Source organism: Streptomyces sp. NPDC032472, from assembly GCF_040636955.1.
In the GTDB taxonomy this organism is placed as follows: Bacteria; Actinomycetota; Actinomycetes; order Streptomycetales; family Streptomycetaceae; genus Streptomyces.
Map to the genome: position 1 here is coordinate 111790 of NZ_JBEZVK010000007.1, position 56386 is coordinate 168175.

Consider the following 56386-nt stretch of genomic DNA (forward strand, 5'->3'; position numbering starts at 1 on the left):
GCTGCCCTTCCTGCCCGTCCGCGCCGGCCTCGGCTCCGACGTCATGCGGGTCAACCCGCAGCTGCGGACCGTGACCTCCCCGTACGAGGACGGCGAGGAGCTGGTGGCGGTCCCCGCCCTGCGGATGGACGCCGCCCTGGTCCACCTCAGCCGCGCCGACCGGCTCGGCAACGGCCAGTACCTCGGCCCCGACCCGTACTTCGACGACCTGTTCTGCGAGGCCGCCGACACCGCGTACGTCTCCTGCGAGCAGCTCGTCGGGACCGCCGACCTCGCCAAGGCCGGCCCCCCGCAGTCCCTGCTGGTCAGCCGGCACAGCGTCACCGGGGTCGTCGAGACCCCGAACGGCGCGCACTTCACCTCCTGCGTCCCCGACTACGGGCGCGACGAGGCCTTCCAGAAGCTGTACGCCACCACCCCCTGGCCCGAGTTCGCCGCCCGCTTCCTGTCCGGGCCCGGCGAGCACGCCTACCAGAGCGCCATACGCGCCTGGCACGAGGAGCAGCAGAAGGAGGTCCGGCAGTGAGCACGCCCGACACGGACACCGGCACCCGCACCGGCACCCGCGCCCCCGTCACCCGCGCCGAGTACTGCGTCATCGCCTGCGCCGAGGCCTGGCGCGGCGACGGCGAGGTGCTCGCGAGCCCGATGGGCCTGATCCCCTCCCTCGGGGCCCGGCTCGCGCGGCGGACCTTCTCCCCCGGGCTGCTGCTGACCGACGGCGAGGCGATGCTGGTCGGCCCGGACGGAGAGGTGGAGGGCTGGCTCCCGTACCGGCGCCACCTGACGATGGTCACCGGCGGCCGGCGGCACGTGATGATGGGCGCGAGCCAGCTCGACCGGTACGGCAACCAGAACATCTCCTGCATCGGCGACTGGGAGCGGCCCTCCCGCCAGCTCCTGGGGGTGCGGGGCGCGCCGGTCAACACGCTCAACAACCCGGTGAGCTACTGGGTGCCGCGGCATTCGCCCCGGGTGTTCGTGGAGCGGGTCGACATGGTCAGCGGGGTCGGCCACGACCGGGCCGCGGCGGCCGGGGTGACGCGGTTCCACCGGCTGCCGCGGGTGGTCAGCGACCTCGGGGTGTTCGACTTCGCGACGCCCGACCGGTCGATGCGGCTGGCCTCGCTCCACCCGGGCGTCACGGTCGAACAGGTGCGGGCGGCCACCGGGTTCGCCCTGGCCGAGCCCGATCCGGTCCCGTACACGCGCGAGCCGACGGACGAGGAGCTGCGCCTGATCCGCGAGGTGCTCGATCCGGCGGGCCTGCGCGAGCGGGAAGTGCGGGGCTGAGGCGGTGGAGACGGCACTGACCGCGCTGGTCGGAATCCGGCATCCGATCGTGCAGACGGGGATGGGCTGGGTGGCCGGGCCGCGGCTGGTCACGGCGGCGGCCGAGGCGGGCGCCCTGGGCATCCTGGCCTCGGCGACGATGACGCTGCCGCAGCTGCGGGCGGCGGTGCGGGAGGTCAAGTCCCGTACGGGCGCGCCGTTCGGGGTGAATCTGCGGGCGGACGCCGGGGACGCGGCCGAGCGGGCCCGGCTGATCGTCGAGGAGGGCGTGCGGGTCGCGTCGTTCGCGCTGGCGCCGTCGGCGGAGCTGATCGCCCGGCTGAAGGACGCGGGCGTGGTGGTGATCCCGTCGGTCGGGGCGCGCCGGCACGCCGAGAAGGTCGCGGCCTGGGGTGCGGACGCGGTGATCGTGCAGGGCGGCGAGGGCGGCGGGCACACGGGGGACGTGGCGACGACGGTGCTGCTGCCGCAGGTCGTGGACGCCGTCGGGATCCCGGTGGTCGCGGCGGGCGGCTTCCACGACGGGCGCGGGCTGGTCGCGGCGCTGTCGTACGGGGCGGCGGGCATCGCGATGGGCACCCGCTTCCTGCTGACGTCCGACTCGACCGTGCCGGACGCCGTCAAGGCCCGCTACCTGGCGGCCGGCGTCAAGGACGTCACCGTCACGACGGCCGTCGACGGGCTGCCGCACCGGATGCTGCGCACCGAGCTGGTGGCCTCGCTGGAGCGGGCGGGCCGGGCCCGGGCGCTGCTGCGGGCGGTGCGGCACGCGGCGGCGTTCCGGAAGGTGTCGGGTCTGTCGTGGCCGCGGATGGTGCGCGACGGGCTCGCGATGAAACACGGCAAGGACCTGTCATGGAGCCAGGTCCTGCTCGCCGCGAACACGCCCATGCTCCTGAAGGCGTCCATGGTCGAGGGCCGTACGGACCTCGGTGTCATGGCATCGGGCCAGGTCGCGGGGGTGATCGAGGATCTGCCGTCGTGCGCGGAGCTCGTCGGCCGCGTCATGGCCGAAGCACACGCCGTGCTGGCACGACTGGAACAGCTGCACGGGTCCGCCACCCTGCCACCACCAGGGTGATCCCTTCCGATCCCTAGGAGTCGCCACCGATGAGACGTGCCCGAAACCGCCTGGTGAGCGCGGTCCTCGCCTGCACCGCCCTCGCCGCCGCGGCCGTGCCGAGCGCCGCGTACGCCGCGGCGCCGGCCTCCCCCGCGCAGCACCGGCACCGGCAGCCGGCCGTTGCCGCCGCCACCGCCGCGGAAACGATTCGGCAGATCCCCCTCCAGGGCGCCGTCAACGTCCGCGACCTCGGCGGGTACCACACGTACACCGGCGGACAGGTCCGCCAGGGGCTGGTCTACCGCTCCGACGCACTGAGCAGGCTGACCGCGGCGGACATCACCACCGTCGCCGGTCTGGGCCTCACGAAGGCCGTGGACTTCCGCATCCCGATGGAGGTCCAGTACGACGGCGCCGACAGGCTGCCGCCGGGGCTCACCCCCACCTCCCGCCCGGTCAGCGACCTGGGCCTGTACGGCACGCTGGTCACCGTGATCACCAGCGGCGACCCCGTGAAGCAGGAGCAGATGCTCGGCGGCGGGCGGGCCGAGGCCTACATGCGCGACGTCTACCGCACCTTCGTGACGAACCCCCAGAACCGGGCGCAGTTCGCGGCGACCCTGCGGGAGATCGCGGACGGCAACCAGGGTCCGCTGCTCTACCACTGCACCTCGGGGAAGGACCGGACGGGGTGGATGAGTTACGTCCTGCTGCGGGCGCTGGCCGTGCCGCAGGAGACGGCCGAGAGCGACTACCTGGCCTCGAACACCTTCCGGGCGGCGTACGACGCCCAGGTGCGCGCGGGCCTGAAGCAGTCGGGCCGGATGCAGAACCCGGACCTGCTGATCCCGCTCCAGGAGGTCCGCCAGGACTACCTGGACGCCGCGACGGCGCAGCTGGAGGCCGATTACGGGAGCTTCTACGGCTATCTGACGGACGGTCTGGGTCTGGACCTGCGGACGCTGTCGAAGCTCCAGGGCAAGCTGGTCCGCTAGCCCCGAGGGTTCGCGGGACGGGAACGGCACGGGGCCGGGCGGCGCTGCACGCGCCGCCCGGCCCCGTCATCCGTACGCCCGCGAGGGGCGGGGGGTCAGACCGCCCGGCGGCGGCCCTGACCGGCCGCGCCGACCCGGCTGCGCGCCGAGGCCGCGGCCGCGCCGCCGCCGGAGGCGGAGCCGCCCGTACCGCGCCGGGACTGGCCGGCGGAGCCGGAGCCCTGGCCGCGCCGGGACTGGCCCGACCCGGAGGAGGCGGGCGCCTGCCCGGAGCCGGAGGAACCGGAGCCGGAGCGGCGGCCGCGGCCGCCGGAGGCGGGGGCCGAGGCGCCGGCCGCGCCGGTGCGGGAGCCGCCGCGGCCGGTCTGGCCGCCGCCCTGCCCGCTCTGGCCGCCCTGCCCGCCGCCGCCTCCGGAGCGGCGGCGTCCGCCACCGCCCGAGCCGGAGCGGCCGCTGCCGCCGCCGCTGCGCGGCTTCGGCGGGGTGGGCTGGGGCACCTCCAGGACCACAGGGACGCCCGAGGGCTGCCGGGCGCCGGTGAGCCGGGCCAGTTCCTCGTCGGAGGACTTGATCTGCGCGGTGTGCGGGGAGATCCCGGCGTCGGCCATCAGGCGCGACATGTCGCGCTTCTGGTCGGGCAGGACCAGGGTGACCACGCTGCCGGACTCGCCGGCGCGGGCGGTGCGGCCGCCGCGGTGCAGGTAGTCCTTGTGGTCGGTGGGCGGGTCCACGTTCACGACGAGGTCGAGGTCGTCGATGTGGATGCCGCGGGCGGCCACGTTGGTCGCGATCAGCGCGGTGACCTCGCCCGTCTTGAACCAGTCCAGGGTCCGGTTGCGCTGCGGCTGCGAGCGCCCGCCGTGCAGGCCGGAGGCGCGCACGCCGTCGGCCTGCAGCCGCTTGACCATGCGGTCGACGCCGCGCTTGGTGTCCACGAACATGATCACGCGGCCGTCGCGGGCCGCGATGCGCGTGGCGACGGCCTTCTTGTCGGTCTCGTCCATCACGTACAGGACGTGGTGCTCCATGGTGGTGACCGCGCCGGCGGACGGGTCGACGGAGTGGCCGACCGGGTCGCTGAGGAACATCCTGACGAGCTTGTCGACGTTCTTGTCCAGGGTCGCCGAGAACAGCAGCCGCTGGCCGCCCGGCTCGACCTGCTGGAGCAGGGCGGTGACCTGCGGCATGAAGCCCATGTCGGTCATCTGGTCGGCCTCGTCGAGGACCGTGATCGAGACCTGGTCGAGGACGGCGTCGCCGCGGTCGATGAGGTCCTTCAGCCGGCCCGGCGTGGCGACGAGCACCTCGGCGCCGCGGCGCAGCGCGCCCGCCTGCCGGTTGATCGACATGCCGCCGACGACGGTCGCGAGACGCAGGTGGACGGCGGTGGCGTACGGGGTGAGCGCGTCGGTGACCTGCTGGGCCAGTTCGCGGGTCGGTACGAGGACCAGCGCGAGCGGAGCCTTCGGCTGGGCGCGGCGGCCGGCGGTGCGGGCGAGCAGGGCCAGGCCGAAGGCGAGGGTCTTGCCGGAGCCGGTGCGGCCGCGGCCGAGCAGGTCGCGCCCGGCGAGGGAGTTCGGCAGGGTCGCGGCCTGGATCGGGAAGGGCTCGGTGACGCCCTGGGCGGCGAGGGTCTTCAGCAGCGCCTCGGGCAGGTCCATGTCCTCGAAGGCGGCGGCCGGCGGCAGCGGCGGGACCACGGGCTCGGGCATGGTGAATTCCTGCGGGCGGGCGGGGGCCGGCGCGGACTTCTGTCGTGCGGCGCCAGTCTTCGGACGTCCCTGTGCCGCACCTCGGCCCCGGGCGGGTCGGCGGCCGGAACGTGCGGAGCTGGAGCTGGTCATGCGGCAAGGCCTTCCTGAAACCGACAGGTGGAACTAGGTCGAGACAGCAGACATGCCGGGGTCCGCACCTCGCGGTGCGGACCCCGGCATGCTGGATGCGTCAGGCAGGCAGGATGTTCTCGGCCTGCGGGCCCTTCTGGCCCTGGGTGACGTCGAAGGAAACGCGCTGGCCCTCGGTGAGCTCACGGAAACCCTGGGTGGCGATGTTCGAGTAGTGGGCGAAGACGTCAGGGCCGCCGCCGTCCTGCTCGATGAAGCCGAAGCCCTTTTCCGAGTTGAACCACTTAACGGTGCCAAGTGCCATGGGAATCTCCTGAATAGGCGGCGAGGGCCCCAACCGGTGATTCCGGCAAAAAACAATAAAAGCGCCTGAGGAACATTCCCGTCAGGCGCACATAAGGTTCATGGGTACCACAACTGCAACGCCCCAAAGCTAGCACACATCGACGGGGCCGGGGGCGGAGGGCCCCCGGCAGATCCTGCCGTCCGCGCTCACAGGCGCTCGATGACGGTCACATTGGCCTGCCCGCCGCCCTCGCACATCGTCTGCAGGCCGTAGCGGCCGCCGGTGCGCTCCAGCTCGTGCAGCAGCGTGGTCATGAGCTTCACCCCGGTCGCCCCCAGCGGGTGGCCCAGGGCGATCGCGCCGCCGTTGGCGTTGACCCGGTCGGGGTCGGCCCCGGTCTCCTTCAGCCAGGCCAGGACGACGGGGGCGAAGGCCTCGTTGATCTCCACCAGGTCGATGTCGTCCAGCGACAGGCCCGTCTTCTTCAGGGCGTGGGCCGTGGCGGGGATCGGCGCCGACAGCATGCGGATGGGGTCCTCGCCGCGGACCGACAGGTGGTGGATGCGGGCCCGCGGCCGCAGGCCGTGCTCGGCGACGGCCCGCTCGGAGGCGATCAGCATCGCGGCCGCGCCGTCGGAGACCTGCGAGGAGACCGCCGCGGTGATGGTGCCGCCCTCCAGGACCGGCTTCAGGGCGGCCATCTTCTCCAGGGTGGTGTCCCGGCGGGGGCCCTCGTCGGCGGTGACGTCCCCGTACGGGACGGTCTCGCGGACGAAGCGGCCCTCGTCGAGGGCGCGGACGGCCCTCTGGTGGGAGCGCAGGGCGAACTCCTCCATGTCGCGGCGGGAGATGCCCCACTTCTGCGCGATCAGCTGGGCGCCGTGGAACTGGTTGACGGGCGCGTCCCCGTACCGGGCGCGCCAGCCGCTGCTGCCCGCGTACGGGCCCTCGGTCAGGCCCAAGGGCTCGGCCGCCTGCCGGGAAGCGAAGGCGATCGGGATCATCGACATGTTCTGGGTGCCGCCCGCGACGACGAGGTCCTGGGTGCCGGAGAGCACGCCCTGCGCCGCGAAGTGGACGGCCTGCTGGGAGGAGCCGCACTGGCGGTCCACCGTCACCCCCGGCACCTCCTGCGGCAGGCCGGCCGCCAGCCAGGCAGTGCGGGCGATGTCCCCGGCCTGCGGGCCCACCGCGTCCAGGCAGCCGAAGACCACGTCGTCGACGGCCACCGGGTCGATCCCGCTGCGCTCGACCAGGGCGGTCAGGACGTGCGCGCCGAGGTCGGCCGGGTGGACGGCGGACAGGCCTCCCCCGCGCCGCCCCACGGGGGTGCGTACCGCTTCGACTATGTAGGCCTCGGGCATCGGGGGCTCCTTCGACGGGTGGGGCGCGGGTCGCGCCCGGTCGGTCAGCTGCGTACGGCGATCCCGTCCAGGACCATCGACAGGTACTGGCGGGCGATCTCCTCGGGGCTGTGCTGCCCTCCGGGCCGGTACCAGGACGCCGCCACCCACACCGTGTCGCGCACGAAGCGGTAGGTGAGGCGGATGTCGAGGTCGGCGCGGAAGACCCGGTCGGCGACCCCGCGCTCCAGGGTGCCGAGCCAGGCCTTCTCGAACTTCGCCTGGGACTCGGACAGGTAGTGGAAGCGGGGCTGTGCGGCCAGGTGGCGGGACTCCTTCTGGTAGATCGCGACGGCGGCGCGGTGCCGGTCGATCTCGCGGAAGGACTCGGTGACGAGGGCCTCGATGGTCTCGCGCGGGCCGAGGCCGGCGGCGAGGACGGCGTCGTAGCCCTCCCACAGCTCGCCGAGGAAGGTGGAGAGGATCTCGTCGAGCATCGATTCCTTGGAATCGAAGTGGTAGTAGAGGCTGCCGGCGAGCATGCCGGCGGCGTCGGCGATCTTGCGGACGGTGGTGGCGTTGTAGCCCTGGGCGGCGAAGACCTCGGCCGCGGTGTCGAGGAGCTCGCGGCGCCGCTCGGCCGGGGGCGTCACGGCGCTCTTCTCGGACGCGGCTGCCCTGCTGGTCGGCTTGCCGGTCGGCTTGCTGGTCGGCTTGTTCGTTGGCACGCGCCCATTCTCGGCCTAGGCGCGCTGGCTGCTGACGGAGACGGTCTCGCCGGTCATGTACGAGGAGTAGCCGCTGGCCAGGAAGACGATGACGTTGGCGACCTCCCACGGCTCGGCGTACCGGCCGAAGGCCTCGCGGGCCGTCAGCTCCTGCAGCAGCTCCTCGCTGGTGACCTTGGCCAGGTGCGGGTGCATGGCGAGGCTGGGGGCCACCGCGTTGACCCGTACGCCGAACTCGGCCGCCTCCAGCGCCGCGCAGCGGGTCAGGGCCATCACCCCGGCCTTGGCGGCGGCGTAGTGGGCCTGGCCGGCCTGGGCGCGCCAGCCGATGACGGAGGCGTTGTTGACGATGACGCCGCCGCCGCTGCCCCGGGGGGCGGCGGCGCGGAAGGAGCGCAGGGCGGCGCGGGTGCAGCGGAAGGTGCCGTTCAGGGTGACGTCGAGGACCCTGCCCCACTGCTCGTCGGTCATGTCGGCGAGGGGGGCGGTGCCGCCGAGCCCGGCGTTGTTGACGACGGCGTCGAGGCGGCCGTGGGTGCGCTCGGCGTGCGCGAACAGGGCCTGGACCTGGGCCTCGTCGGTGACGTCGCAGGGCAGGGAGGCGACCCGGTCCGCGCCGAACTCGGCGGCGAGCGCCTCCTCGGTCTCCTTCAGGCGGCGGGCGTGGGCATCGCCGAGGACGACGCGGGCGCCCTCCTCGAGGAAGCGGCGGGCGGTGGCCCCGCCGATCCCGGCTCCGGCGGCGGCCGTGACGACGGCGGACCGGCCCTGCAGCAGCCCGTGTCCGGGGACGGGGGCGGGGGCGGGGACTGTGGCGTTCAACGGGCTGCCTCCTGATTCCTCTTGGCTCGTACGCCTGGCCGATGGCTCTTGGTGTTCGTCTCGACTCGCCGACAGTCGCAAGTTAACCTACCAAACACTTGTTAGGGAAGCGGAGGCGAGCACCGATGGACCTGACCCACACGGCGGAGGTCGAGGCCTTTCGGGCCGAGGCCCGGAAGTGGCTCGCCCGCCACGTCCCACGCGCCCCCCTGCCCTCGCTGGAGACGGCGGAGGGCTTCGCCGCACACCGCGCGTGGGAGGCGCACCTGCACGCGGACCGCTGGTCGGTGGTGTCCTGGCCCGAGGAGTACGGGGGCCGGGGCGCGGACCTGGAGCGGTGGCTGGTCTTCGAGGAGGAGTACTGGGCGGCGGGCGCGCCGGGCCGGGTCTCGCAGAACGGCATCAGCCTGCTGGCGCCGACCCTCTTCGAGTACGCGACCCCCGAGCAGCGGGCCCGCGTCCTGCCGCCGATGGCGAGCGGCGAGGTGGTGTGGGCGCAGGCCTGGTCCGAGCCGGAGGCCGGCTCCGACCTGGCCTCGCTGCGGTCGCGGGCCGAGCGCACCGAGGGCGGCTGGCTGCTGTCCGGGCAGAAGACGTGGTCCTCGCGGGCGGCGTTCGCGGACCGCGCCTTCGGCATCTTCCGTACGGACCCGGCGGCCGCCGAGCCCCACCGGGGCCTGACCTACCTGATGTTCGACCTGCGGGCGCCGGGCGTGACGGTGCGGCCCATCGGCCGCCTCGACGGCAAGCCGGCCTTCGCGGAGCTGTTCCTCGACGAGGTGTTCGTACCCGACGAGGACGTCATCGGGGAGCCGGGGCAGGGCTGGCGGATCGCCATGTCGACGACCGGCAACGAGCGCGGGCTGACCCTGCGCTCCCCCGGCCGGTACCTGGCCGCGGCCGGCCGGCTGCTGGAGCTGTGGCGGGCCGCCGGGGATCCCGCGGACACGGCGCTGCGGGACCGGGTCGCGGACGCGGTGGTCGGGGCGCGCGCGTACGAGCTGTTCACCTGGGCCGGCGCGGCCCGGATCGCGGCGGGGACCCGGATCGGCGCCGAGTCCAGCCTGAACAAGGTGTTCTGGTCGCAGTACGACATCGCCCTGCACGAGACCGCGCTGGACCTGCTGGGCCCGGACGCGGAGCTGGCGGACGGGGCCTGGGCGGAGCCGTGGCTCTTCTCCCTGGCCGGGCCGATCTATGCGGGCACGAACGAGATCCAGCGCGACATCATCGCCGAGCGGCTGCTCGGCCTGCCGAAGGGCCGCCGCTGATGCGATTCCTGCCGACCGAGGAGCAGTCGGACTTCGCCCGCACCCTGCGCGGGCTGTTGGGCGGCGCGCAGGTCCCGGCCGCGGCACGGGCCTGGGCGGCCGGGGACCATGCGCCGGGGCGGGCCGTGTGGGGGCGGCTGGCCGCAGCCGGGCTCTTCGCGGCTGCCGCGGAGGAGGCGTACGAGGGGGTCGGCCTGCTGCCGGTGGAGCTGGCCGTGGCGCTGGTGGAGGTGGGCCGGGCCGGGATGCCGGGTCCGGTGGTGGAGACGGCCGCGGCCGCGGTGCTGCTGGGGCGGCTGGGGGACGGGGCCTTGGCCAAGCGGTTCGTTCCGGCCCTGGTGGCGGGCGAGGCGGTGGCCACGCTGACCGTGCCCGGCAGTGGCGGTCGGTACGCCCTGGACGCGGACGCCGCCGCGCACTGCTTCACGGTGTCGCCGGCGGGCGAACTCCGCGTGACCCCGGGCGCGGCGTCGGGCCCCCCGATCCGCTCGACGGACCCGACCCGCAGGTTGTCACTCCCGAGCGTCGGGGCGGGGGAACTCCTGGCGGCGGGCCCGCACGTCCTCGCGGCCGCCCGGACCGCGGCCGACTGGGCCCGGCTGCTGACCGCCGCCCAGTGCCAGGGCGTCGGCGAGACGCTGCTGGAGCGGACGGTGGAGTACGCGAAGCAGCGCACGCAGTTCGGCATGCCGATCGGCGGCTTCCAGGCGGTCAAACACCGCCTGGCGGACACGTACCTGGCGCTGGAGTTCGCCCGCCCCCTGCTCTGGGCGGCAGCCCTCTCCCTCGCTCCGGCCGACACAGCCGCGGCGAAGCTGAGGTCCGGGGAGGCGGCCTACGCGGCGGCCCTGACCGCACTCCAGATCCACGGCGCGGTCGGCTACACGGAGGAACTGGACCTGTCCCTGTGGCTCCGCAAGGCCCGCCCCCTCCGCAACGCCTGGGGCACCCCAGCCGCCTGCCGCGCCACGATCCTCCCGCCCGACCCCGTCTGACCCTCGCCGGCTCCGCCGACCCCCGGCATCCCGCAACCCGGCTTCCGAAGCCGGGTCCGGTGAATTCAGCCTCGCCGGCGTTTGAGTGGGGGTCCCCCCGGACGGAGTCCGGGGGAGGGCCCGGGCAGAGCCCGGGGGAGGGCCCGGGCAGAGCCCGGGGGAGGGCCCGGGCAGAGCCCGGGGGAGGGCCCGGGCAGAGCCCGGTGCCCGGCGGAGCCGGGTTCCTCCCCCAGCTACCGCTGGGAGGTGCCCCCAGGGGCTCCGCCCCAGACCCCGCGCCTCAAACGCCGGCGAGGCTTGGATTGCCCACCCCCCGCTTCGAAAGGGGCGGTCGGAGGTGGCCCCCGCTTCGAAGGCGCCCGAAGGGCAATCCCGGCTCCGCCGAACCCTGGGACAGGCGTCCCGCAAACCCTGCCGTGCCGGGGGGCGGCACAGCCCCGCCGGCCCTTGAGGCGTTGCACCGGGAGGAGGGGGCACGGCCCGGAGCCCTGCTACGGGCAGGCGGCCGGCGGCGACTCCGGAGCCTCGTCGGCCAGGAGGCGGACGCGCCAGCCGGACTCCCCGCCCGGGCCGTCGAGGCGGACGTGCAGGACCTTGGTCTGGCCCGTCGTCCCGAACCGCAGCGTCACCACCTGCCGCTCGTCCCCCGGCCCGCAGAACGACGCCGTGACCGGCCCCCCGGCACCACGCCGGTACTCCGCCACCCACCGCTTCGCGGCCCGCTCCCGCTCCCCCGCCGAGCTGTCACTGCTCCCCAGCGAGGCCAGCGCCCCCGCCTCGCCGTCCCCGATCCGCCAGACGACCTCCTGGACCACCCGCAGCGACCCTGCCGAGGGGTAGCCCTCCACCCGCAGCGGTTCGTGCTTCTCGTAGTCCTCCGAGTACCGCACCCCGGCCCCGGCCGTGCACCCCGTCAGCCCGACGCCCCCGAGCACGACGAGCGCGGCGAGCGGGACGGGCAGGGCCGGCAGCCCCGCCGCCCGTCTCATACGACGGCCACGCTGACGGTGACGAGGTACCGCTCCTCGACCGTGCCGTCGGGGAAGAGCGGGCTCAGCCGGGCCCGTTCGGCGTCCATGAACTCCCGCGTGCCGGCCGCGCCCAGGACCAGGAACGCCGAGTGGCTGGCATGGTTCGCCAGGTGCGCGTCGAGCGGGATCCGCCGCGACCACCGCACCCGGCGGGTGGTGAACGCGAGCTCGGCGGGCAGACCGCGGACGGGGTGGGGGCCCAGGGTCGCGGCTTGGCCGAAGAAGGCGGCGAGGCGGGCGTCCTGCTCGGCGATCCAGGGGACGGTGGTGTCCAGGTCGTTCCACCACAGCGCGAGCGCCCCGCCGGGCCGCAGGACGCGCCGGGCCTCGGGGACGGACCGGTCGGGGTCGGTCCAGTGCCAGGCCTGGGCGTACGTCAGGAAGTCGCAGACGGCGTCGGCGAGCGGGAGGCGGTCGCCGTCGCCGCGCACGATCGGGATGTCCGGGTGGGCGCGCCGGAACTCGGCGGCCATGCCGTCGCCGGGCTCGACGGCGAGGACGTCGGCGCCGCGGGCGTGCAGGAGGGCGGTGGCGATGCCGGTGCCGGCGCCGACGTCGGCCACGCGGGATCCGCGGAGCGGGCGGCCGGCGAGTTCCTCGACGGCGTCGAGGAGTTCGCGGGGGTAACCGGGGCGGTGGGCCGCGTACAGCGGGGCCGCGGCGTCGAAGGACCGGGCTCGAACCGGGTTTCCGGGTGCGGGGGCGGGGCTCATGCGGCCATTCTTCGCGATCTCCCGCCCGCCTGACCAGCCCGTTCCCCCCGGGCCGCCGGCACCCGCCTGCCCTCCGGCTCCGCCCCGCTGCGCGGAGCCAGTCCCCGCCCCGCCCTTTCTCCGTATCCCGGAGCTCCGCCCCGGCCCCCGCCCGCCTCCAACGCCGGCGAGGCTCAAAGCCCGGGGCTCCGCCCCGAACCCCGCGCCTCAAACGCCGGCGAGGCTGGATTCCCCGGGCGGAAGCCCTGGCTGCGGTATCCACACCGCACGCGGACAAGGCCAGAACGCCCTTGGCAGGCCTCCCCCGGCACACCGGCGAGACCGGAGCGGGCTTCCCCGACGCCTGAAACGGGAGCCCGGCACCTCCAGCCCCGCCGGCGATTGAGGCGCGGGGTCCGGGGCGGAGCCCCAGGGAACCCCGGCCCGCCGGGCGGCAGGGCTGCCTACGGCCGCCCCGGTGTCCGGCTTCGGGGGCGGGGGCCGGGCCGGCTCACGTACCCTCGGGCCATGACGGGCGGCGACGGCAGCGGCAACGGCAGTGCGATCGACCTCCGCAAGGTCGAGCAGACGGCACCGGCGCTGGTGGACCTCTACAAGCACGCCGGCGCCTCCCTCCGCCGACACGGGCTGCACGGCGGCCGGGCCGCCGTCTACCTGGTCCTGGACTACTCCGGGTCGATGCGCCCGTACTACCGCGACGGCACGGTGCAGGCCTTCGCCGACCGCGTCCTCGGCCTGGCGGCGCACCTGGACGACGACGCCCGCGTCCCGGTGGTGTTCTTCTCCACCGACGTCGACGCCGTCGAGGAGATCCCCCTCGCCGGCCACGAGGGCCGCGTCGCGGAGATCGCCTCCCGCCTCGGCCACATGGGCAAGACCTCGTACCACGCCGCGATGGACGCGGTCATCGACCACTACCTGGACTCCGGCACCGCGAAACCCGCCCTTGTCCTCTTCCAGACGGACGGCGGCCCCGTCAGCCGCCCCGCCGCGGAGCGGTACCTGTGCAAGGCGGCCCGGTTGCCCCTCTTCTGGCAGTTCGTCGGCTTCGGCAACACCCGCAGCAGCCAGTTCGACTTCCTGCGCCGGCTCGACGAACTCCCCGTGCCGCGGTACCGGGTGGTGGACAACGCGGGCTACTTCCACGCCGGCCCGGACCCGCGGACCGTACCCGACGGGGTGCTGTACGACCGCCTGGTCGGGGAGTTCCCGGCCTGGCTGGCGGCGGCGCGGGCGGCGGGCATCGTGCGCGCCTGACCGGCCGCCGCCCGCCGCACGCGCTTTGATGGACGTATGACGACGAACAACTGGGCAGCGTTCGAGGAACGGGAACCGGAGTTCGCGGCGGCCGTCCGGGCCCGCTTCGCCGCGTTCCCCCACCACGTCCTCGCCACCCTCCGCAAGGACGGCTCCCCGCGGCTGACCGGCCTGAGCGTCGGGTTCCGCGGCGGGGAGCTGTGGCTCGGCATGATGGCGGGCTCGCTCAAGGCCCGGGACCTGCAGCGCGACCCGCGTTTCGCGCTGCACAGCAACCCCGGCCCGGACGACGCGATGGCCGAGGGCGACGTACGGATCTCCGGGCGGGCGATCGAGCTGGTGGACCCGCCCGAGCTGCACCGGTACGCGGAGGAGACGCAGGCCGAGCACCCGTTCCCGTCCCACGTGTTCCACGCGGACCTGACGGAGGTCGTCCACATCGGCATCGACGGCGAGGAGCTCGTGGTCCGCACGTGGACGCCGGAGCGCGGGCTGCACACGTTCCGCCGCGGCAACGACGACGAGCCGCCGCGGGAAGACGAGGACGAGAACGGGGACGGGGACGGCGGCAACGCCTAGCCGGGCAGGGTCAGCGGCCACTTCGGGGTGACGGGGACGCCCGGCACCGCAGGCACCGCAGGCATCGGGGGCATCCGGGGTACGGCCGGGCCGCCCGGGGACACCGGCGCGGCCGGGTCGGTCGGGTCGACGTCGATCCAGCTGCGGTCGATGGTGAGCGTGACGCCGCCGTACGTGGCCCCGTAGTCCCCCCGGTACTGGTGGGCGCGGCGCCGCCCGGCCCACTGGTGGGTCCCCTCGGGCAGGCCCATGTCGGCGTCGGCGACCGCGGCCCGGCCGTTCCAGGACGCCGCCCACAGCACGTCCGGCATGGCCTGCGGGGCCTGGTCGTAGTGGATGCTGAGCGCCTGGGCCCCGGAACTCGCCGAGACGTAGGCCCCGGCGCCGTAGCCCAGCTCGTGCAGCCGGACCGTCCAGGCGGTGAGGTAGGCCACGACCGGCGGGTCCCAGGTCTGGCGGTCGGTGTAGCTTTCCAGGTCGTTGTAGAGCACCGTCCCCTCGGGCAGGCCCAGCGCCCGGGCCGCCTGGGCGGCTCCTTCGGCGGCGGCCTTGCCCTGGTCGTTGGCGGCGGAGGGGTCGGGGGACAGGCCGGTGGTCGAGCTGTGCCAGGGCTGCAGGCCTGCCCACAGCGGCATCAGGTGCCAGCCCGCCTCGGTCTGCCGCTTCACCCAGCCGGCGGTGAGCTGCGGCTGGGCGCAGGCGCGGGCCCGGCCGCCGATGTAGATGCCGACGGCTCCGAAGGGGGATGCGCTCCGCCAGGCGTCCATGGCGCTCTGGGTCGGGGCGGTGCAGGTGTCGAAGCCGGTGCCGGTGAAGGGCTGCGGGGCGGCGGCGTGCTGCGGTCCGGGGCCGGCGGCCACCGCGGGCTCGGCCAGGGCGGGGGTGGTGTGCGCGGCGCCGTCTGCGGCTGCTGCGGCGGCGGGGACCGTACGGGCGCGCGCCAGCAGCTCCCGTACGGCGTCGGAGGTGTCCCCGTACGAGACCGTCGCCATCAGCCCGCGGCGCTGCAGGGCGTAGCGGACCTCGTGGCTGTCGTCGTGGCCGTCGCTGTCCGGCGGGCCCGGTACGCCGCCGCCCTCGACCGCGTCGACCCGTACGGTCGGGATGTCGGCGCGCGGCGGGGCTCCGGCGAGCGGCTCCAGGTGGAGGGTGTCGGCGCGGGTGCGGACGGCGCGGCCGGTGCACTCCCGCTGGGTGCCGGCGTGCCCGAGGTAGAGGGTGGGCAGGTCCAGGCGCAGGCAGGCGTCGGGATGCCGGTCGAGGTCGACGACCCTCCAGCCGCCGGGGACGGTCAGGCGCAGGCCGCGGTAGTCGACGGTCCGCCCGAAGCCGGAGCCGGAGCCGGAGCCGTCGTCGGCGGAGACGGACGTGGCGGGCGCCAGCAGGGCCGCGGCCACGAGGGCGCAGGACACGGGCCACGACAGCGGCAACGACAGCGACGGCAGGGTTCGGGAGGGCATGCGCCCCACTGTTACCAGAGCCGAACCGCCCTCAACTGCGCAGCTGCACCCGCCACATGGCCCCTACGGCCTGGATCGCAAGCGACGGGTCCGCACCTCCCGCCGGCAGCGGCCGTAGGCGCATCACCCGCACGAGCGAACCGGCCGGGCGGTCACGGCACCGGGCCGACCAGCTCGCCGAGCACGGTGTCCAGGGCGGTGGCCCGTACGCCGAGCAGGCGCTCGGTGTCGGAGGCGTCCAGGCGCAGCGGTCGGTCGAAGAGGTACGCCATCTCGGGGAGCTCGGCCATCAGCTCGTCGGCGGCGACCGCTGCGGCCAGTTCCTGCGGGGTCATGGTCCGCAGGCGGGGGGCGGGCGCCCCGGCGATCTCGGCCAGGCGGGCCATCAGGTCCCGGGCGGACAGCTCGGAGGTGGAGGGCACGTGCCAGGCCCGGCCCCACGTGTCCTCCCGGGCGCCGACCGCGATCAGGGTGCGGGCGACGTCGTCGACGTAGGACCAGGCGTGGGGGGCGTCCAGGCCGACCGGGGCCGCCACCTGCTCGCCGGCGAGGACGGCGGGCACGACCATGAGGGGGAGGAGGCCGACCGCGGTCGCGCCGAGGAAGTCGGACGCGCGGACCTCGGCGACCCGCACCCTGCCGGCCTCGTGCGCGGCGAACGCCTCCTGCCAGATGGCGGCGCGGACGCGGCCCTTGTCGGAGACGGGCCGCATGGGAAGGTCGGCCGTGAGCGCAGCGCCCTCCTGGGTGTCCCCGTACCCGTAGACGTTGCCGAGTATGACGAGGTCCGTTCCGGCCTTCTCGGCGGCGGCGAGGAGCGAGGCGGCGAGCGGCGGGAACTCCGTCCGCCAGTGCTGGTACGCCGGCGCGGCCGCGTTGTAGAGCGTGCGCGCGCCGTCGAGCAGAGCGGCGACGGCCCCGGTGTCGGTGACGTCGGCGGCGACCCGTTCGACGAGCGGGTGCTCGGGCCCGCCGCCGCTGCGGGTGACGATCCGGACCTGTTCCCCGGCGGCGGCGAGCAGACGGGCGGTGGCGGTGCCGATCGCACCGGCGCCTGCGATGACGTGCAGACCCATACCGATAACTCCCTTACCAGTAAGTCGATTCCATCCCTCAGCCCCCAACTCTCGTCCGCACGGGCCCCGTACAGTAGTGGCCGGAACGCCAGGACTCCGGAGGTTCGAGCCATGACGACGACATCCGTGCGGCGGCCTCACCGCATCGCGGTCATCGCCCTCCCGCCCGTGACCGCCTTCGACCTGTCGATCCCGGGCGCGGTCTTCGGCCTGGCCACGTACGCCGACGGCCGGCCCGCGTACGAGGTGACGGTGTGCATCCCGGACCCGGGGGTGGTGAAGGCGATGGACGGCATGGACGTGGTGGTGTCGCAGGGGCTGGAGGCGGTCGAGCGGGCCGACACGGTGATCGTCACGGGGACGGGCTCGCGCACCGACGCCGATCCCCGGGCGCTGGAGGCCCTGCGGGCCGCCGCCGCGCGGGGGCTGCGCATCGCCTCCATCTGCACGGGGGCGTTCGTCCTGGCGCAGGCCGGCCTGCTCGACGGGCGGGGTGCGACGACGTTCTGGATGATGTCGGAGGAGTTCCGGCGGCTGTTCCCGGCGGTCGACGTACGGCCCGGCGTGCTGTTCGTCGAGGCCGGCGGGGTGCTGACCTCGGCGGGGATGTCCGCGGGGATCGACCTGTGCCTGCACATCGTGCGCGGCGACCTCGGGGCGGCGGTCGCGAACGCCACGGCCCGGCTGGTGGTGGCGGCGCCGGTACGCCCGGGCGGGCAGGCCCAGTTCGTCCAGACCCCGCTGCCGCCCGAGCGCGGGACCTCGCTCGCCGCGACCCGCGCCTGGGCCCTGGCCCGGCTGGACGAGCCGACCACCCTGGCGGAGCTGGCCCGGCACGCCGGCACGAGCGTTCGCACGCTGACCCGACGCTTCCGCGCGGAGACGGGCCTGAGCCCGCTCCAGTGGCTCCTGCACCAGCGCCTGGACCGCGCCCGGGAGATCCTGGAGACCACGACCCTGCCCATGGACCAGGTGGCGGCCCGAAGCGGCCTGGGCACGGCGGACTCCCTCCGCACCCACGTCCAACGCCACACAGGCCTCACCCCCACCGCCTACCGCACCGCCGCCCGCATCGCCGGCGCCGGCCCCTGACGCGGACACGGGCGCTCGTCAGCCCGGGTAGCCCCACCACACGCCACGGCGCCCGTCATCCCTGGTCGGGGACATGACGGGCGCCGTGTCGGAGTTCCGCACGCCGTTGTGCGGACCGTATGAGGGGTCCTCCGCACAGGGAGGGGTGTTGCGTCAGCCCGGGCCCGCGACCGACGGCCGGAGGCCGGCGCAGCCGGGCGAAGCCCGGGAGGCCGCCTGCGGCCGAGCGGTGCGAGCGCGGCGTCCAGAAGGGAGCCATGACGGGCGCCGTGTCGGAGTTCCGCACGCCGTTGTGCGGACCGTATGAGGGTCCTCCGCACAGGGAGGGGTGTTGCGTTGGCCGGGCCCCGCCCGGGGGGCGGGGGCCGGGGGCGGGTCAGACCGTCAGGGCTCGGTCCGTCGGCTTGACCGGGTACGGGAGGGTGCTGGAGCCCGTGAGGTAGCGGTCCACGCCGCGGGCCGCGGAGCGGCCTTCGGCGATGGCCCACACGATCAGGGACTGGCCGCGGCCCGCGTCGCCGGCGACAAAGACGCCGTCGACGTTGGTCGCGTACGAGGCGTCGCGGGCGACGTTGCCCCGCTCGTCCAGGTCCAGGCCGAACTGCTCGACCAGGCCGTTGGACTGGTCGGTGCCGGTGAAGCCCATCGCCAGGGTGACCAGCTGGGCCGGGATGACCCGCTCGGAGCCGGGCTTCTGGACCAGCTTGCCGTCCTCGAAGGCGACCTCGACCAGGTGCAGGGCCTGGACGTTGCCGTCCTCGTCGCCCTCGAAGTGGGTGGTGGAGACGGAGTAGACCCGCTCGCCGCCCTCCTCGTGGGCCGAGGTGACCTTGTACAGCATCGGGAAGGTCGGCCACGGCTGGGTGGCCGTGTTCCGCTCCTCGTTCGGGCGCGGCATGATCTCCAGCTGCGTGACCGAGAGGGCGCCCTGGCGGTGGGCGGTGCCGACGCAGTCCGCGCCGGTGTCGCCGCCGCCGATGACGACGACGTGCTTGCCCTCGGCCGTGATCGGCGGGGCCACGAAGTCGCCCTCCTGGACCTTGTTCGCGAGCGGCAGGTACTCCATCGCGAAGTGGATGCCGTTCAGGTCGCGGCCCGGGACCGGCAGGTCGCGCGAGACCGTGGCGCCGGCCGCGATGACGACCGCGTCGAACCGCTTGCGCAGGTCGCCGGCGGTGATGTCGCGGCCGACCTCGATGCCGGTGCGGAACTTGGTGCCCTCCGCGCGCATCTGCTCGATGCGGCGGTTGATGTGCACCTTCTCCATCTTGAACTCGGGGATGCCGTACCGCAGCAGTCCGCCGATGCGGTCGGCGCGCTCGTACACGACCACGGTGTGGCCGGCCCGGGTCAGCTGCTGGGCCGCGGCGAGGCCCGCCGGGCCCGAGCCGATGACGGCGGCGGTCTTGCCGGAGAGGCGCTCGGGGGCCTGCGGGGCGACCCCGCCGTTGTCCCACGCCTTGTCGATGATCGAGACCTCGACGTTCTTGATCGTGACGGCCGGCTGGTTGATGCCGAGCACGCACGCCGACTCGCACGGGGCCGGGCACAGGCGGCCCGTGAACTCCGGGAAGTTGTTCGTGGCGTGGAGCCGCTCCGCGGCCGCGCCCCAGTCCTCGCGGTACGCGTAGTCGTTCCACTCCGGGATCAGGTTCCCGAGCGGGCAGCCGTTGTGGCAGAACGGGATGCCGCAGTCCATGCAGCGGCCGGCCTGCTTGCTGATGATCGGCAGGAGGGAGCCGGGGACGTAGACCTCGTTCCAGTCCTTGAGGCGCTCGGCCACGGGACGGGAGCAGGCGGTCTCGCGCGGGGTGGTGAGGAAGCCCTTCGGGTCAGCCATGGGTCGCCGCCTCCATCATCTTCTCGGTGGTCTCGGACTCGGAGAGTCCGGCCCGCTCAGCGGCGTCCTTGGCGGCGAGCACTGCCTTGTACGTGGTGGGGATGATCTTGCTGAAGCGGTCCACCGAGACGGACCAGTCAGCCAGGAGCTTCGCGGCCACGGTCGAGCCGGTCTCCTCCTCGTGGCGGCGCACCACATCGTGCAGCCACTGCTTGTCGTCGTCCGAGAGGGCCTCGACGGCCTCCAGGTTGCCGACGTTGACGTTGTCCCGGTCGAGGTCGACGACGTACGCGACGCCGCCGGACATGCCCGCCGCGAAGTTGCGGCCGGTCTCGCCGAGGACGACGGCCGTGCCGCCGGTCATGTACTCGCAGCCGTGGTCGCCCACGCCCTCCGAGACGACCAGGGCGCCGGAGTTGCGGACGCAGAAGCGTTCGCCGGTGCGGCCGCGCAGGAACATCTCGCCGCCGGTGGCGCCGTAGCCGATGGTGTTGCCGGCGATGGTGGAGTACTCGGCGAGGTGGTCGGCGCCGCGGTCCGGGCGGACCACGACCCGGCCGCCGGAGAGGCCCTTGCCGACGTAGTCGTTGGCGTCGCCCTCCAGGCGGAGGGTGATGCCCTTGGGCAGGAAGGCGCCGAAGGACTGGCCGGCGCTGCCGGTGAAGGTCAGGTCGATGGTGTCGTCGGGCAGGCCCGCACCGCCGAACTTCTTGGTGACCTCGTGGCCGAGCATGGTGCCGACCGTCCGGTTGATGTTGCGGATGGCGACCTGGGCGCGGACGGGGCGGGCCTCCTCGGCGGTGGCGGCGGCCAGCGCGTCGGCGGCGAGCTCGATCAGCTCGTTGTCCAGGGCCTTCTCCAGGCCGTGGTCCTGCTCGATCAGCTGGTGGCGCACGGCGCCCTCCGGCAGGTCCGGCACGTGGAAGAGGGGCTCGAGGTCGAGGCCCTGGGCCTTCCAGTGGGTGACGGCCTTGCTGGTGTCGAGGAGCTCGGCGTGGCCGACGGCCTCCTCGACGGAGCGGAAGCCGAGCTCGGCGAGGAGCTCGCGGACCTCCTGCGCGATGAACTCGAAGAAGTTCACCACGAACTCGGCCTTGCCGGAGAAGCGCTCGCGCAGGACCGGGTTCTGGGTGGCGATGCCGACCGGGCAGGTGTCCAGGTGGCAGACGCGCATCATGACGCAGCCGGAGACGACGAGCGGTGCGGTCGCGAAACCGAACTCCTCGGCGCCGAGCAGCGCGGCGATGACCACGTCGCGGCCGGTCTTGAGCTGGCCGTCGGTCTGGACCACGATGCGGTCGCGCAGCCCGTTGAGCAGCAGGGTCTGCTGGGTCTCGGCGAGGCCGAGCTCCCAGGGGCCGCCCGCGTGCTTGAGCGAGGTGAGCGGGGAGGCGCCCGTACCGCCGTCGTGGCCGGAGATCAGGACGACGTCCGCGTGGGCCTTGGACACGCCGGCCGCGACCGTTCCGACGCCGACCTCGGACACGAGCTTCACGTGGATGCGCGCGGCCGGGTTGGCGTTCTTGAGGTCGTGGATCAGCTGGGCCAGGTCCTCGATGGAGTAGATGTCGTGGTGCGGCGGCGGGGAGATCAGGCCCACGCCGGGGGTGGAGTGCCGGGTCTTGGCGACCCACGGGTAGACCTTGTGGCCGGGCAGCTGGCCGCCCTCGCCGGGCTTGGCGCCCTGGGCCATCTTGATCTGGATGTCGTCCGCGTTGACCAGGTACTCGGAGGTGACGCCGAAGCGGCCGGAGGCGACCTGCTTGATCGACGAGCGGCGCGCCGGGTCGTAGAGGCGGTCCGGGTCCTCGCCGCCCTCACCGGTGTTGGACTTGCCGCCCAACTGGTTCATGGCGATGGCGAGGGTCTCGTGCGCCTCCTTGGAGATGGAGCCGTACGACATGGCGCCGGTGGAGAAGCGCTTGACGATCTCGGAGACCGGCTCGACCTCGTCCACAGAGATGGCGGGACGGCCCGACTCACCCGTCTTGAAGCCGAACAGGCCGCGGAGCGTCATCAGGCGCTCGGACTGCTCGTTCACCCGGTCGGTGTACTTCTTGAAGATGTCGTACCGGCGGTTGCGGGTGGCGTGTTGGAGGCGGAAGACCGTCTCCGGGTCGAACAGGTGCGGCTCGCCCTCGCGGCGCCACTGGTACTCGCCGCCGATCTCCAGCGCGCGGTGCGCCGGGGCGATGCCGGAGGCCGGGTAGGCCTTGGCGTGGCGGGCGGCGACCTCCTTGGCGATGACGTCCAGGCCGACGCCGCCGATCTTGGTGGCGGTGCCCTGGAAGTACGTCTCGACGAACTCCTCGTCGAGGCCGACGGCCTCGAAGACCTGGGCGCCGCGGTAGGAGGCGACGGTGGAGATGCCCATCTTGGACATGACCTTCAGGACGCCCTTGCCGAGGGCGTAGATCAGGTTCTTGATGGCCTTCTCGGGCTCGATGCCCTCGATGAACGTGCCGTCGCGCAGCAGGTCCTCGACGGACTCCATGGCGAGGTACGGGTTGACGGCGGCGGCGCCGTAGCCGATGAGCAGGGCGACGTGGTGGACCTCGCGGACGTCGCCGGCCTCGACCAGCAGGCCCACCTGGGTGCGCTGCTTGGTGGCGATGAGGTGGTGGTGCACGGCGGCGGTGAGCAGCAGCGAGGGGATCGGCGCGTGCTCGGCGTCCGAGTGGCGGTCCGACAGGACGATCAGGCGGGCGCCGGCCTCGATGGCCGCGTCGGCCTCGGCGCGGATCTCCGCGAGCCGGGCGGCCAGCGCCTCGGCGCCGCCGGAGACCCGGTACAGGCCCGCGAGGGTGGCGGCCTTCATGCCGGGCATGTCGCCGTCGGCGTTGATGTGGATGAGCTTGGCCAGCTCGTCGTTGTCGATCACCGGGAAGGGGAGCGTGACGCTGCGGCAGGACGCGGCGGTGGGCTCCAGCAGGTTGCCCTGCGGGCCGAGGGAGGACAGCAGCGAGGTGACGAGCTCCTCGCGGATGGCGTCCAGCGGCGGGTTGGTGACCTGCGCGAAGAGCTGGGTGAAGTAGTCGAAGAGCAGGCGCGGGCGCTCCGAGAGGGCCGCGATCGGCGAGTCGGTGCCCATGGAGCCGATGGGCTCGGCGCCGGTGCGGGCCATCGGGGCGAGCAGGACGCGCAGCTCTTCCTCGGTGTAGCCGAAGGTCTGCTGGCGGCGGGTGACCGAGGCGTGGGTGTGCACGATGTGCTCGCGCTCGGGCAGGTCCGTCAGCTCGATCTCGCCGGACTCGAGCCACTCCGCGTACGGGGCGGCGCCCGCAAGCTCGGCCTTGATCTCGTCGTCCTCGATGATCCGCTTCTGGGCGGTGTCGACGAGGAACATCTTCCCGGGCTGCAGGCGGCCCTTGCGGACGACCTTGGCGGGGTCGATGTCGAGGACGCCGACCTCGGAGGAGAGCACGACGAGGCCGTCGTCGGTGACCCAGTAGCGGCCGGGGCGCAGGCCGTTGCGGTCGAGGACCGCGCCGACCTGGGTGCCGTCGGTGAAGGTGACGCAGGCCGGGCCGTCCCAGGGCTCCATCATCGTGGAGTGGTACTGGTAGAAGGCGCGGCGGGCCGGGTCCATGGAGGTGTGGTTCTCCCACGCCTCCGGGATCATCATCAGCACCGAGTGGGGCAGCGAGCGGCCGCCGAGGTGCAGGAGCTCCAGGACCTCGTCGAAGGAGGCCGAGTCGGAGGCGTCCGGGGTGCAGATCGGGAAGATCCGGTCCAGGGCGCCGGCCCCGCTGTGCCCATTGTCGGCAGAGCCGAACCGATCGGTGACCAGCTGGGACTCGCGGGCGCGCATCCAGGCGCGGTTGCCCTTGACCGTGTTGATCTCGCCGTTGTGGGCGACGAAGCGGTACGGGTGCGCCAGGGGCCAGGACGGGAAGGTGTTGGTGGAGAACCGCGAGTGGACCAGGGCGAGCGCCGAGGCGAAGCGGCGGTCGGAGAGGTCCGGGAAGAAGGGCTCGAGCTGGCCGGTGGTCAGCATGCCCTTGTAGACGATGGTGCGGGCGGACAGCGACGGGAAGTAGACCCCGGCCTCGCGCTCGGCGCGCTTGCGCAGGACGAACGCCTTGCGGTCGAGGGCGATGCCCTCGCTGGCGCCGCCGTCGGCGACGAACAGCTGGGAGAAGGCGGGCATGGTGGCGCGGGCGCCGTTGCCGAGCAGGTCCGGGGTGACCGGGACCTCGCGCCAGCCGAGGACCGTCAGGTTCTCCTCGGCGGCGATGGCCTCGACCTGCTCCACGGCGACGGCCTGTGCGGTGCCGTCGGCGGGGAGGAAGGCGATGCCGACGGCGTACGCGCCGGCCGCGGGGAGCTCGAACCCGGCGACCTCGCGCAGGAACGCGTCCGGCACCTGGGACAGGATGCCGGCGCCGTCGCCGGAGTCGGGCTCGGAGCCGGTGGCGCCTCGGTGCTCGAGGTTCCGCAGTACGGTCAGCGCCTGCTCGACGAGGGTGTGGGTCGCCTCGCCGGTGAGGTTCGCCACGAATCCGACGCCACAGGCGTCCTTCTCGTTGCGCGGGTCGTACAGGCCCTGCTGGGCGGGGCGACCGTCCATGGGCGACCAGGCGGTGGTGCTCGGGCCGGTCGCGGAGTGCGTGGATGCGGAACGCATCGGCTCTCCCGTCGTCGTCGTGGCATTGGTGCAAGCCGAGGGACGACGTTGGCCCTCTGCGAAATTTCGTGCAGGTTACATGATGACCGCTATCCCGCGAACCGGATATTGCCGTTTCAGCATGCGGACACTGGGGACGCTGCACGAGGCAGAAAGAAGGGAGCCGGGGGCGAAGGTCCCGGCCCGAAAGCGGGCATCGTTGCCCGGCACTCTCGTCTGATGCCCGGCGGACACGGAATCGAAACCGCCGGGTAACGGGGACTACTGCGGATTACTTATGTTGCGCGCTGCATAGTGTCTCATCCGCGGGGCCGTCAGCCTATGGCCGCGCCGATCCAGGTTCCCAGGACGTACGTCACACCCGCGGCCGCACCGCCGAGCAGCAGCTGGCGCAGGCCGCTGTACCACCAGGAGCGGGCCGTGACCCGGGAGACCACCGCGCCGCAGGCGAAGAGGCCGGCCAGGGCGAGCAGGACCGCGGGCCACAGGGCCGTGGCGCCGAGCAGGTACGGCAGGACCGGCAGCAGCGCGCCCAGCGCGAACGAGCCGAACGAGGAAGCGGCCGCGACCAGCGGCGACGGCAGGTCGTCGGGGTCGATGCCGAGCTCCTCGCGGGCGTGGATCTCCAGCGCCTGCTCCGGGTCGCGGGACAGCTGCATGGCGACCTCGCGGGCGAGGGCCGGCTCGACGCCGCGCGAGACGTAGAGCTCGGCGAGCTCCTCCATCTCGTCGATGGGGTGCTTGCGCAACTGCTGACGCTCTATGTCCAGTTCGGCGAGGACCAGTTCACGCTGCGAGGCGACGGAGGTGTACTCGCCCGCGGCCATCGAGAAGGCACCGGCCGCGAGGCCCGCCAGCCCGGTGATGACGACGGTGTGCGGGGCGACGGCGCCGCCGGCGACACCGGTCATGAGCGCGAGGTTGGAGACCAGGCCGTCCATCGCACCGAACACGGCCGGGCGCAGCCAGCCCCCGTTGACGTCGCGGTGGGTGTGGTTGTCGCGGTGGGCGGTGTGCAGCGGTGCTTCGATGTCGATGATGGACATGCGGCGTATCTCCCCTTATGCGCGTACGGGAGCCGTGAGCGTTCCGCTCCCCCTGAACACCTCGAAATTACGCACGATTTCTGTTGCCCGCCAGCAAGGAAGGCCGTACTTACCTGGGCATTTGGGGGTCGGCGACCGGGTGACGAGGGGCCGGGTGGGTTGTTTTGCGGTGAGCGACAAACCGTCTGCCGTGGCACAAATCCCCCCAGGGGTCACGATGGCCCGACGATGGCCCCGTCACGTGAGAGGCGCACCGTGGAGCTGACTGCTGCACGCAATCCGCAGGTCCTCCTGGAACGGTCCAGGGGCGCCCTGCTGGGCCTCGCCGTCGGCGACGCGCTGGGTGCCCCGGCGGAGAACATGAAGCCGTCGCAGATCCGGGCACGGTGGGGGCGGATCGAGGGGTTCGTCGAGGACGATCCGGCCGGGACGGACGACACCGAGTACGCGATCTTCTCGGGGCTGCTGCTGGCGCGGCACGGGTCGGCGCTGACCGTCTCGCACGTCGAGCGGGCCTGGCACCACTGGATCGCCGACCTGGACGTCGGGCCGTTCCGCGGGGCCGGGTTCTCGGAGCGGGGCACGCTGGAGAACCTGCGGCGGGGGCTCGCCGCGCCGATCTCGGCGCAGCACCGGCACGCGTGGTCGGACGGGCTGGCGATGCGGGCGGCGCCGTTCGGGGTGTTCGCGGCGGGCCGGCCGGCCGAGGCGGCCCGGCTCGTCGCCATCGACGGCAGCGTCAGCCACGACGGGGAGGGCATCTACGGCGGCCAGGCCGTCGCCGCCGGGGTCGCGGCGGCCATGACGGGCGCCGGACCCGCCTCGGTGGTCTCCGCCGCCCTCTCGGTGATCCCGTCGGACTCCTGGACCGCCCGCTCCCTGCGCCGGGCCGTCACCGCCGCCCCGCGCGGGGAACGGGCGGTGCGCTCCGCGGTGGTGATCGGCGGCTACCCGTGGACCGACCTGGCCCCGGAGGCGGTCGGCCTGGCGTTCGGGGCGTTCGCGGCCTGCCGCGGGGACTTCGCGGGCTCCGTCCTGACGGCCGTGAACATGGGGCGCGACGCGGACACCACGGCCGCGGTGGCGGGTGCGCTGGCCGGGGCCCTGTCGGGGGTCGCGGCGATCCCCGCCGGCTGGGCGACGGCGATCGGCCCGGTCCGCGGCAGCTGCCTGCCGTCGATGCGGGGCTACCACGTCCTGGACGTTGCGGACCTCCTCACCCCGGAATCCGAGCCCGCCCGATGACGGCCCCGAGGACGCCCCCGCCGGCAAACCGCCCCGCCGCCCCGCAGCCGAACGCCCCGGCGGCTCCGGTCAGGCCGGCCGCGGCCGCGAAGCCGGGCGCAGGGGACGACCTAGCGGGCGCCGGGGCCCCTACCCGCCCCGCGGGCGGTCCGGAGCCGGGCGAGCGCGGCCGGGCCGGCACCCCTCCGGCACCCGAGGCACCGGCCGCATCCGCGGAGCCGGGCGAGCAGGACCGATTCCGCACACAGGGGGCTCCGGGCGGGCCGGACGCTTCTGCAGGGTGCGCCGGCCGAGGCGGCCAGGCGGCATCCCCCGCACCCGCAGAGCCGGGCGCAGGGGACGACCCGGCGGGTGCCGGGACACCCGCCCGCCCGACGGGTGGTCAAGGGGCGGAGCCCGCAGAGCGCGGTCGGGGCGGCGCCCCCGCGGCTCGGGGCAGGCCGTACGGCTCCGGGGGGTGGACCGGCCGAGGCGACCAGTCGGCATCCCCCGCACCCGCGGAGCCGAGCGGAGGGGACAACTCGGCGGGTGCCGAGGCGCCCGTGCGCCCAGAGGATCGTCCGGGGGCGGAGCCGGGCGAGCGGGGGCGGACCGGCGCGCCGACGGCTCTGGGCAGGCCGGACGGCTCCGCAGGGGGCGCCGGGCGAGGCGGTCAGGCGGGATCCCCGGCGTCCGCGGCCTCGGCCCACCGCGCGGCGGGTTCCGGCGGGGAGCCGGGCGGGCGGCGGGAGCCGGGCGACCGGCAGGAGCCAGGCCAGCGGCAGGAGCCGGGTCGGCGGCGGATCGAGGGGTTGTTGCTCGGGCTGGCGGTCGGGGATGCCGCCGGGTGGCCCGCCGCCCGGCACCGGGCCAGCCGGATGCCCGAGTGGACCCGCCGGCTGACCCGGGAGCTCGACACCTTCGCGGAGCAGAACGCCACCACCACCCTCCCGGTCCCGATCGCCCTGAACCAGCCGCCCGAGCCCCTGCTGCTCGGCCCCTCCGACGACGCCGAGTGGGCCGCCTTCGCCGCCGAGTCCGTGCTCACCGCGGCCGGGGTCCTGCTCAGCGACCTCAGCCGGTCGCGCCGGATGCGGGCCGCGATCGACCTCGCCTGGAACGCCCTGGCCAGCGAGGTCGCCGCCGCGGCCGAGCGCGCCCCCGAGGTGGAGTCGGCCGTGCTGCCGCTGCGCGCCCGGATCTCCGTACGCGCCGGCCTCGGCAACCTCGCCGCCGGGCTGCGCCCGCCCGCCACCGGCCACGACAACCCGCACTACTTCGACGACGCCGCCTGCGTCCGGGCCTGCGTCCTCGCCGTCGTCCACCCCGGCGACCCGGCCGCGGCCGCCGACCTCGCCGAGTTCGACGCCCGCTACACCCAGGACGGCGACGGCGTCCACGGTGCCCGCGCCATGGCCGCCGCCGTCGCCGCCGCCCTGGCCGGGTCCGGCACCGACGCCGCCGTCGACGCCGCCCTCGACCAGCTCCCGGCCGCCACCGAGATCGGCCGCAACGCCCGCCACGCCGTCAAACTCGCCCGTACCCTCACGGAGGGCGGCGGCGCCTTCGCCATCGTCCCCACCCTCGAGCACGAGATCGTCGACCACGTCTACAGCTACGGCATCGCCGCCGCCGAGACCGTCCCCGTGGCCCTCGCCCTGGCCACCGCCGCCCGCGGCCGGACCGTCGACGCCGTCCCCGCGGCCGCCTGCCTGTCCCGCGTCGCGGACTCCGCCCCCGCGCTGGCCGGCGCCCTCACCGGCGCCCTCGGCGGCGGCGACTGCGTCCCCGCCGCATGGCGCGAGGCCTGCCGCACCCTGTCCGGCTGCGCCCTGCCCCGCCTCGCCGGCACCGACCTCGTCGAACTCGCCGCACACCTCGCTCGTACGGAACTCACCTCACCCAAGGGATGATTCGGACATGACGCTGACGCAGACGCCGACGCTCACACTGGAAGACCGGGCGGCCGGCTGCCTCGTCGGGGCCGCCGTCGGCGACGCGCTCGGCGGCCCGGTCGAGGGCTGGTCCCCGGAGCAGATCGTCCGCCGCCACGGCGGCCGCGTCCGCGGCATCGTCGGCCCCTGGCACGAGGACTGGCGCACCGCCCGGCCCATCGCCCCGTACCACAAGGGCGACGGCCACGTCACCGACGACACCCTCATGACGCACGCCCTGGTCCGGGTGTACGAGACCGTACGCGACCACCTCGACGCGTACGCGGTCGCCGACCACCTCGTCCCCGACCTCATGACGAACCCCCGCTGGATCCCGGAGCTGGAGGCCGAGGCCCTCCCCCTCCAGCGGATCTTCCTCGCCGAGAAGTGGATCGTGGCCCGGCTGCACTACGCGCACGCCGACCCGCGCGAGGCGGGCAGCGGCAACATCGTCAACTGCGGTGCGGCGATGTACATGGCGCCGGTCGGCATCGTCAACGCGGGGAACCCGGCAGGCGCGTACGCGGAGGCGCTGGACATCGCCGGCGCGCACCAGTCCTCGTACGGGCGTGAGGCGGCCGGCGTCCTCGCCGCGGCGGTGGCGGCGGCGTGCGTGCCGGGGGCGACGGTGTCGTCGGTGGTGGACGCCGCCCTCGCCCTGGCCAAGGACGGCACGCGGGCCGCGATCGAGGCGGTCTGCGAAGTGGCCGGGCGCCACGGGGACTTCGAGTCGGCGCTGGGCCCGCTGCGGGAGGCGGTGGCCCCGTACGACTCGGTCGGCCCCGACTACCGCCGGCCCTCGCTCGGTGCCCGGCGGCCGTCGAGGCTGCACGCCATCGAGGAGCTGCCGGTCGCGCTCGGCATGCTGGTCGTCTCGGGCGGCGCGTACGAGGGCGCGGTCCTCGGCGCGGTCAACTACGGCCGGGACTGCGACTCCACCGCCACCATGGCGGGCGCGATCGCCGGTGCCCTGGCGGGCGCGGCCGCGGTCCCGCCCGACTGGGCCGGGCGGGTCGCCGAGGCCAGCCGCCTCGACCTGCACGCCCCGGCCGCGGCGCTGGCCGCGGTGGCCCGCGAGGTCCACGCCCGCGACCGCTCCCGCCGCCGCGCCCACGAGGCGGCCTTCGCAGCCCTGGCGGCCCCCCGATGACCACCCCCGCCACGGGCGAAGGGGCCCACGCCACGGCCCGGGGGGCCACGCCCCGGGCCCTCCCCCGCAACCACACCCCCGGCCGGCCCGCCCCCGCCGCGGCCGGCCGCCCGAAAGCGCCGGGCCCGGGCCCACGCGCCGAAGAGCCCGGCCGCACGGCCCCGGCTACGCCCGACACCGCGAAGGCACTCCGAGCAGGGCGGCGCACCGCGGAACCCGAAGGCGCCCCACAGGGGCATCCCCGCGCCGCCGGCCCGGCCGGGACGGCGTCGGAGTCGGAGTCGGCGTCGGCGTCGGCGTCGGCGTCGGCGTCGGCGTCGGCGTCGGCGTCGGCGTCGCAGTCGCAGTCCCGGAGCGGGGAAGCCGGGCCCGCGCGGTGCGGGGGGCCGGACGGTGGAAGGGTGAGGGGGGCGCCCGCGGGCGGGACGGCGCAGGGGGACGGCGGGGTGCGGGTGACGTGGGTGCGGCCCGAGGACCTCGTCGGGCACGAGCTGCGGCTCGCCGCGGAGGACGGGCGGGACGCCGAGGGTGTGGCGCGGGTCTGGTTCGGGGCCGGCGGGTCCGCCGCGCCGGCGCGGGCCGGGGCCGGGGCGGCGGCGCCCGGGCTGCGGCGGCTGGCCGGGCGGCTGCTGGACGAGCTGGCCGCCCTGCCCTGCCCGCCGGCCGTGGCCGCGGCCGAGCCGGACTCCTGGGAGGCCATCACCCGTACCTGGCCGGCCCGACAGCCGGCCGGACCGTCGGCCGGCCCTCCCCCGGCCGCCCCGCCCGAGCCGGGCCACGACGGCGGCCTGCAGGCCCGGCTGGAAGCGGCCTGGGTGGGCCGGGCCGCCGGCTGCGTCCTCGGCAAGCCGGTCGAGAAGCTGCCGCTGGAGGGCATCCGGGCGCTGGCCCGGGCCGCCGGGAACTGGCCGCTGGACGGCTGGTTCACCGCCCGCGGCGTACCCGCCGCCCTGCTGGCCGCGTACCCGTGGAACCGCCGCTCCGCCGCCACCTCCCTCGCCGAGAACATCGACGGCACCCCCGAGGACGACGACCTCAACTACGCGCTCCTGAACCTCCTGCTGCTGCGGCGCCACGGCCGGGACTTCACCACCGCCGACGTGGCCCGGCTCTGGCTCGACGAGCTCCCCGCCGGGCGGACCTTCACCGCCGAGCGCGCCGCCTACCGCAACCTCCTGCTCGGCCTGGAGCCCCCGGACACCGCCGTCCACCACAACCCGTTCCGCGAGTGGATCGGCGCCCTCATCCGCGCCGACGTGCACGGCTGGACCCACCCCGGCGACCCGGTGGCCGCCGCCGCGCAGGCCCACCGCGACGCCGCCCTCACCCACACCCGCAACGGCCTGTACGCCGCCCTGTTCGCCGCCGCCGCGATCGCCGAGGCGGCCTCCGGCCGGGCCGACGTGCACACCGCCCTGCGCGCCGGGCTGGCCGTCGTACCGCCCGGCTCCCGCCTCGCCGAGGCCGTCCGCTTCGGGATCCGGGCCGCGCACGACGAAGCGGACTTCGACCGCGTCGTCGACCGCCTGCACGCCCGCTACGGTCACTACCACTGGGTCCACGCCGTCCCCAACACCGCCCTGACCGCCGCCGCCCTGACCCACGCCGACGGCGACTTCACCCGCTCCGTCTGCGGCGCCGTCTCCGGCGGCTGGGACACCGACTCCAACGGCGCGACCGCCGGATCCCTCGCCGCGCTGGTCGCGGGCCGGGTCCCGGACCGCTGGCGCGCGCCGCTGAAGAACCGCCTGGCCACCGGAATCGCCGGCTTCGACGGCATCGGCTTCGACACCCTCGCCCAGCTCACCGCACAGGAGGCAGCACGCTCATGACGGCCATCGCCGTGCTCGGCAGTACCAACATGGACCTCGTCGCCTACGTCCCCAAGGCCCCCCGCCTCGGGGAGACCGTCACCGGCCGCGAGTTCCGCACCGTCCCCGGCGGCAAGGGCGCCAACCAGGCCGTCGCCGCGGCCCGTTGCGGGGCGCAGGTGGTGATGATCGGCGCGGTCGGCGCCGACGAGTTCGGCGTACGGCTGCGCTCCGCGCTCACCTCTGCCGGGGTCGACACGGGCGGCCTGCGGACCGTGGAGGGCTCCAGCGGGACCGCGCACATCACGGTGGACGACGAGGGCGGCAACAGCATCGTCGTCATCCCCGGAGCGAACGCCCTGGTCACCGGGCTGGAGGCGGGGGACGAGGCGCGGATCGCCGCCGCCGGGACGCTGTTGCTGCAGCTGGAGGTGCCGCTGTCGGGGGTCGCGGCGGCCGCCCGCACGGCCCGCGCGCACGGCGTACGGACGGTGCTGACCCCGGCGCCCGCGCAGCCGCTGCCCGGCGAGCTGCTGGCCGCGGTGGACCTGCTGGTGCCCAACGAGCACGAGGCGGCGGCCCTGACGGGGCTGACCGACCCGCGGCAGGCCGCGGCGGCGCTGCTGGAGCAGGTCCCGGAGGTGGTGGTCACCCTGGGCGCGGCCGGCGCGCTGTACGCGGCGCGCGGGCGGGATCCGTACACGGTGCCGGCGCCGCGGGTCCGGGCGGTGGACTCCACGGCGGCCGGGGACACGTTCGTCGGGGCGCTGGCGGTGGCGCTGGGCGAGGGCCGGCCGGTGCGGGAGGCGCTGGGGTGGGCGGCCGCGGCGGCGGCGCTGTCGGTGCAGCGGCCGGGGGCGCAGGACTCGATGCCGGGGCGCGCCGAGACGGATGCCGCGTACGCCGCCGCCGCGGGCGGGGCGTCGGCGGGCGGCACCCCGGCCGGCGGGGCCGCTGCCGACGGAACCCCGGCCGGCGCCTCATGACCCCGCCCGCGGACGCCGCCGCCCCCGGCCCGCTGCGGGGGCTTCGGGTCCTGGACCTCGCCACGCTGTTCGCGGGGCCGCTGGCCGCCACCCTGCTCGGGGACTTCGGGGCCGAGGTGGTCAAGGTCGAGCACCCCGGGCGGCCCGACCCCTCCCGCGGGCACGGCCCCGCCAAGGACGGGGTCGGGCTGTGGTGGAAGCTGCTCGGGCGGAACAAGCGGACGATGACCCTCGACCTGTCCACCCCGGGCGGGCGGGACACCCTGCTGCGGCTGGCCGCCACCGCCGACGTGGTCATCGAGAACTTCCGGCCCGGGACCCTGGAGCGGTGGGGCCTGGGCTGGCCCGAGCTGTCGGCGGCCAACCCCCGGCTCGTCCTGGCCCGCGTCACGGCCTTCGGCCAGCAGGGCCCGTACGCCCGGCGCCCCGGCTTCGGCACCCTGGCCGAGGCGATGAGCGGCTTCGCCTCGATCACCGGCGAGCCGGACGGCCCGCCGACCCTGCCGCCGTTCGGCCTCGCCGACTCGATCGCGGCGCTGACCTGCGCGTACGCCGTGATGACCGCGCTCGCCGGGCGGGAGCTGACCGGTCAGGGCCAGGTGGTCGACCTGGCCATCATCGAGCCGATCCTGACCGTGCTGGGCCCGCACCCCCTCTGGTACGACCAGCTCGGCTACGTCCAGCCGCGCACCGGCAACCGCTCCACCAACAACGCCCCCCGCAACATCTACCGCAGCGCCGACGACCGCTGGCTGGCGGTCTCCACCTCCGCGCAGTCCGTCGCGGAGCGGGTCGTCCGGCTGGTCGGGCGCCCGGAACTGGCGGGCGAGCCGTGGTTCGCGAGCGGGTCGGGGCGGGCCGCGCACGCGGGCGTCCTCGACGAGGCGGTGGGCGGGTGGATCGGCCGGCACAAGGCCGAGGAGGTGGTCGCTGCCTTCGAGGAGGCCGAGGCGGCAGTGTCGCCGGTCTACGACGTACGGGACGTGATGGCCGATCCGCAGTTCGCGGCCCTGGACACCGTCACGGAGGTCCAGGACCCGGAGCTCGGCCCGCTCCGGATGCAGAACGTCCTGTTCCGCCTGTCTGGGACCCCCGGCGGGATCCGCTGGGCGGGCCGCCCGCACGGCGCCGACACCGACGCCGTCCTGACCGAGCTCGGCCTGTCCGAGGCCGAGATCAGCGCGCTCCGGATGGAGGGGGCCCTGTGATCCTGACCTGGCTCTACGTACCCGGCGACCGGCCCGAGGTGGTCGCCAAGGCCCTGCGGTCGGGGGCCGACGCCGTGATCGTCGACCTGGAGGACGCCGTGTCGGCCTCCCGCAAGGAGTACGCGCGGGCCGCCACCGCCGAGCTGCTCGGCGAGCGGCCGCCGGTCCCCGTCCACGTCCGGGTCAACGCCCTCGACTCCCCGTGGGGCGGGGCCGACCTCACCGCCCTGACCGGGCTGCGGGGCCTCACGGGGCTCCGGCTGCCGAAGATCACCGCCCCCGAGCAGATCGTCCAGGCCGCGGACCGCACCGGCGGGGTGGCGCTGCACGCCCTGCTGGAGTCCGCGCTGGGGGTGGAGCGCGCGTACGAGATCGCCCGCGCGCATCCCGCCCTGCGCGGGTTGTCCCTCGGGGAGGCCGACCTCCGCGCCGACCTGGGCATCACCGCGGAGGCGGGCCTGGACTGGCCCCGCTCGCGGGTGGTCGTCGCGGCCAGGGCGGCGGGCCTGGCGCCGCCGGCCCAATCGGTCTACCCGGACATCCGGGATCTCACAGGCCTGGCCGCGTCCTGCGCCCGCGGCCGGGCACTCGGCTTCCTGGGCCGGGCGGCGATCCACCCGCGGCAGCTGCCGGTGATCGAGCGGGCCTACCTGCCCCGCCCGGAGGAGGTCACCGCGGCCGAGGAGATCGTCGCGGCGGCCCGCCGCACCCCGGGCGCGGTGGCCCTCCCGGACGGCCGCTTCGTGGACCCGGCGGTCCTGGCAGGCGCGGAACGGGTGGTAGCCCTGTCCCGCCGCGAATCCCCGATCCCGTCCTGACGGCCCGCGGGCGGACCCCACGTGCCCGACCGTCAATCGCCGGCGAGGCTGAATCTGCCGCCCCCCCGGCTACGACCACCCCGGCCAGACCGGCCCCGCGGAGCCTGAGGCACAGGTCCCGGCAAAGCCGCGCTCCTCGGGGCTCCGCCCCAAACCCCGCGCCTCAAACGCCGGCGAGGCTGGACACTGCCGACCCTCGGCTGCGACGGCGGCAGAGAGGCCGTGCCCCGGCCACTCCAGCCCACCGGCGTTGGAGGCCCGAGGCCTGAGGCAGCACCGCAGAAGCCCAGCCGGCTCCGCCGACGCCTGGAACGGGGGTCCGGCACATCAAGCCCCGCCGGCGAATGAGGCGCGAGGGCTGGAGCGGAGCCCCAGAACCCCAGCCGGCTCCGCCCACGCCTGGAACGGGGGTCCGGCACATCAAGCCCCGCCGGCGAATGAGGCGCGGGGGCTGCAGCGGAGCCCCAGAACCCCAGCCGGCTCCGCCCACGCCTGAGACGGGGGTCCGGCAATTCAGCCTCGCCGGCGATTGAGGCGCGGGTCCGGGCGGAGCCCGGTGCCCGGCGGAGCCGGGATTTCTGGGGCGCCGCCCAGACCCCGCGCCTCAAACGCCGGCGAGGCTGAAAAAGCCCACCCCCCGCTTCGAAAACGGGGGGTGGGCTGAGAATGCCGCCCGGCTTCGGCAGCCGGGGTGCGGCTCGCGTCGGCGGCGGCCGGGTCAGGCGTCGGTCGCGTCGGCCTTTACGGCCGCGGGGTCGCCGCTCTTGGCTCCCGGGACCTCGGCCTTCGTGGCCTTGGCGTCCGCCGCGTCGGCCTTCGCAGCCGCCGGCTTGGCCGCGTCCGCCTCAGCCCCGGACTCGGGCTCGGGCTTCGTCGGCTCGGGCTGCGCCGCCGTCGGCTCGGCCTCGGTCGTCTTCGGGTCTGCGGCCGTCGGGCCGTGGTCCGGTTCGACCTCCGCTTCGCGGCCCGGGCGGAACTTCGCCGAGAGGACGAAGTAGACCACCGCCAGGACGAAGACCACGATCGCGGTCCACACGTTCAGCCGAACGCCGAGGATGTGGTGGGCCTCGTCGACCCGCATGTACTCGATCCAGCCGCGCCCCGCGCAGTACGCGGCCACGTACAGCGCGAACGCCCGCCCGTGCCCGAGCTTGAAGCGCCGGTCGGCCCAGAGCACGAGCAGGGCCACACCGATGCACCACAGCGACTCGTACAGGAACGTCGGGTGGTAGGTGCCGGCGACCCGGTTCGGACCCTCGCTGATCTCCAGCGCCCACGGCAGGTCGGTGGCCCGACCGTAGAGCTCCTGGTTGAACCAGTTGCCCCAGCGGCCGCAGGCCTGGGCCAGGGCGATACCGGGGGCGAGGGCGTCGGCCCAGGCGGGCAGCGGGATGCCGCGCAGGCGGCAGCCGATCCAGGCGCCGACCGCGCCGAGCGCGATCGCGCCCCAGATGCCGAGGCCGCCCTCCCAGATCTTGAAGGCGTCGACCCAGTTGCGGCCTTCGCCGAAGTACAGCTGGTAGTCGGTGATCACGTGGTAGAGGCGACCGCCGACCAGGCCGAACGGGACCGCCCACACGGCGATGTCCGCGACCGTGCCCGGCTTTCCGCCGCGCGCGATCCAGCGCTTGTTGCCGAGCCAGACGGCGACGAAGACGCCGATGATGATGCAGAACGCGTAGCCGCGCAGCGGGATCGGCCCGAGGTGGACCACGCCGGTCGACGGGCTGGGGATGTAGGCAAGGTTCATGGCAGGTCCGACGCTACCCTGCCGGGCGGTACGGATCGCAACCCGCCCGGCAAGCCGCCATCAAATCGACACCTCGTCCCCCCGCCCGCCTCACTCCCGTGCAGCCGTCCTCGACGCCGACGCGGTCGCCCCAGACGCCGACGCCGCAGACGCCGGCGCCCCCGCACGCGCCGCCCCCGTGGCCGACGCGGAGGGCTTCGTACGGGATCCGACCGGTGAGGCCGAAGGGGACGGGGAGGCGGCCGCCGGCGGGGTCGCGCCCTTGGCGGCCGCCTCCACCGTTTCCTTCAGCTTCTGCGGGGTGATCGGGTTGGCCTGGTCGGCGAAGATGTCCTTGCCGTTCAGCAGGACGCTCGGGGTGCCCCGGAACTTGCCGGCGCGGAAGGCCTCGTGCGACTTGGCCACCCAGCTGTCGTGCGTGCCCTTCTCGACGCACGCGCGGAACTCGGGCGTGTCCAGCCCGGCCACCTTGGCGGCGAGCTCCAGCAGCTTGGCGTTCTTGCCGTAGGCGTCGTCCGTCTCCTCCGGCTGGCTCTGGAAGAGCAGGTCGTGGTACGCGGCGAACTTCCCGGCGTCCTGGGCGCAGGCGGCCGCATTGGCGGCGCGCAGCGAGCCGCTGCCGCCCATGTTGCCGTCGATGAGGGTGACCAGGTGGTAGTCGACCTTGAGCAGGCCCTTGGCCTCCAGGTCGCGGACGGTGTCCCGGTAGTTGGTCTCGAAGGCCTTGCAGGCCGGGCAGCGGAAGTCCTCCCACACGGTGAGGGTGGACTTGGCCTCGCTGCTGCCCGTCTGGACGGCCAGGGCGTCCTTGCCGGTGGCCCCGGAGGGGGCGGTCACCGGGCCGGCCTCTGCGGACTTGCCGCCCTTGCCGCTGTTGGCCGCGATCAGGCCGACCACGGCCGCCAAGCCCAGTACGCCGACCACCGCCACTGCCACGAGGAGCGTCCGCCGGCGCTTGTCCCTCTTCTTCTCCCGCTCGCGCTCCGCTTGGAGTCGTTCCCGGGCCGATCGTTTCGCTTGGCGGTTCGCACCGTCGTTCTTCTCGCTCACGGTCGGCCAAACGAAGCAGGGAGGCACTCGCGTGCCTCCCTGCTCTGAAGTCCACCCGATCGGGCTACAGAACCTTCCCGGGTTCCGCTCCGCGTCAGCTCCTGCGTACGCCTTCCGCAAGTTCGCCCGCCAGCGCCCGTACGGCGTCCAGCCCGGCCGACAGGTCCGGCGCGTCCAACAGCAGCTTCACGAACGCCGAGCCGACGATCACGCCGTCGGCGAAGCCGGCGACCTCCTTGGCCTGGGCGGCGTTGGAGACGCCGAGACCGACGCACACGGGCAGCTCAGTGGTGGTGCGCGTGCGGCGGACCAGCTCCTGGGCCTCGTGGCCGACCGACTCGCGGGTGCCGGTGACCCCCATGAGGGACGCGGCGTAGACGAAGCCGGAGCCGGCGGCGGTGATGGTCGCCAGCCGCTCGTCCTTGCTGCTGGGCGCGACGACGAAGACGGTGGCCAGACCGTTCCGGTCGGCGTGCTCGCGCCACAGCGCGGACTCCTGGACCGGCAGGTCCGGCAGGATGCAGCCGGCGCCGCCGGCCTCGGCGAGCTCGGCGGCGAACCGCTCCACGCCGTAGCGGTCGATGGGGTTCCAGTACGTCATGACCAGCACCGGGGCCCCGGTCGCCGCGTGCGCCTCGCGCACGGTGCGCAGCACGTCGGCGATCTTGACGCCGCCGCGCAGGGCGATGTCGTCGGCGGTCTGGATGATCGCGCCGTCGAGGACGGGGTCGCTGTGCGGGAGGCCGACCTCGACCACGTCCGCGCCGCCCTCGATGACGGCCTTGACGGCCTCGATGCCGCCGTCGACGGTGGGGAAGCCCGCCGGGAGGTAGGCGACGAGGGCCGCGCGGTCCTCGGACTTCGCCTTGGCGAGGGTGGCCGAGAGGAGTTCGATGTTGCCGCTCACTTGGTCTCTCCCTCGGAGTCGTCGTACAGCCCGAAGTAGCGGGCGGCGGTGTCCATGTCCTTGTCGCCGCGGCCGGACAGGTTGACCACGATCAGCCCGTCCTTGCCGAGCTCCCGGCCCAGGTCGAGCGCGCCCGCGAGGGCGTGCGCGGACTCGATGGCCGGGATGATGCCCTCGGTGCGGGAGAGCAGGCGCAGGGCCTGCATGGCCGCGTCGTCGGTGACCGCGCGGTACTCGCCGCGGCCGGTGTCCTTGAGGAAGGAGTGCTCCGGGCCGATGCCGGGGTAGTCCAGGCCGGCCGAGATCGAGTACGGCTCGGTGATCTGGCCCTCCTCGTCCTGCAGGACGTAGCTGCGGGAGCCGTGCAGGATGCCCGGCTCGCCGGCGGTCAGCGTGGCCGCGTGCTCGCCGGTCTCGACGCCGTGCCCGGCGGGCTCGAAGCCGACCAGGCGGACCTCGGTGTCGGGGATGAAGGCGTGGAAGAGGCCGATGGCGTTGGAGCCGCCGCCGACGCAGGCCGCGACGGCGTCGGGCAGGCGTCCGGCGCGCTCGAGGATCTGGCGGCGGGCCTCGACGCCGATGACGCGGTGGAAGTCGCGGACCATGGCGGGGAAGGGGTGCGGGCCGGCGACGGTGCCGAAGAGGTAGTGGGTGCGGTCGACGTTGGCGACCCAGTCGCGGAACGCCTCGTTGATGGCGTCCTTGAGGGTGCGCGAGCCGGACTTCACGGCGATGACCTCGGCGCCGAGCATGCGCATGCGGGCCACGTTGAGGGCCTGGCGCTGGGTGTCGATCTCGCCCATGTAGACGGTGCATTCGAGGCCGAAGAGGGCGCAGGCGGTGGCGGTGGCCACGCCGTGCTGGCCGGCTCCGGTCTCGGCGATGACGCGGGTCTTGCCCATGCGCTTGGTGAGGAGGGCCTGGCCCAGCACGTTGTTGATCTTGTGCGAGCCGGTGTGGTTGAGGTCCTCGCGCTTGAGGAAGATCCGGGCCCCGCCGGCGTGCTCGGCGAACCGCGGGACCTCGGTGAGGGCGCTGGGGCGGCCGGTGTAGTTGACCATCAGGTCGTTGAGCTCGGCCGCGAAGGCCGGGTCCGCCTTGGCCTTCTCGTACTCCACGGCGACCTCGTCCACGGCGGCGACGAGCGCCTCCGGGATGAACTTGCCGCCGAAGTCGCCGAAGTACCCCTCGGCGTTCGGAACCTGACCCTCCGGGTCCGGGATGAAGAATTCAGTGGCGCTGGACATGCCCAGTCACTCCTGTGGGATGCGTGTGCGGCGGGTGGTGGTCACCGTATTGCGCCGCCCGCCCGTGGCACGCGCGCCGCACCCCGCGGCCGGAGGCGAATCCGGCGGGGGGGTTGCGGTACGTGCGTACGGTGCGGGAGGCCCGCGCCGCCCGGTCCGGTCGTCGTCCGGTCCGGGGGTGCAAGGCCGTGCGGAGGGGTCCTGCGGCGGTCGGCCGCCGGGCCCGTCCGTTACGGCGCGCCTCCGGGGCGCCATCGCATGCCGTTGACCTGGCCGGGCTCGGAGCCGATCACGTACCGGACCCGCCGCCCGTGGACGCGCCGGGCCGGGGCGCGGCAGCCGCGGGGGCGGCAGCCGCGCGCCAGGGGCGCGTGCGCCGTCTGCACGCCGGCCGGGCCACGGCCCGGGCGGGTGCGGACGGAGGGGCGGTCGCAGTCCATGGGTCGGGTCAGCTCCGTCCGTGGCGCAGGGCGGGGTGGGCGCCGGCGGCGACGAGGTCGGCCACGGCCGCCTTCGGGTCGCGTCCGGTCACCAGGGACTCGCCCACGAGGACGGCGTCGGCGCCCTCGTTCGCGTAGGCGATCAGGTCGTGCGGTCCGCGGATGCCGGACTCGGCGACCTTGACGATGTGGGCGGGGATCTCGCCGACGACGCGCTCGAACGTGGAGCGGTCGACGGTGAGGTCCTTGAGGTTGCGTGCGTTCACGCCGATGATCTTGGCGCCGGCGGCCACCGCGCGCTCGATCTCCTCCTCGTCGTGGACCTCGACGAGCGGGGTCAGACCGATGGACTCGGCCCGCTCGATGAGGGAGACGAGGGCCTCCTGGTCCAGCGCCGCCACGATCAGCAGCACGAGGTCGGCGCCGTACGCACGGGCCTCCCACAGCTGGTACGACGTGACGATGAAGTCCTTGCGCAGGATCGGGATGTCCACGCGGGCGCGGACGGCCTCCAGGTCGGCCAGCGAGCCGCCGAAGCGGCGCTGCTCGGTGAGGACGGAGATGACCGCGGCACCACCCGCCTCGTAGTCGGCGGCGAGCCCGGCCGGGTCGGCGATCGCGGCCAGCGCGCCCTTGGAGGGGCTGGAGCGCTTGACCTCGCAGATCACCTTGACGCCGTCGCCGCGCAGGGCCGCGACGCCGTCCTTGGCCTGGGGCGCCTTGGCGGCACGCTCCTTGAGCTCGTCGAGGCTCACGCGGGCCTGCCGTTCGGCAAGGTCTTCGCGGACCCCTTCGATGATCTCGTCGAGCACACTCACGCGAGCGGCCCCCTTCCGGGTCGATGACGGTCGGCCGCCTCGCAGACACGTACGACTGCAAGGTCAGCAATCAAATGGTATCCGCAGGAGGCGTTGCCCTCCGCACGCGGTTGACCGGCGTCCCATTACCTGGACATTCGGAATCCGGGCTTCATATGGGCCTCAAGGGGCCAGTGCGGATCCGAAGGGAAGGTTCCGGACGACGCAGAACACCAGGGCGAGTCCGCCCAGGGCCCACCAGTACGGCCCCTTCAGGGCGAAACGCGGGGTCGGGGCGCCGCGCCAGGCTCCGGCCAGCCACACGGCCATGAAACCGGCGAAGACGAAGTACGCGGCGACGGCCAGGGCATTCTGCCCCAAAGCCGTGATCAGATCGCCGTGGGCGAACGCATGGGCGCTGCGCAGTCCGCCGCATCCGGGACACAGGATTCCGGTGACCCGGAAAAGCGGGCAGACCGGATAGTGGCCGGGTTCATTGGGATCCACGGCGCCTACGTACGCAAACGCCGCGACCGCACCGGCCAGCGTGAGCACCGGGGAGGCGAGCCGGCGGGCCCGGGTGGCGGGGGGCGCCGAGGCGGGCCCGGGCGGGGCCGCGAAGCCCCCGGACGGGCCGGCAGGGGGCCACGCGGGGCCAGGAGGCTCGGCCGGGGCGGGGGCAGCCGGCGCGGCCGGAGGGGCCGACGGGGGCGGCACGGGCCCGGTGCGGGGGGTGCGGGAGGCGTCCACGCGCTGAATTCTCTCCGGTCATGACAAGAGGCGCAGCCCGACGGGCCGCGCCTCTGGTGTCCGTGTTCTGCCGCCGGCTCGCCGGCTGGGCCTGCGGCCGGCCGGGCGTCAGGCCTTGGCGGCGGCGATGACCTTGGCGAGGTCGTCGTGGGCGGGCTTCGGCGCACCCATGCCCGCGGCCTTCATCGCCAGGCCCACGACACCGCCGAGGGCGACGACCACGATCCCGGCCCAGAACCCGATCGGGTTCGCGAGCACCATGAACGCGCCGGAAACGCAGAAACCGATGAAGGCGATGATGACACCGGTCCAGGCGGCCGGGGTGTGTCCGTGGTTGCTGCCCGCCATGAGTTGCTCCTCGTTTTAACGTCTGCTCTGTCGCAAGTGCTGTGTCGCACGCTCGCTGCCATTGTCCCGCACGGGGCGCGGTGCGCGGTCAGCGGGTGGGGTCCTCGCCGCGGTCCAGGGCCTTCCACAGGTCCTCGGGCCGGTCGGGGTCGGTGGCGGCGGCCCTGCGGCCGCGGGCGGCGCCGTCGCGCTCGTAGCGCCCGCCCATCGCGGGCCAGGCGCTGCCGAACCTGAGGGCCAGCAGTCCAGCGGCCAGGATCAGCACGGCCCCGACGGCGGTGACGTACGGCCAGGCCGTGTGCGTCAGCGCGCCCACGTGCGCCGCGGTGTCCGCGGTCGCACGGGCGGCCTTGGCGTCCAGCGCCTGCCGGTCGCCGGCGGCCAGGGCCGCGGAGACCGCGGCGCCCAGGCCGCTCAGCGCGAGCAGCGCGGAGACCAGCAGCCGGCCCTTGCCGCGTACGGCGAACACCGCGACCAGGGCGGCGAGGCCGACGATGGCCAGGGCCGCCGGCAGCCCGGTGACGGCGCGGCCGTCCGCGGTCAGCGGGAGCGAGCCGCCTCCGACGGCGGCGGTGCCCCGGGCCCACACCCGCCCGGAGGCGAGGAGGACGACGGTGGCACCGAGGGCGCCGAGCAGCAGGGCGGCGGCCACGCTGCGGCGGCCGCCGCCGGCCGGGGCGGAGGCCTCCGCGGCGTCCTGGCCGGGGGCTTCGCCGGTGTCGTTTGGGGGTGGGGGTACGGCACTCACGTACCCCACTATCCCCTACGGCCCCGAGCGCCGGTCAGCGGGCCATCCGGTTGGCCGCCGCCACCGCGCGCAGCACGGCCGCGGCCTTGTTGCGGCACTCGTCGTCCTCCAGCCGGGGCACGGAGTCCGCGACCACGCCCGCGCCGGCCTGGACGTACGCCGTCCCGTCGCGCAGCAGGGCCGTGCGGATGGCGATGGCGGTGTCGGAGTCCCCCGCGAAGTCGAGGTAGCCGACGCAGCCGCCGTACAGGCCGCGGCGCGAGGGCTCCAGCTCCTCGATGATCTGCATGGCGCGCGGCTTGGGGGCGCCCGACAGGGTCCCGGCGGGGAAGCAGGCGGTGAGCACGTCGAAGGCGGTGCGGCCCTCGGCGACCCGGCCGGTGACGGTGGACACGATGTGCATGACGTGCGAGTACCGCTCGATGGACATGAAGTCGACGACCTCGACGGAGCCCGGCTCGCAGACCCGGCCGAGGTCGTTGCGGCCGAGGTCGACGAGCATCAGGTGCTCGGCGCGCTCCTTGGGGTCGGCCAGCAGCTCCTCGGCGAGGGCCTGGTCCTGCTGCGGGGTGGCCCCGCGGTGGCGGGTGCCCGCGATCGGGTGGACCATGGCCCGGCCGTCCTCGACCTTGACCAGCGCCTCGGGGCTGGAGCCGACGACGTCGAAGCCGTTCTCGAAGCGGAAGAGGTACATGTACGGGGACGGGTTGGTGGCCCGCAGCACCCGGTAGACGTCCAGCGCGGAGGCCTCGCAGGCCGTCTCGAACCGCTGCGAGGGCACCACCTGGAAGGCCTCGCCCGCCCGGATGCGCTCCTTGATGTCCTCGACGGCGGCCTGGTAGTCCGCGCCGCCCCACAGGGCGGAGTACTCGGGCAGCTCGGACGCCGGGAGCGGGGCCGGGGTGTACGGGGCGGGCCGCGCGAGGTCGGCCTCCATGGCGTCGAGCCGGGCCACGGCGTCGGCGTAGGCCTCGTCGACGCCGGTGTCCAGGTCGTTGTGGTTGATCGCGTTGGCGATGAGCTGGACGGTGCCGTCCCAGTGGTCGAGGACCGCCAGGTCGGAGGTGAGCAGCATGGTCAGCTCGGGCAGCTGCAGGTCGTCGGAGCCGTGCTCGCCGATGCGCTCCAGGCGGCGCACGATGTCGTAGCCGAGGTAGCCGACCATGCCGCCGGTGAAGGGCGGCATGCCGGCGGCGAGGTCGCGCGGGGTGTGCAGCGCCTGGACGGTGGCGCGCAGCGCCTGCAGCGGGTCGCCGGAGGTGGGGACGCCGACCGGCGGGGTGCCGATCCAGTGGGCCTCGCCGTCGCGGACGGTGAGCGTGGCGTCGCTGCGGACGCCGACGAAGGAGTAGCGCGACCAGGAGCGGCCGTTCTCGGCGGACTCCAGCAGGAAGGTGCCCGGGCGCTCGGCGGCCAGCTTGCGGTAGAGCCCGACGGGCGTGTCCCCGTCGGCCAGCAGCTTGCGGCTCACCGGGATGACGCGCCGGTCGGCGGCGAGCTTGCGGAACTGTTCGAGGTCCATGGGGTGCGTCACCTGTCTGCCTGGTCGGCGGCCAGCGGGAGGACGTCGGCGTCGAAGCACGTGCGGGCGCCGGTGTGGCAGGCGGCGCCGACCTGGTCGACCTTGACGAGCACGGTGTCGGCGTCGCAGTCGAGGGCGACGGACTTGACGTGCTGGACGTGGCCGGAAGTGTCCCCCTTCACCCAGTACTCCTGGCGGCTGCGCGACCAGTACGTGCAGCGGCCCGTGGTCAGGGTCCGGTGCAGCGCCTCGTCGTCCATCCACCCGAGCATGAGCACCTCACCGGTGTCGTACTGCTGGGCGATGGCCGGCACCAGGCCGTCGGGCGAGCGCTTGAGCCGGGCGGCGATGGCGGGGTCGAGTGCGGAGGTACTCATGCGGGCCATTGTGCCGCGCGGCGGGGACCGGTATGGATCACCGTCCGTCTGATGAGCGGGCGCGCGGCGTGTTCCGGCCGTAGGCTTGCCCGCATGTCTACCCATGCGAAGCGTGAACGGCTGCTGCTGGCGGACCTGTTGGAGGCGGCCGGGCCGACGGCGCCGACGCTGTGCCACGGCTGGCTGACGCGGGACCTGGCGGCCCACGTGGTGGTCCGCGAGCGGCGGCCGGACGCGGCGGGCGGCCTGCTGCTGGGCGTGCTGAAGGACCGGCTGGAGCGGGCGATGGCCGAGTACACGGCCAAGCCGTACGAGGAGCTCATCCAGCTGATCCGGACCGGGCCGCCCAAGCTGTCGGTGTACGCGCTGAAGCCGATCGACGAGGCGGCCAACGCGGTGGAGTTCTACGTGCACGCGGAGGACGTGCGGCGGGCGCAGCCGGACTGGGCGCCGCGGGTGCTGGATCCGGTGTTCTCGGACGCGCTGTGGGCGCGGCTGGAGAGGCTGGCCCGGCTGACGGGCCGCCGCTCGCCCGTGGGGCTGGTCCTGCGGCGCCCTGACGGCCGGACGGCCGTCGCCCACAAGGGGACGCCGGTGGTGACGGTCACCGGCGAGCCGGGTGAGCTGACGCTGTTCTGCTTCGGCCGCCAGGACGCGGCCGAGGTCGACCTGGACGGCCCGAAGGAGGCCATCGGCCGCCTGACCACGGCCAAGCTGGGCATCTAGCCGCCGCGCCGGCCGCTCCCGCTGCGCCGGTGCCTGTCCCCTCCCCGCCCCTTCCCGCTGTGTCCGATAGCGGCTTCGCCGCGGGCGGGTCCTGCGGCCCCGGCCCCGCTCGCCTCAATCGCCGGCAGGGCTCAAAGATCGGGGCTCCGCCCCAGGCCCCGCGCCTCAAACGCCGGCGAGGCTGAATTTCGGCCCCGCCGGCGTTTGAGGCGAACCGGGTCCGGGCGGAGCCCGGTTTCTGGGGGCACCTCCCAGCGGTAGCTGGGGGAGAAGGGGCCGGACCGGGGAACGGCTCCGCGCAGCGGCACGCCGCGGCTAGCGGACCGGGTGGCCGGAGGCGCGGAGGGTGGCCTTGACCTCGGCGATGCGGAGGTCGCCGAAGTGGAACACCGAGGCGGCGAGCACCGCATCGGCCCCGGCGTCGATGGCCGGCGGGAAGTGGGCCAGGGAGCCCGCCCCGCCGGACGCGATCACCGGCACGGTGACGTGCTTGCGCACCGCCGCGATCATCTCGGTGTCGTACCCGTCCTTGGTGCCGTCGGCGTCCATAGAGTTCAACAGGATCTCCCCGGCGCCGAGTTCGGCGGCCCGGTGGGCCCACTCGACGGCGTCGATCCCTGTGCCCCGGCGGCCGCCGTGCGTGGTGACCTCGAAGGAGCCGGCCTCGGTGCGCCGGGCGTCCACCGACAGCACCAGGACCTGCCGGCCGAACCGCTCGGCGATCTCCTGGATCAGCTCGGGCCGCGCAATGGCGGCCGTGTTCACGCCGACCTTGTCCGCACCGGCCCGCAGCAGCTTGTCCACGTCGTCCGCGGTGCGCACGCCGCCGCCCACGGTCAGCGGGATGAAGACCTGCTCGGCGGTGCGCCGCACCACGTCGTACGTGGTCTCGCGGTTCCCCGAGGAGGCGGTGATGTCGAGGAAGGTCAGCTCGTCGGCGCCCTCGGCGTCGTACAGTTTGGCCATCTCGACGGGGTCGCCCGCGTCGCGCAGGTTCTGGAAGTTGACGCCCTTGACGACGCGGCCGTTGTCCACGTCCAGGCAGGGGATCACCCGTACGGCGAGTGACATCAGGACTCCCCTCGGAAGGCTTCGACCTCGACCTCGACGACCAGGCTGGGGTCGACGAGGCCGGACACGATGATCATGGATGCGGCGGGGCGGACGGAGTCGAAGAGCTCCTTGTGGGCCCGGCTGACCTCCTCCACGTCGCGCGCGTGGGTGATGTACATGCGGGTGCGCACGACGTGCTCCGCGCCCAGCCCCGCCTGGCCCAGCGCGTCGATCGCGACGCGGAAGGCGTTCAGGGTCTGCTGGTACGGGCCGTCGGCGGCGATCTTGCCGTCGACGACCGAGGTGCAGCCGGAGACGAGGACGAGCCCGTTCGGCAGCGCGACGGCGCGGGAGTAGCCCACGGCGTCCTCCCACGGGCCGCCGGAGGAGATGCGGCGGATGCCGTCGTTCCCGCTCATGCCTGCGCCACCACCCGCAGGGCCTCCTCCAGGGTGAAGGCCTTGGCGTACAGGGCCTTGCCGACGATCGCGCCCTCGACACCCGCCGGCACCAGCTCGGCGAGGGCCCGCAGGTCGTCCAGGGAGGAGACGCCGCCGGAGGCGACGACCGGCCGGTCGGTGGCGGCGCAGACGTTGCGCAGCAGCTCCAGGTTGGGGCCGGTCAGCGTGCCGTCCTTGCCGATGTCGGTGACGACGTAGCGGGCGCAGCCCTCGGAGTCCAGGCGGGCGAGGGTCTCGTACAGGTCGCCGCCGTCGCTGGTCCAGCCGCGGCCCTTGAGGGTGGTGCCGCGCACGTCGAGGCCGATGGCGATCCGGTCGCCGTGCTCGGCGATGGCCTTGGCGGCCCACTCGGGAGTCTCCAGGGCCGCGGTGCCGAGGTTGACGCGGGTGCAGCCGGTGGCCAGGGCCGCGGCGAGCGTGGCGTCGTCGCGGATGCCGCCGGACAGCTCGACCTTGATGTCCATGGCGCCGGTGATCTCGGCGACCAGGGCGCGGTTGTCGCCGGTGCCGAAGGCGGCGTCGAGGTCCACCAGGTGCAGCCATTCGGCGCCGGCGGACTGCCAGGCGAGGGCCGCCTGGAGCGGGGAGCCGTAGGAGGTCTCGCTGCCGGAGACCCCGTGGACGAGGCGTACGGCCTGGCCGTCGCGGACGTCGACCGCGGGGAGGAGTTCCAGCTTCGCTGCGGGCTCGGTCATCACAGGGTCTCGATCCAGTTGGTGAGGAGCTGGGCGCCGGCGTCGCCGGACTTCTCGGGGTGGAACTGGGTGGCCCACAGGGCCCCGTTCTCCACCGCCGCGACGAAGCGCTCGCCGTGCGTGGCCCAGGTGACCTTGGGTCCGGCGATCCTGGGGTTGGTGACCTCCAGGGTCCAGTCGTGGGCCGCGTAGGAGTGCACGAAGTAGAACCGGGCGTCGTCGTCCAGGCCGGCGAAGGCCTTGCTGTCGGCGGGGGCCTCGACGGTGTTCCAGCCCATGTGCGGGACGACGGGCGCCTTGAGCGGGCCGACGGTTCCGGGCCACTCGTCGAGGCCTTCGGTCTCCACGCCGTGCTCGATGCCGCGCTCGAAGAGGATCTGCATGCCGACGCAGATGCCCATGACGGGGCGGCCGCCGGAGAGGCGGCGGCCGATGATCCAGTCGCCGCGGACCGACTTCAGGCCCTGCATGCAGGCGGAGAAGGCGCCGACGCCGGGGACGAGGAGTCCGTCGGCGTCCATGGCCTTGTCGTAGTCGCGGGTGATCTCCACGTCGGCGCCGACGCGCGCGAGCGCGCGCTCGGCGGAGCGGACGTTTCCGAAGCCGTAGTCGAGGACGACGACCGTTTTGGTGGGGCGGGATGCGCTCATGCCCAGATTCCTTGGATCCGCAGGACTCCGGCGGCGAGACACATCGCGGAGCCGATGGCGAGCAGCAGGACGACCGACTTGGGCATCTGCTGCTTCTGGAAGGAGTAGACGCCGCCGGCCAGGAACAGGCCGACGACGATCAGGACGGTGCTGAGGCCGGTCACGGCTAGAGGGCGCCCTTCGTGGAGGGGAGGATGCCGGCCGCGGCGGCGCGCGGGTCGAACTCGGACGCGTAGCGCAGCGCCCGGGCCAGCGCCTTGAACTGGCACTCGACGATGTGGTGGGCGTTGCGGCCGTACGGGACGTGGACGTGCAGGGCGATCTGGGCCTGCGCGACGAAGGACTCCAGGATGTGCCGGGTCATCGTCGTGTCGTACGCGCCGATCATCGGCGCCATGTTCTCGGGCTCGGTGTGCACGAGGTAGGGGCGGCCCGACAGGTCCACGGTCACCTGGGCGAGGGACTCGTCCAGCGGGACGGTGCAGTTGCCGAAGCGGTAGATGCCGACCTTGTCGCCGAGGGCCTGCTTGAAGGCGGCGCCGAGCGCGAGGGCGGTGTCCTCGATGGTGTGGTGGCTGTCGATGTGCAGGTCGCCGTCGGTCTTGACCGTGAGGTCGAACAGGCCGTGGCGGCCGAGCTGGTCGAGCATGTGGTCGTAGAAGCCGACGCCGGTGGAGACGTCGACCTGCCCGGTCCCGTCGAGGTTTATCTCGACGACGACGGAGGTCTCCTTCGTGGTCCGTTCGACCCGTCCGATGCGGCTCATGCGTGCTGCTCCTTCTTCAGTGCGCGAACCGCTTCGAGGAACGCGTCGTTCTCGGCCGGGGTGCCCGCGGTGACCCGCAGCCAGCCCGGCACGCCGTTGTCACGGACCAGGACACCCTGGTCGAGGATCTTCTGCCACGCGGTGTGGGAGTCGTCGAACCTGCCGAACTGGATGAAGTTCGCGTCGGACTCGGTGACCTCGTACCCGATCGCCCGCAGTTCGTCGACGAGGCGGTCCCGCTCGGCCTTGAGCTGCTCGACGTAGCCGAGCAGGGTGTCGGTGTGCTCCAGGGCCGCCAGCGCGGTGGCCTGGGTGACGGCCGACAGGTGGTACGGCAGGCGTACGAGCTGGACGGCGTCGACCACGGCGGGGTGCGCGGCGAGGTAGCCCAGGCGCAGTCCGGCGGCGCCGAAGGCCTTGGACATGGTCCGGGAGATCACCATGTTCGGGCGGCCCTCGATGAGGGGCAGCAGGGAGTCGCGGTGGCTGAACTCGACGTACGCCTCGTCCACGACGACCAGGGAGGGCTTGGCCGCCTGCGCGGCCTCGTAGAGGGCGAGGACCGTCTCCGCCTCGACCGCGGTGCCCGTGGGGTTGTTGGGCGAGGTGATGAAGACGACGTCGGGTGCGTTCTCGGCGATGGCCTGTTCGGCCGCCGCCACGTCGATGGTGAAATCCTCCCGGCGCGGGCCGGAGATCCAGCCGGTGCCGGTGCCGCGGGCGATCAGGGCGTGCATCGAGTACGAGGGCTCGAAGCCGATCGCGGTGCGGCCGGGCCCGCCGAAGGTCTGCAGCAGCTGCTGGATGACCTCGTTGGAGCCGTTCGCGGCCCACACGTTCTCCCGGGCGACCGGGTGCTTGCCGGTACGGGTGAGGTAGGCGGCGAGCGCGGTCCGCAGCTCGACCGCGTCCCGGTCGGGGTAGCGGTTGAGGGTGCGGGCCGCGTCGGCGACGCGCTCGGCGATGCGCTGCACCAGCTCCTCGGGGAGCTCGTACGGGTTCTCGTTGGTGTTCAGCTGGACGGGCACGTCCAGCTGCGGGGCGCCGTACGGGGACTTGCCGCGCAGCTCGTCGCGGATGGGGAGGTCGTCAATGCCGATGGTGCTCACGTGACCGGGACCTTCCATCCGAAGCGCGCCTTCAGCGCCGCGCCGTGGGCGGGCAGGTCCTCGGCCTCGGCCAGCGTCACCACGTGGTGGGTGACCTCGGCGAGGGCGTCGCGCGTGTAGTCGACGATGTGGATGCCGCGCAGGAAGGACTGCACGGACAGGCCCGAGGAGTGGCAGGCGCAGCCGCCGGTGGGCAGGACGTGGTTCGAGCCGGCGCAGTAGTCGCCGAGCGAGACCGGGGACCACGGGCCGACGAAGATCGCGCCGGCGTTGCGGACGCGGGCGGCCCAGGCCGCGGCGTCGGCGGTCTGGATCTCCAGGTGCTCGGCGCCGTACGCGTCGACGACCTTCAGGCCGTCCTCCAGGCTGTCGACCAGCACGATCGCGGACTGCTTGCCCGCCAGGGCGGGCTTGATCCGGTCCTCGATGTGCTTGGTGGCGGCGACCTGGGGCTCCAGCTCCTTCTCGACGGCGGCCGCGAGCTCCTCGGAGTCGGTGACGAGCACCGCGGCGGCCAGCGGGTCGTGCTCGGCCTGGCTGATCAGGTCGGCGGCGACGTGCACCGGGTCGGCCGTGGAGTCCGCGAGGACGGCGATCTCGGTCGGGCCGGCCTCGGTGTCGATGCCGATCTTCCCGGTGAAGTAGCGCTTGGCGGCGGCGACCCAGATGTTGCCGGGGCCGGTGACCATGTTCACCGGCAGGCACTCCTCGGTGCCGTACGCGAACATCGCGACGGCCACGGCGCCGCCCGCCGCGTACACCTCGTCCACGCCGAGCAGCGCGCACGCGGCGAGGATCGTCGGGTGCGGCAGTCCGTCGAACTCGGCCTGCGGCGGGGAGGCCAGCGCGATGGACTCCACGCCCGCCTCCTGGGCCGGCACGACGTTCATCACGACGGAGGACGGGTACACCGAGCGGCCGCCCGGCGCGTACAGGCCCACGCGCTCGACCGGAACCCACTTCTCGGTCACGGTGCCGCCGGGCACCACCTGGGTGGTGTGCTCGCTGCGGCGCTGGCTGCGGTGCACGGTCCGGGCGCGCCGGATCGACTCCTCCAGGGCGGCGCGGACGGCGGGGTCGAGCTCGTCGAGGGCCTTGGCGAGGGCCTCGGCGGGCACCCGTACCTTCTCGAGCGTGACCCCGTCGAACTTCTGCGCGTACTCGATCAGCGCCGCCGTGCCACGATGATGGACGTCCTCGCAGATGGGCCGCACCTTCTCCAGGGCGGCTTCCACGTCGAACTCGGCACGGGGCAGCAGGTCGCGCAGGGCGCCGCCCTCGGGGAGGGCGTTGCCGCGCAGGTCGATACGAGAGATCACCTCCCAATTCTCTCAGACCGCCTCCCTCGACCGTCCGCCCGTATCACTGGCTGATACACGCCCCGCATGTCACCGCCTGCGTCTAGCGTTCCCGTGTTCGCGGTACACACATCACGGCGGAGGGGGGCGGCGATGGCGGGGGCGTCGCACGTGGACGAGGCGCCGGCGGACCTGACCGGGGCCGAGCGGCGCATGTGGGAGGCGTTCCGCACCGGCAGCGTGTGCGACCTGAGCGCGCGCGCCGCGGACCACGACGACCCGCACGGCGACCGCGTGTGGGGCGAGGGGCGCAGCGTCCGGGCCCGGATCGTGGCGCTGCTGCTGCTCCACGGGCCGCCGCCGGTGCCGGGCCGGGTGGCCGCGCTGAAGCTGCGGGGCGTACGGATCACCGGCCGCCTGGACCTGTCCGGCGGCACCGTGGAGCCGTACGTCGAACTCCAGTCCTGCCGCTTCGACAGCGAGGTCCAGCTGTCGGAGACCCGGTTCATCACGCTGCGCCTGGTCAACTGCGCGATACCCCGGCTGGACGCCTCCCGGCTGCACACCGAGGGCGACCTGCACCTGCCGCGCTGCCGGGTCGCCCGCGGGATCCGGCTCACCGACGCGCAGATCGGCACCGATCTGCTGATCAGCCAGGCCGTGGTGCAGCGCGACAGCCGCGGCCGGGCCATCGCCGCCGACGGGATGTCGGTCGCGCAGGACTTCCAGGGCGAGCTGCTGGAGACGTACGGGGAGGTGAGCCTGCGCGGCGCGAAGGTGGGCGTGTCGATGAACCTGCGCGGGGCGCGGCTGCAGAACCCGGACGGGCGGCGCGCGCTGAACGCCCCGCAGCTGACCGTCGAGCGGACCCTGTACCTGACCTCGATCGCCCTGGACTACGTGCTCGGCGACTCCGGCTCCTCCACTCCCCCGTACGGGCTGGGCCAGACCCCGACGCGCGGGCAGCGCGCCCGGCGCTTCGAGTGCACGGGCGGGCTGCGCCTGGACGACGGGCGCTTCGGCGACGCCGTCGACTTCTACGGGGCCCGCTTCACGCTGACGGAGGAGCAGGAGGTGTCGCTGCGCCGGATCCAGACCCCGGAGCTGCGGTTCGTCGGCGAGCGGCCCGAGCGGGGGCGGGTGGTGCTGTCCGGGGCCAAGGTGGTCAAGCTGGTCGACACCTCCACCAGCTGGCCGGGGCAGGGCGGGGTGGCCATCGAGGGGTTCGTGTACGAGAACCTCGCGCCCCGCGGCCACTTCCCTCTGGCGCGGCGGCTGGCCTGGCTGGCGGCGGCGACCCCCGAGTACTCGCCGGAGCCGTACGAGCGGCTGGCGGCGGTGCTGCGGACCAGCGGGGAGGACGTGGACGCCCGCGAGGTGCTGCTGGCCAAACAGCGCCGGCGGCGGGCCACGCTCTCGCCGGCGGTGAAGGCCTGGGGGTACGTGCAGGACTGGACGGTGGCGTACGGGTACCGGCCGGGCCGGGCCGCGCTGTGGATGGCGGTGCTGTGGGCGGCGGGGGCGCTGCTGTTCGCCCAGCACGACGCGCAGGCGATCAAGGCGGACGAGCACCCGGAGTGGAACCCGGCCCTGTACGCCCTGGACCTGCTGCTGCCGGTCATCGACCTCGGCCAGGAGGGCCAGTGGAAGATGGCGGGCTACTGGCAGTGGGGGGCGGCGGTGCTGGTCCTGCTGGGCTGGATCCTCGCGACGACGGTGGCGGCGGGGGCGACGCGGGTGCTGAGGCGGGGGTGACGGGCGTGCCCGGGCGGGAGTGAAGGGCGTGCCCGGGCTGGGATGACCGGGGCGGCGGGGCGGGGTGATGGGGAAGAACCGAGGTGACAGGGCCCGGGCCCCGGCCACTACCCTGTCCGTCGTGACCACCGTTCGCCTGCCCCTCTTCCCGCTGAACTCGGTGCTGTTCCCCGGACTCGTGCTTCCGCTGAACGTCTTCGAGGAGCGTTATCGCGCCATGATGCGGGAGCTGCTGAAGACGGGCGAGGACGAACCGCGCCGCTTCGCGGTCGTCGCGATCCGCGACGGCCGGGAGGTCGCCCCGACCGCCCCCGGACTGCCCGACCAGACGGCGCTGCCCGAGCGCGGCCCGGCCGCCGGCTTCGGCGCCGACCCGATCCAGGCCTTCCACCGCGTGGGCTGCATCGCCGACGCGGCGACGATCCGGGAACGGGAGGACGGCAGCTTCGAGGTCCTCGCGACCGGCACGACCCGGGTGCGGCTGCTGTCGGTGGACGCCTCCGGCCCGTTCCTGGTGGCCGAGCTGGAGGAGATCCCGGAGGACGCCGGCGACGGCGCGGGGGCGCTGGCCGAGGGGGTGCTGCGGGCCTTCCGCAACTACCAGAAGCGGCTCGCGGGGGCCCGGGAGCGGTCCCTGTCCACCGGCGCCGACCTGCCCGACGAGCCGTCGGTGGTGTCGTACCTGGTGGCGGCCGCGGCCGTCCTGGACGTCCCGGCCAAGCAGCGGCTCCTCCAGGCCCCGGACACCGCGACCCGGCTGGCGGAGGAACTGAAGCTGCTGCGGTCGGAGGCGGCGGTGATCCGGCACCTGCCGTCGCTGCCGGCGGTGGATCTGACGCGGGCGCCGACGAGCCCGAACTGACACGAGGGGGACGCGCATGGCCAAGGCGGCCAAGGCCGGCAGGAACAGGACCGCGCCGGGGGCGACCCCGGCCATCGCCGCGCTGGCGGCGGCGGGGGTGGAGTTCACCACGCACGCGTACGACCACGACCCGGCGCACCCCTCCTACGGGCAGGAGGCGGCGGAGGCGATGGGCGTGAGCCCGGACCAGGTCTTCAAGACGCTCGTCACGGACGTGGACGGCGTGCTGACGGTGGCCGTCGTGCCGGTTTCCGGGAGCCTGGATTTGAAGGCGCTGGCTGCGGCGGTGGGGGCGAAGCGGGCAGTGATGGCGGATCCGGGCCTCGCCGAGCGGACGACCGGGTACGTGGTGGGGGGCATCTCCCCGCTGGGCCAGCGGAAGCGGCTGCGCACGGTCCTGGACGCGTCGGCGTCATCCCACGCCACGGTCTGCGTCTCTGCGGGCCGCCGGGGACTGGAGGTCGAGCTGGCCCCCGCGGCCCTGGCCGCCCTGACCTCGGCCACCGTGGCCCCCATCGCCCGCCCGTAGCCGGACCCCGCTGCCGTGGCCGGACCCCGCTGCACGGAGCCGTTCCCCACCCCGCCCCTTCCCGAAACCGTGGCCTGCGGCCCCGGCCCGCCTGCCTCAATCGCCGGCGGGGCTGATTTCAGCCCGCGCGGCGTTTGAGCGCACCGGGCGCGAAGCGCCCGGAACGGGGGTCGGCCGTCAGGGCTGCGGGGACTCCGGGGTGGACCCGTCGTGGACGTGCGGCGGAGGGTATGCGGACCCGTCCGACCCCTGGGCCGGGGCCGGGTCGTGCGGGGAGAACACGACCGTGAGGGCCAGGTGGAGGGCCAGGGCCGCCATCGGCCAGCCCAGCAGGACGCCGTGGGCGAGCAGCTGGAACGGGGCATCGAAGGGGACGCCCTTGCCGGCCCGGAGCGCGGCCGCGGCCACGTCCTGGGTCGGGCCCAGCCACAGACCCACCCGCCAGCCCAACAGAGCGGCCAGGCAGGAGCCCACCCCGAGGCCGACCACCTGCGGTACACCCCCGCGGCGCCGCCACAGGAAGGCCAGCCCCCCGCTCAGCAGGCCCAGCCCCACCGACAGCAGCAGGAACATCGCGTCGGCCCCGATCCGGGCCTCGCTCTCGGTGTTGCGCAGGAACACGGCCTCGCCGTTGGACACGTACTGCGCCCGCGGCGCGAGCCACACCCACAGGAGCCCGAGGAGCACCCCGGCCACCCCCACGACGAGGGTGATCGCGGCGCCGTCGCGGACGTCCCCGGCGGTGATGCGCCCCTCAGGGCCCTCGGGCGCGCCGACGGACGGCTGGTGCTGCGGCGGTTCGAACGGGTTCGGCGTGGTCACGGCTTCGGTCACTCCCACATCGTGCCAGGTGTCCTCGTCGCCGACGCGACCGCACCGGTGGCCGGAGGACGACAACGGTCGGGGGGCCTCAGCGGACCGCCGCCCGGCGGTACGCCCACGTGGCGACGGCCAGCGAGAGCACGCCGACCGCCCCGCACACGCCGAGGTCCAGGCAGACCCCCGCCCAGTCCGGGTGCGGGGCGAAGGTCCGTGCGAAGGCCTCCACTCCGTACGTCGAGGGGAGCAGGTCCCGAGCCCACACGATCACGTCCGGCATCCGCTCGGGCGGCAGCACCCCCAGCAGCAGCGCCGCGGACATGCCGAGCTGCCCGGCGAGGGTGGCCAGCTCCTGCCGCGGCGCGAGCAGCCCGAGGGCCGCGCCCAGCCCGGCCAGGGCGGCCCCGGCCAGCGGCACGACGGCGCCCAGGATCCACAGCCCGCCCATCGGCAGCCCGAACAGCACGCACCCGAACACCGCGGTGACCAGCGTGCCGGGCAGGGTGAAGGAGGCGTACGCGGCGGCCGCGCCGAGCACGACGGAGGCGGGCGGCACCGGCAGCGTGGCGTAGTGGTCGAGCCCGCCGCTCGCCCGCAGCTGACCGAAGTACTGGGCGAGCAGGTTCAGCGCGACGAAGGCGACCACCAGCACGGAGGAGCCGGCGACCACCGCCCGCGCCTCCGAGCCTCCGTCGACCACGCCCCGCATCAGGATCATGATCCCGACGGACTGGAAGGTGGCCACGAACAGCAGCGGGATCCGCGCCACCCGGGCCCGGGAGAGCTGCGCCCGGTACACGGCGGACAGGGACGGCAGGAGCCGGGCCCGCGGGGCGAGCACACCGGGGGCGGGAGCCAGGCCGGAGCTCACGACTTCACCAGTCCCTTCGTGGTGCGTCCGCCCAGCGCGAGGTAGACGTCCTCCAGGCTCGGGGTCGCCAGCGTGAAGTCGTCGAGGGCCGCGAAGGCGGGTCCGCCGGTGACCGCCGCGACGGCGGCGCGCGCCGCGTCGGGGGCGAGGCGCAGCACCCAGCGCCGGCCGGATTCGGCGGCCGCGGCGGCGAGGGCCGCGACCTCGGGGACGTCGAGCGGGGGCGCGCTGCGCCAGACCAGTTCGAGGCGGACCTCGTCGGAGACCATGGCCTTCAGTCCGGCCGGGGTGTCGCAGGCGATGACCTTGCCCTGGTCGATGACGGCGACCCGGTCGAGGACGGTCTCGGCCTCGATCACGTTGT

General features: G+C 74.4%; 54 protein-coding genes (2 of these 54 running past the window's edge). 20 read left to right on the plus strand and 34 right to left on the minus strand.

Annotated features, from left to right (window positions below; all coding sequences use genetic code 11):
• The 4 genes in view from AB0F11_RS06600 to AB0F11_RS06615 are tightly spaced (at most 29 nt apart) and all read left to right on the plus strand, a layout consistent with a single transcriptional unit that may run on beyond the window.
• Window positions 1–526 carry the 3' portion of a CoA-transferase gene (locus tag AB0F11_RS06600; RefSeq protein WP_362169098.1) on the plus strand. It extends 368 nt beyond the left edge of the window, so the window shows 526 of its 894 coding nt (coding positions 369–894); its start codon lies off the left edge, out of view; its stop codon occupies window positions 524–526.
• Window positions 523–1293: a CoA-transferase gene (locus tag AB0F11_RS06605; RefSeq protein WP_362169100.1), complete on the plus strand. Its 771-nt coding sequence runs from the start codon at window positions 523–525 to the stop codon at window positions 1291–1293. The genes AB0F11_RS06600 and AB0F11_RS06605 overlap by 4 nt, the downstream gene beginning before the upstream one ends.
• A gap of 4 nt (window positions 1294–1297) precedes the next feature.
• The gene (locus AB0F11_RS06610; RefSeq protein WP_362169102.1) at window positions 1298–2374 is read left to right on the plus strand and encodes a nitronate monooxygenase; all 1077 of its coding nucleotides are present in this window, start codon (window positions 1298–1300) and stop codon (window positions 2372–2374) included.
• Between the two features lie 29 nt (window positions 2375–2403).
• Entirely contained in the window at window positions 2404–3351 is a 948-nt protein-coding gene (locus AB0F11_RS06615) for a tyrosine-protein phosphatase (protein ID WP_362169104.1), read from the plus strand.
• A 95-nt stretch (window positions 3352–3446) separates the two neighbouring features.
• On the opposite strand, the gene AB0F11_RS06620 is transcribed toward AB0F11_RS06615, so the two are convergent.
• The 5 genes from AB0F11_RS06620 to AB0F11_RS06640 all read right to left on the minus strand — a co-directional run bounded on the left by AB0F11_RS06620 (window position 3447) and on the right by AB0F11_RS06640 (window position 8374).
• Entirely contained in the window at window positions 3447–5195 is a 1749-nt protein-coding gene (locus tag AB0F11_RS06620) for a DEAD/DEAH box helicase (RefSeq protein WP_362169106.1), read from the minus strand.
• 100 nt (window positions 5196–5295) lie between these two features.
• Window positions 5296–5499: a cold-shock protein gene (locus AB0F11_RS06625; RefSeq protein WP_008743912.1), complete on the minus strand. Its 204-nt coding sequence runs from the start codon at window positions 5497–5499 to the stop codon at window positions 5296–5298.
• Window positions 5500–5687: 188 nt separating this feature from the next.
• Window positions 5688–6845, minus strand: coding sequence for an acetyl-CoA C-acetyltransferase (locus AB0F11_RS06630; protein WP_362169108.1), 1158 nt, complete (start codon window positions 6843–6845; stop codon window positions 5688–5690).
• A 44-nt stretch (window positions 6846–6889) separates the two neighbouring features.
• Window positions 6890–7477, minus strand: coding sequence for a TetR/AcrR family transcriptional regulator (locus AB0F11_RS06635; protein WP_362169216.1), 588 nt, complete (start codon window positions 7475–7477; stop codon window positions 6890–6892).
• 90 nt (window positions 7478–7567) lie between these two features.
• Window positions 7568–8374, minus strand: coding sequence for an SDR family oxidoreductase (locus tag AB0F11_RS06640; protein ID WP_362169109.1), 807 nt, complete (start codon window positions 8372–8374; stop codon window positions 7568–7570).
• 125 nt (window positions 8375–8499) lie between these two features.
• Here AB0F11_RS06640 and AB0F11_RS06645 point away from each other — a divergent pair, with 125 nt between their 5' ends.
• Both AB0F11_RS06645 and AB0F11_RS06650 read left to right on the plus strand, forming a co-directional pair.
• Window positions 8500–9645, plus strand: coding sequence for an acyl-CoA dehydrogenase family protein (locus AB0F11_RS06645; protein ID WP_362169110.1), 1146 nt, complete (start codon window positions 8500–8502; stop codon window positions 9643–9645).
• Window positions 9645–10640 (plus strand): acyl-CoA dehydrogenase family protein, encoded by a 996-nt coding sequence (locus tag AB0F11_RS06650; RefSeq protein ID WP_362169111.1) that lies wholly within the window; start codon window positions 9645–9647, stop codon window positions 10638–10640. The genes AB0F11_RS06645 and AB0F11_RS06650 overlap by 1 nt, the downstream gene beginning before the upstream one ends.
• A gap of 491 nt (window positions 10641–11131) precedes the next feature.
• Here the strand turns inward: AB0F11_RS06650 and AB0F11_RS06655 are convergent, their stop codons facing one another.
• Window positions 11132–11629, minus strand: coding sequence for a hypothetical protein (locus AB0F11_RS06655; RefSeq protein ID WP_362169112.1), 498 nt, complete (start codon window positions 11627–11629; stop codon window positions 11132–11134).
• A complete protein-coding gene (locus AB0F11_RS06660) occupies window positions 11626–12384 on the minus strand; it encodes a class I SAM-dependent methyltransferase (RefSeq protein ID WP_362169113.1) in 759 nt (252 codons plus the stop codon). Before AB0F11_RS06660 ends, AB0F11_RS06655 begins: the two co-directional genes overlap by 4 nt.
• Window positions 12385–12891: 507 nt before the next feature.
• On the opposite strand from AB0F11_RS06660, the gene AB0F11_RS06665 reads away from it, so the two are divergent.
• Window positions 12892–13641 carry a VWA domain-containing protein gene (locus AB0F11_RS06665; protein WP_362169114.1) on the plus strand — a complete coding sequence of 250 codons (750 nt, stop codon included), beginning with the start codon at window positions 12892–12894 and terminating at the stop codon, window positions 13639–13641.
• A 36-nt stretch (window positions 13642–13677) separates the two neighbouring features.
• Window positions 13678–14220, plus strand: coding sequence for a pyridoxamine 5'-phosphate oxidase family protein (locus AB0F11_RS06670; RefSeq protein WP_362169115.1), 543 nt, complete (start codon window positions 13678–13680; stop codon window positions 14218–14220).
• Here the strand turns inward: AB0F11_RS06670 and AB0F11_RS06675 are convergent.
• Window positions 14217–15680 (minus strand): DUF1906 domain-containing protein, encoded by a 1464-nt coding sequence (locus tag AB0F11_RS06675; RefSeq protein ID WP_362169117.1) that lies wholly within the window; start codon window positions 15678–15680, stop codon window positions 14217–14219. The two genes, AB0F11_RS06670 and AB0F11_RS06675, sit on opposite strands and share 4 nt — an antisense overlap.
• Window positions 15681–15832: 152 nt before the next feature.
• Window positions 15833–16756, minus strand: a complete 924-nt coding sequence (locus AB0F11_RS06680) for an NAD-dependent epimerase/dehydratase family protein (RefSeq protein WP_362169119.1) — start codon at window positions 16754–16756, stop codon at window positions 15833–15835.
• Window positions 16757–16867: 111 nt separating this feature from the next.
• Here AB0F11_RS06680 and AB0F11_RS06685 point away from each other — a divergent pair, with 111 nt between their 5' ends.
• On the plus strand, window positions 16868–17848 hold the full coding sequence (locus AB0F11_RS06685) for a helix-turn-helix domain-containing protein (RefSeq protein ID WP_362169121.1): 981 nt from the start codon (window positions 16868–16870) through the stop codon (window positions 17846–17848).
• Between the two features lie 376 nt (window positions 17849–18224).
• On the opposite strand, the gene AB0F11_RS06690 is transcribed toward AB0F11_RS06685, so the two are convergent.
• The 3 genes from AB0F11_RS06690 to AB0F11_RS06700 all read right to left on the minus strand — a co-directional run bounded on the left by AB0F11_RS06690 (window position 18225) and on the right by AB0F11_RS06700 (window position 25361).
• Complete coding sequence (locus AB0F11_RS06690; protein ID WP_362169123.1) at window positions 18225–19688, minus strand: glutamate synthase subunit beta; 1464 nt, start codon at window positions 19686–19688, stop codon at window positions 18225–18227.
• Window positions 19681–24258 (minus strand): glutamate synthase large subunit, encoded by a 4578-nt coding sequence (gene gltB / locus AB0F11_RS06695; RefSeq protein ID WP_362169218.1) that lies wholly within the window; start codon window positions 24256–24258, stop codon window positions 19681–19683. The genes AB0F11_RS06690 and gltB overlap by 8 nt, the downstream gene beginning before the upstream one ends.
• A 371-nt stretch (window positions 24259–24629) precedes the next feature.
• Entirely contained in the window at window positions 24630–25361 is a 732-nt protein-coding gene (locus tag AB0F11_RS06700; protein ID WP_362169124.1) for a VIT1/CCC1 transporter family protein, read from the minus strand.
• Between the two features lie 255 nt (window positions 25362–25616).
• Between AB0F11_RS06700 and AB0F11_RS06705 the strand changes: the two genes are divergently transcribed.
• From AB0F11_RS06705 to AB0F11_RS06735, 7 genes are all read left to right on the plus strand, one after another.
• Window positions 25617–26606 (plus strand): ADP-ribosylglycohydrolase family protein, encoded by a 990-nt coding sequence (locus AB0F11_RS06705; protein WP_362169126.1) that lies wholly within the window; start codon window positions 25617–25619, stop codon window positions 26604–26606.
• A 608-nt stretch (window positions 26607–27214) separates the two neighbouring features.
• Window positions 27215–28498, plus strand: coding sequence for an ADP-ribosylglycohydrolase family protein (locus tag AB0F11_RS06710; RefSeq protein WP_362169220.1), 1284 nt, complete (start codon window positions 27215–27217; stop codon window positions 28496–28498).
• A gap of 7 nt (window positions 28499–28505) precedes the next feature.
• Complete coding sequence (locus tag AB0F11_RS06715; protein ID WP_362169127.1) at window positions 28506–29669, plus strand: ADP-ribosylglycohydrolase family protein; 1164 nt, start codon at window positions 28506–28508, stop codon at window positions 29667–29669.
• Between the two features lie 401 nt (window positions 29670–30070).
• Window positions 30071–31501 carry an ADP-ribosylglycohydrolase family protein gene (locus AB0F11_RS06720; RefSeq protein WP_362169129.1) on the plus strand — a complete coding sequence of 477 codons (1431 nt, stop codon included), beginning with the start codon at window positions 30071–30073 and terminating at the stop codon, window positions 31499–31501.
• Window positions 31498–32466, plus strand: coding sequence for a ribokinase (gene rbsK, locus AB0F11_RS06725; protein ID WP_362169131.1), 969 nt, complete (start codon window positions 31498–31500; stop codon window positions 32464–32466). The genes AB0F11_RS06720 and rbsK overlap by 4 nt, the downstream gene beginning before the upstream one ends.
• Window positions 32463–33674 (plus strand): CoA transferase, encoded by a 1212-nt coding sequence (locus tag AB0F11_RS06730; RefSeq protein WP_362169133.1) that lies wholly within the window; start codon window positions 32463–32465, stop codon window positions 33672–33674. The genes rbsK and AB0F11_RS06730 overlap by 4 nt, the downstream gene beginning before the upstream one ends.
• The gene (locus AB0F11_RS06735) at window positions 33671–34492 is read left to right on the plus strand and encodes a CoA ester lyase (RefSeq protein WP_362169135.1); all 822 of its coding nucleotides are present in this window, start codon (window positions 33671–33673) and stop codon (window positions 34490–34492) included. Before AB0F11_RS06730 ends, AB0F11_RS06735 begins: the two co-directional genes overlap by 4 nt.
• 718 nt (window positions 34493–35210) lie before the next feature.
• On the opposite strand, the gene lgt is transcribed toward AB0F11_RS06735, so the two are convergent.
• The 11 genes from lgt to hisI form a co-directional block, all read right to left on the minus strand.
• On the minus strand, window positions 35211–36242 hold the full coding sequence (lgt, locus tag AB0F11_RS06740; RefSeq protein ID WP_362169136.1) for a prolipoprotein diacylglyceryl transferase: 1032 nt from the start codon (window positions 36240–36242) through the stop codon (window positions 35211–35213).
• A 90-nt stretch (window positions 36243–36332) separates the two neighbouring features.
• A complete protein-coding gene (locus tag AB0F11_RS06745) occupies window positions 36333–37292 on the minus strand; it encodes a thioredoxin domain-containing protein (RefSeq protein WP_362169138.1) in 960 nt (319 codons plus the stop codon).
• A gap of 94 nt (window positions 37293–37386) precedes the next feature.
• Window positions 37387–38199 carry a tryptophan synthase subunit alpha gene (gene trpA / locus AB0F11_RS06750; RefSeq protein ID WP_362169140.1) on the minus strand — a complete coding sequence of 271 codons (813 nt, stop codon included), beginning with the start codon at window positions 38197–38199 and terminating at the stop codon, window positions 37387–37389.
• Window positions 38196–39446 carry a tryptophan synthase subunit beta gene (gene trpB / locus AB0F11_RS06755; protein ID WP_362169142.1) on the minus strand — a complete coding sequence of 417 codons (1251 nt, stop codon included), beginning with the start codon at window positions 39444–39446 and terminating at the stop codon, window positions 38196–38198. The genes trpA and trpB overlap by 4 nt, the downstream gene beginning before the upstream one ends.
• 230 nt (window positions 39447–39676) lie before the next feature.
• A complete protein-coding gene (locus AB0F11_RS06760) occupies window positions 39677–39886 on the minus strand; it encodes a tryptophan synthase subunit(beta) (protein WP_362169143.1) in 210 nt (69 codons plus the stop codon).
• Window positions 39887–39894: 8 nt separating this feature from the next.
• Window positions 39895–40704, minus strand: coding sequence for an indole-3-glycerol phosphate synthase TrpC (gene trpC, locus AB0F11_RS06765; protein ID WP_361918690.1), 810 nt, complete (start codon window positions 40702–40704; stop codon window positions 39895–39897).
• Window positions 40705–40866: 162 nt separating this feature from the next.
• Window positions 40867–41433, minus strand: a complete 567-nt coding sequence (locus tag AB0F11_RS06770; RefSeq protein ID WP_362169145.1) for a DUF2752 domain-containing protein — start codon at window positions 41431–41433, stop codon at window positions 40867–40869.
• Between the two features lie 108 nt (window positions 41434–41541).
• On the minus strand, window positions 41542–41781 hold the full coding sequence (locus AB0F11_RS06775) for an HGxxPAAW family protein (protein ID WP_361918695.1): 240 nt from the start codon (window positions 41779–41781) through the stop codon (window positions 41542–41544).
• Window positions 41782–41869: 88 nt separating this feature from the next.
• On the minus strand, window positions 41870–42529 hold the full coding sequence (locus tag AB0F11_RS06780) for a TIGR02234 family membrane protein (RefSeq protein ID WP_362169147.1): 660 nt from the start codon (window positions 42527–42529) through the stop codon (window positions 41870–41872).
• A 34-nt stretch (window positions 42530–42563) separates the two neighbouring features.
• On the minus strand, window positions 42564–44051 hold the full coding sequence (locus AB0F11_RS06785) for an anthranilate synthase component I (RefSeq protein ID WP_362169149.1): 1488 nt from the start codon (window positions 44049–44051) through the stop codon (window positions 42564–42566).
• Between the two features lie 8 nt (window positions 44052–44059).
• Window positions 44060–44437, minus strand: coding sequence for a phosphoribosyl-AMP cyclohydrolase (gene hisI, locus AB0F11_RS06790; protein ID WP_361918704.1), 378 nt, complete (start codon window positions 44435–44437; stop codon window positions 44060–44062).
• 84 nt (window positions 44438–44521) lie between these two features.
• Here hisI and AB0F11_RS06795 point away from each other — a divergent pair, with 84 nt between their 5' ends.
• Window positions 44522–45154: a TIGR03085 family metal-binding protein gene (locus AB0F11_RS06795; RefSeq protein WP_362169151.1), complete on the plus strand. Its 633-nt coding sequence runs from the start codon at window positions 44522–44524 to the stop codon at window positions 45152–45154.
• 315 nt (window positions 45155–45469) lie between these two features.
• Here AB0F11_RS06795 and hisF read toward each other — a convergent pair whose 3' ends face one another.
• From hisF to hisD, 8 genes are read right to left on the minus strand one after another with little or no spacing between them, the layout of a single operon-like run.
• Entirely contained in the window at window positions 45470–46225 is a 756-nt protein-coding gene (hisF, locus tag AB0F11_RS06800) for an imidazole glycerol phosphate synthase subunit HisF (RefSeq protein WP_362169153.1), read from the minus strand.
• Window positions 46225–46626 (minus strand): RidA family protein, encoded by a 402-nt coding sequence (locus AB0F11_RS06805; RefSeq protein WP_362169155.1) that lies wholly within the window; start codon window positions 46624–46626, stop codon window positions 46225–46227. The genes hisF and AB0F11_RS06805 overlap by 1 nt, the downstream gene beginning before the upstream one ends.
• Window positions 46623–47363, minus strand: coding sequence for a bifunctional 1-(5-phosphoribosyl)-5-((5-phosphoribosylamino)methylideneamino)imidazole-4-carboxamide isomerase/phosphoribosylanthranilate isomerase PriA (gene priA, locus AB0F11_RS06810; protein WP_362169157.1), 741 nt, complete (start codon window positions 47361–47363; stop codon window positions 46623–46625). Before priA ends, AB0F11_RS06805 begins: the two co-directional genes overlap by 4 nt.
• Entirely contained in the window at window positions 47363–48013 is a 651-nt protein-coding gene (gene hisH / locus AB0F11_RS06815) for an imidazole glycerol phosphate synthase subunit HisH (RefSeq protein ID WP_362169158.1), read from the minus strand. Before hisH ends, priA begins: the two co-directional genes overlap by 1 nt.
• Window positions 48010–48177, minus strand: a complete 168-nt coding sequence (locus AB0F11_RS06820; RefSeq protein ID WP_362169160.1) for a hypothetical protein — start codon at window positions 48175–48177, stop codon at window positions 48010–48012. The genes hisH and AB0F11_RS06820 overlap by 4 nt, the downstream gene beginning before the upstream one ends.
• 2 nt (window positions 48178–48179) lie before the next feature.
• Window positions 48180–48779, minus strand: a complete 600-nt coding sequence (hisB, locus tag AB0F11_RS06825) for an imidazoleglycerol-phosphate dehydratase HisB (protein WP_361918724.1) — start codon at window positions 48777–48779, stop codon at window positions 48180–48182.
• Window positions 48776–49888, minus strand: a complete 1113-nt coding sequence (locus tag AB0F11_RS06830; RefSeq protein ID WP_362169162.1) for a histidinol-phosphate transaminase — start codon at window positions 49886–49888, stop codon at window positions 48776–48778. The genes hisB and AB0F11_RS06830 overlap by 4 nt, the downstream gene beginning before the upstream one ends.
• Complete coding sequence (gene hisD / locus AB0F11_RS06835; protein WP_362169164.1) at window positions 49885–51207, minus strand: histidinol dehydrogenase; 1323 nt, start codon at window positions 51205–51207, stop codon at window positions 49885–49887. The genes AB0F11_RS06830 and hisD overlap by 4 nt, the downstream gene beginning before the upstream one ends.
• A 132-nt stretch (window positions 51208–51339) precedes the next feature.
• Between hisD and AB0F11_RS06840 the strand changes: the two genes are divergently transcribed.
• From AB0F11_RS06840 to ybaK, 3 genes are all read left to right on the plus strand, one after another.
• Window positions 51340–52941, plus strand: coding sequence for an oxidoreductase (locus AB0F11_RS06840; protein WP_362169166.1), 1602 nt, complete (start codon window positions 51340–51342; stop codon window positions 52939–52941).
• Window positions 52942–53062: 121 nt separating this feature from the next.
• Window positions 53063–53803, plus strand: a complete 741-nt coding sequence (locus AB0F11_RS06845) for an LON peptidase substrate-binding domain-containing protein (RefSeq protein WP_362169168.1) — start codon at window positions 53063–53065, stop codon at window positions 53801–53803.
• 16 nt (window positions 53804–53819) lie between these two features.
• Window positions 53820–54332 (plus strand): Cys-tRNA(Pro) deacylase, encoded by a 513-nt coding sequence (gene ybaK / locus AB0F11_RS06850; protein WP_362169170.1) that lies wholly within the window; start codon window positions 53820–53822, stop codon window positions 54330–54332.
• 177 nt (window positions 54333–54509) lie between these two features.
• Here the strand turns inward: ybaK and AB0F11_RS06855 are convergent, their stop codons facing one another.
• The 3 genes from AB0F11_RS06855 to AB0F11_RS06865 all read right to left on the minus strand — a co-directional run.
• Entirely contained in the window at window positions 54510–55166 is a 657-nt protein-coding gene (locus AB0F11_RS06855) for a hypothetical protein (RefSeq protein WP_362169172.1), read from the minus strand.
• Between the two features lie 76 nt (window positions 55167–55242).
• Window positions 55243–56022, minus strand: coding sequence for an ABC transporter permease (locus tag AB0F11_RS06860; protein WP_362169174.1), 780 nt, complete (start codon window positions 56020–56022; stop codon window positions 55243–55245).
• Window positions 56019–56386, minus strand: partial view of an ABC transporter ATP-binding protein gene (locus AB0F11_RS06865; RefSeq protein WP_362169222.1) — the end only. Its footprint extends 598 nt past the window's final position; the window shows 368 of its 966 coding nt (coding positions 599–966); its start codon lies beyond the right edge, outside the window — the gene reads right to left on this strand; the stop codon is at window positions 56019–56021. Before AB0F11_RS06865 ends, AB0F11_RS06860 begins: the two co-directional genes overlap by 4 nt.

Bases quoted from the DNA above. Each gene is read 5' to 3' on its own strand.
- hisH (WP_362169158.1), bottom strand. From the start codon at position 48,013: ATGAGCGCATCCCGCCCCACCAAAACGGTCGTCGTCCTCGACTACGGC.
- AB0F11_RS06760 (WP_362169143.1), bottom strand. From the start codon at position 39,886: ATGGACTGCGACCGCCCCTCCGTCCGCACCCGCCCGGGCCGTGGCCCG.
- AB0F11_RS06660 (WP_362169113.1), bottom strand. From the start codon at position 12,384: ATGAGCCCCGCCCCCGCACCCGGAAACCCGGTTCGAGCCCGGTCCTTC.
- gltB (WP_362169218.1), bottom strand. From the start codon at position 24,258: ATGGACGGTCGCCCCGCCCAGCAGGGCCTGTACGACCCGCGCAACGAG.
- AB0F11_RS06775 (WP_361918695.1), bottom strand. From the start codon at position 41,781: ATGGCGGGCAGCAACCACGGACACACCCCGGCCGCCTGGACCGGTGTC.
- AB0F11_RS06700 (WP_362169124.1), bottom strand. From the start codon at position 25,361: ATGTCCATCATCGACATCGAAGCACCGCTGCACACCGCCCACCGCGAC.
- priA (WP_362169157.1), bottom strand. From the start codon at position 47,363: ATGACCGAGCCCGCAGCGAAGCTGGAACTCCTCCCCGCGGTCGACGTC.
- lgt (WP_362169136.1), bottom strand. From the start codon at position 36,242: ATGAACCTTGCCTACATCCCCAGCCCGTCGACCGGCGTGGTCCACCTC.
- AB0F11_RS06785 (WP_362169149.1), bottom strand. From the start codon at position 44,051: ATGGACCTCGAACAGTTCCGCAAGCTCGCCGCCGACCGGCGCGTCATC.
- AB0F11_RS06670 (WP_362169115.1), top strand. From the start codon at position 13,678: ATGACGACGAACAACTGGGCAGCGTTCGAGGAACGGGAACCGGAGTTC.
- AB0F11_RS06625 (WP_008743912.1), bottom strand. From the start codon at position 5,499: ATGGCACTTGGCACCGTTAAGTGGTTCAACTCGGAAAAGGGCTTCGGC.
- AB0F11_RS06620 (WP_362169106.1), bottom strand. From the start codon at position 5,195: ATGACCAGCTCCAGCTCCGCACGTTCCGGCCGCCGACCCGCCCGGGGC.
- trpB (WP_362169142.1), bottom strand. From the start codon at position 39,446: ATGTCCAGCGCCACTGAATTCTTCATCCCGGACCCGGAGGGTCAGGTT.
- hisI (WP_361918704.1), bottom strand. From the start codon at position 44,437: ATGGCCCGCATGAGTACCTCCGCACTCGACCCCGCCATCGCCGCCCGG.
- AB0F11_RS06680 (WP_362169119.1), bottom strand. From the start codon at position 16,756: ATGGGTCTGCACGTCATCGCAGGCGCCGGTGCGATCGGCACCGCCACC.
- AB0F11_RS06730 (WP_362169133.1), top strand. From the start codon at position 32,463: ATGACCCCGCCCGCGGACGCCGCCGCCCCCGGCCCGCTGCGGGGGCTT.
- AB0F11_RS06615 (WP_362169104.1), top strand. From the start codon at position 2,404: ATGAGACGTGCCCGAAACCGCCTGGTGAGCGCGGTCCTCGCCTGCACC.
- hisB (WP_361918724.1), bottom strand. From the start codon at position 48,779: ATGAGCCGCATCGGACGGGTCGAACGGACCACGAAGGAGACCTCCGTC.
- AB0F11_RS06690 (WP_362169123.1), bottom strand. From the start codon at position 19,688: ATGGCTGACCCGAAGGGCTTCCTCACCACCCCGCGCGAGACCGCCTGC.
- AB0F11_RS06650 (WP_362169111.1), top strand. From the start codon at position 9,645: ATGCGATTCCTGCCGACCGAGGAGCAGTCGGACTTCGCCCGCACCCTG.
- hisF (WP_362169153.1), bottom strand. From the start codon at position 46,225: ATGTCACTCGCCGTACGGGTGATCCCCTGCCTGGACGTGGACAACGGC.
- AB0F11_RS06805 (WP_362169155.1), bottom strand. From the start codon at position 46,626: ATGAGCGGGAACGACGGCATCCGCCGCATCTCCTCCGGCGGCCCGTGG.
- AB0F11_RS06675 (WP_362169117.1), bottom strand. From the start codon at position 15,680: ATGCCCTCCCGAACCCTGCCGTCGCTGTCGTTGCCGCTGTCGTGGCCC.
- AB0F11_RS06665 (WP_362169114.1), top strand. From the start codon at position 12,892: ATGACGGGCGGCGACGGCAGCGGCAACGGCAGTGCGATCGACCTCCGC.
- AB0F11_RS06795 (WP_362169151.1), top strand. From the start codon at position 44,522: ATGTCTACCCATGCGAAGCGTGAACGGCTGCTGCTGGCGGACCTGTTG.
- AB0F11_RS06715 (WP_362169127.1), top strand. From the start codon at position 28,506: ATGACGCTGACGCAGACGCCGACGCTCACACTGGAAGACCGGGCGGCC.
- AB0F11_RS06655 (WP_362169112.1), bottom strand. From the start codon at position 11,629: ATGAGACGGGCGGCGGGGCTGCCGGCCCTGCCCGTCCCGCTCGCCGCG.
- ybaK (WP_362169170.1), top strand. From the start codon at position 53,820: ATGGCCAAGGCGGCCAAGGCCGGCAGGAACAGGACCGCGCCGGGGGCG.
- AB0F11_RS06685 (WP_362169121.1), top strand. From the start codon at position 16,868: ATGACGACGACATCCGTGCGGCGGCCTCACCGCATCGCGGTCATCGCC.
- AB0F11_RS06645 (WP_362169110.1), top strand. From the start codon at position 8,500: ATGGACCTGACCCACACGGCGGAGGTCGAGGCCTTTCGGGCCGAGGCC.
- rbsK (WP_362169131.1), top strand. From the start codon at position 31,498: ATGACGGCCATCGCCGTGCTCGGCAGTACCAACATGGACCTCGTCGCC.
- AB0F11_RS06840 (WP_362169166.1), top strand. From the start codon at position 51,340: ATGGCGGGGGCGTCGCACGTGGACGAGGCGCCGGCGGACCTGACCGGG.
- AB0F11_RS06630 (WP_362169108.1), bottom strand. From the start codon at position 6,845: ATGCCCGAGGCCTACATAGTCGAAGCGGTACGCACCCCCGTGGGGCGG.